Source organism: Pseudoalteromonas sp. HF66 (genome assembly GCF_011806445.1).
GTDB lineage: Bacteria > Pseudomonadota > Gammaproteobacteria > Enterobacterales > Alteromonadaceae > Pseudoalteromonas > Pseudoalteromonas apostichopi.
In genome coordinates this window covers 1-57,671 of sequence record NZ_JAATOU010000002.1, presented here as the reverse complement: position 1 = coordinate 57,671, position 57,671 = coordinate 1, and the positions used below count along the sequence as shown (strand labels likewise).

43 protein-coding genes (1 of these 43 running past the window's edge) are annotated in these 57,671 nt (G+C 40.3%); 6 read left to right on the top strand and 37 right to left on the bottom strand.

Annotated features, from left to right (window positions below; all coding sequences use genetic code 11):
• Positions 1–304, bottom strand: the 5' portion of a protein-coding gene (locus tag HCZ11_RS03070) for a YaeQ family protein (RefSeq protein WP_130051424.1). The gene continues 224 nt to the left of window position 1, outside the view; only the first 304 of its 528 coding nucleotides appear in the window; its start codon is at positions 302–304; its stop codon lies off the left edge, out of view.
• 154 nt (positions 305–458) lie between these two features.
• On the opposite strand from HCZ11_RS03070, the gene HCZ11_RS03065 reads away from it, so the two are divergent.
• The gene (locus tag HCZ11_RS03065) at positions 459–2,861 is read left to right on the top strand and encodes a TonB-dependent receptor (RefSeq protein WP_167657751.1); all 2,403 of its coding nucleotides are present in this window, start codon (positions 459–461) and stop codon (positions 2,859–2,861) included.
• Positions 2,862–2,959: 98 nt separating this feature from the next.
• Here HCZ11_RS03065 and glnS read toward each other — a convergent pair whose 3' ends face one another.
• Positions 2,960–4,627 carry a glutamine--tRNA ligase gene (gene glnS, locus HCZ11_RS03060; RefSeq protein WP_167657604.1) on the bottom strand — a complete coding sequence of 556 codons (1,668 nt, stop codon included), beginning with the start codon at positions 4,625–4,627 and terminating at the stop codon, positions 2,960–2,962.
• A gap of 228 nt (positions 4,628–4,855) precedes the next feature.
• Between glnS and HCZ11_RS03055 the strand changes: the two genes are divergently transcribed.
• Positions 4,856–5,926 (top strand): DUF3083 family protein, encoded by a 1,071-nt coding sequence (locus HCZ11_RS03055; protein WP_130051422.1) that lies wholly within the window; start codon positions 4,856–4,858, stop codon positions 5,924–5,926.
• Between the two features lie 49 nt (positions 5,927–5,975).
• Here HCZ11_RS03055 and argA read toward each other — a convergent pair whose 3' ends face one another.
• From argA to sdhC, 9 genes are all read right to left on the bottom strand, one after another.
• A complete protein-coding gene (gene argA / locus HCZ11_RS03050; RefSeq protein ID WP_167657603.1) occupies positions 5,976–7,316 on the bottom strand; it encodes an amino-acid N-acetyltransferase in 1,341 nt (446 codons plus the stop codon).
• Positions 7,317–7,511: 195 nt separating this feature from the next.
• The gene (gene sucD, locus HCZ11_RS03045) at positions 7,512–8,384 is read right to left on the bottom strand and encodes a succinate--CoA ligase subunit alpha (protein ID WP_130051420.1); all 873 of its coding nucleotides are present in this window, start codon (positions 8,382–8,384) and stop codon (positions 7,512–7,514) included.
• Positions 8,384–9,550: an ADP-forming succinate--CoA ligase subunit beta gene (gene sucC, locus HCZ11_RS03040; protein WP_054551366.1), complete on the bottom strand. Its 1,167-nt coding sequence runs from the start codon at positions 9,548–9,550 to the stop codon at positions 8,384–8,386. The genes sucD and sucC overlap by 1 nt, the downstream gene beginning before the upstream one ends.
• Positions 9,551–9,727: 177 nt before the next feature.
• A complete protein-coding gene (gene odhB / locus HCZ11_RS03035; RefSeq protein ID WP_167657602.1) occupies positions 9,728–11,218 on the bottom strand; it encodes a 2-oxoglutarate dehydrogenase complex dihydrolipoyllysine-residue succinyltransferase in 1,491 nt (496 codons plus the stop codon).
• A 3-nt stretch (positions 11,219–11,221) separates the two neighbouring features.
• On the bottom strand, positions 11,222–14,041 hold the full coding sequence (locus HCZ11_RS03030; RefSeq protein WP_130051418.1) for a 2-oxoglutarate dehydrogenase E1 component: 2,820 nt from the start codon (positions 14,039–14,041) through the stop codon (positions 11,222–11,224).
• A gap of 84 nt (positions 14,042–14,125) precedes the next feature.
• Positions 14,126–14,842, bottom strand: a complete 717-nt coding sequence (locus HCZ11_RS03025) for a succinate dehydrogenase iron-sulfur subunit (RefSeq protein ID WP_054551369.1) — start codon at positions 14,840–14,842, stop codon at positions 14,126–14,128.
• A 10-nt stretch (positions 14,843–14,852) separates the two neighbouring features.
• Positions 14,853–16,625, bottom strand: coding sequence for a succinate dehydrogenase flavoprotein subunit (gene sdhA, locus HCZ11_RS03020; RefSeq protein ID WP_130051417.1), 1,773 nt, complete (start codon positions 16,623–16,625; stop codon positions 14,853–14,855).
• Entirely contained in the window at positions 16,626–16,973 is a 348-nt protein-coding gene (gene sdhD / locus HCZ11_RS03015) for a succinate dehydrogenase, hydrophobic membrane anchor protein (protein ID WP_130051416.1), read from the bottom strand.
• Positions 16,964–17,341, bottom strand: coding sequence for a succinate dehydrogenase, cytochrome b556 subunit (gene sdhC, locus HCZ11_RS03010; RefSeq protein WP_082401567.1), 378 nt, complete (start codon positions 17,339–17,341; stop codon positions 16,964–16,966). Before sdhC ends, sdhD begins: the two co-directional genes overlap by 10 nt.
• Before the next feature lie 409 nt (positions 17,342–17,750).
• Between sdhC and HCZ11_RS03005 the strand changes: the two genes are divergently transcribed.
• From HCZ11_RS03005 to HCZ11_RS02995, 3 genes are all read left to right on the top strand, one after another.
• Positions 17,751–19,037, top strand: coding sequence for a citrate synthase (locus HCZ11_RS03005; RefSeq protein ID WP_054551373.1), 1,287 nt, complete (start codon positions 17,751–17,753; stop codon positions 19,035–19,037).
• Positions 19,038–19,148: 111 nt separating this feature from the next.
• On the top strand, positions 19,149–20,363 hold the full coding sequence (locus tag HCZ11_RS03000) for an aminotransferase class V-fold PLP-dependent enzyme (RefSeq protein WP_167657601.1): 1,215 nt from the start codon (positions 19,149–19,151) through the stop codon (positions 20,361–20,363).
• A gap of 13 nt (positions 20,364–20,376) precedes the next feature.
• On the top strand, positions 20,377–20,790 hold the full coding sequence (locus HCZ11_RS02995) for a SufE family protein (RefSeq protein WP_130051414.1): 414 nt from the start codon (positions 20,377–20,379) through the stop codon (positions 20,788–20,790).
• 3 nt (positions 20,791–20,793) lie between these two features.
• Here HCZ11_RS02995 and tcdA read toward each other — a convergent pair whose 3' ends face one another.
• Genes tcdA through HCZ11_RS02960 form a run of 7 tightly spaced genes read right to left on the bottom strand, consistent with a single transcriptional unit; the run spans position 20,794 to position 28,129 of the window.
• On the bottom strand, positions 20,794–21,588 hold the full coding sequence (gene tcdA, locus HCZ11_RS02990) for a tRNA cyclic N6-threonylcarbamoyladenosine(37) synthase TcdA (protein ID WP_167657600.1): 795 nt from the start codon (positions 21,586–21,588) through the stop codon (positions 20,794–20,796).
• Positions 21,589–22,263 carry a TIGR01621 family pseudouridine synthase gene (locus HCZ11_RS02985; protein ID WP_167657599.1) on the bottom strand — a complete coding sequence of 225 codons (675 nt, stop codon included), beginning with the start codon at positions 22,261–22,263 and terminating at the stop codon, positions 21,589–21,591.
• Between the two features lie 3 nt (positions 22,264–22,266).
• Entirely contained in the window at positions 22,267–23,022 is a 756-nt protein-coding gene (gene kdsB / locus HCZ11_RS02980) for a 3-deoxy-manno-octulosonate cytidylyltransferase (RefSeq protein WP_130051411.1), read from the bottom strand.
• The gene (locus HCZ11_RS02975) at positions 23,010–23,207 is read right to left on the bottom strand and encodes a Trm112 family protein (protein WP_036968654.1); all 198 of its coding nucleotides are present in this window, start codon (positions 23,205–23,207) and stop codon (positions 23,010–23,012) included. The genes kdsB and HCZ11_RS02975 overlap by 13 nt, the downstream gene beginning before the upstream one ends.
• The gene (gene lpxK / locus HCZ11_RS02970) at positions 23,197–24,174 is read right to left on the bottom strand and encodes a tetraacyldisaccharide 4'-kinase (protein WP_167657598.1); all 978 of its coding nucleotides are present in this window, start codon (positions 24,172–24,174) and stop codon (positions 23,197–23,199) included. The genes HCZ11_RS02975 and lpxK overlap by 11 nt, the downstream gene beginning before the upstream one ends.
• Positions 24,174–25,916, bottom strand: a complete 1,743-nt coding sequence (msbA, locus tag HCZ11_RS02965; protein WP_130051409.1) for a lipid A export permease/ATP-binding protein MsbA — start codon at positions 25,914–25,916, stop codon at positions 24,174–24,176. The genes lpxK and msbA overlap by 1 nt, the downstream gene beginning before the upstream one ends.
• Positions 25,917–25,975: 59 nt before the next feature.
• Positions 25,976–28,129, bottom strand: a complete 2,154-nt coding sequence (locus HCZ11_RS02960; RefSeq protein WP_368484041.1) for a DNA internalization-related competence protein ComEC/Rec2 — start codon at positions 28,127–28,129, stop codon at positions 25,976–25,978.
• A gap of 96 nt (positions 28,130–28,225) precedes the next feature.
• Between HCZ11_RS02960 and HCZ11_RS02955 the strand changes: the two genes are divergently transcribed.
• Positions 28,226–28,735: a DUF2062 domain-containing protein gene (locus tag HCZ11_RS02955; protein ID WP_130051407.1), complete on the top strand. Its 510-nt coding sequence runs from the start codon at positions 28,226–28,228 to the stop codon at positions 28,733–28,735.
• Positions 28,736–28,818: 83 nt separating this feature from the next.
• On the opposite strand, the gene HCZ11_RS02950 is transcribed toward HCZ11_RS02955, so the two are convergent.
• From HCZ11_RS02950 to HCZ11_RS02860, 19 genes are all read right to left on the bottom strand, one after another.
• Positions 28,819–30,552 (bottom strand): DUF3466 family protein, encoded by a 1,734-nt coding sequence (locus tag HCZ11_RS02950; protein WP_167657597.1) that lies wholly within the window; start codon positions 30,550–30,552, stop codon positions 28,819–28,821.
• Between the two features lie 11 nt (positions 30,553–30,563).
• On the bottom strand, positions 30,564–32,474 hold the full coding sequence (locus HCZ11_RS02945; RefSeq protein WP_130051405.1) for an ABC transporter ATP-binding protein: 1,911 nt from the start codon (positions 32,472–32,474) through the stop codon (positions 30,564–30,566).
• A gap of 14 nt (positions 32,475–32,488) precedes the next feature.
• Positions 32,489–32,722: a glutaredoxin family protein gene (locus HCZ11_RS02940; protein ID WP_167657596.1), complete on the bottom strand. Its 234-nt coding sequence runs from the start codon at positions 32,720–32,722 to the stop codon at positions 32,489–32,491.
• Complete coding sequence (gene rlmKL, locus HCZ11_RS02935; RefSeq protein ID WP_130051403.1) at positions 32,715–34,832, bottom strand: bifunctional 23S rRNA (guanine(2069)-N(7))-methyltransferase RlmK/23S rRNA (guanine(2445)-N(2))-methyltransferase RlmL; 2,118 nt, start codon at positions 34,830–34,832, stop codon at positions 32,715–32,717. The genes HCZ11_RS02940 and rlmKL overlap by 8 nt, the downstream gene beginning before the upstream one ends.
• Before the next feature lie 78 nt (positions 34,833–34,910).
• On the bottom strand, positions 34,911–35,441 hold the full coding sequence (locus tag HCZ11_RS02930; protein WP_130051402.1) for a cell division protein ZapC domain-containing protein: 531 nt from the start codon (positions 35,439–35,441) through the stop codon (positions 34,911–34,913).
• 120 nt (positions 35,442–35,561) lie between these two features.
• Complete coding sequence (gene pyrD / locus HCZ11_RS02925) at positions 35,562–36,572, bottom strand: quinone-dependent dihydroorotate dehydrogenase (RefSeq protein ID WP_167657595.1); 1,011 nt, start codon at positions 36,570–36,572, stop codon at positions 35,562–35,564.
• Between the two features lie 112 nt (positions 36,573–36,684).
• Entirely contained in the window at positions 36,685–41,523 is a 4,839-nt protein-coding gene (locus HCZ11_RS02920; protein WP_130051400.1) for an NAD-glutamate dehydrogenase, read from the bottom strand.
• Positions 41,524–41,735: 212 nt separating this feature from the next.
• Positions 41,736–44,060: an RND family transporter gene (locus tag HCZ11_RS02915; RefSeq protein WP_130051399.1), complete on the bottom strand. Its 2,325-nt coding sequence runs from the start codon at positions 44,058–44,060 to the stop codon at positions 41,736–41,738.
• Positions 44,060–45,064, bottom strand: a complete 1,005-nt coding sequence (locus HCZ11_RS02910) for a YCF48-related protein (protein ID WP_130051398.1) — start codon at positions 45,062–45,064, stop codon at positions 44,060–44,062. Before HCZ11_RS02910 ends, HCZ11_RS02915 begins: the two co-directional genes overlap by 1 nt.
• Positions 45,065–45,188: 124 nt before the next feature.
• Positions 45,189–46,553, bottom strand: coding sequence for a DUF1329 domain-containing protein (locus tag HCZ11_RS02905; RefSeq protein WP_130052285.1), 1,365 nt, complete (start codon positions 46,551–46,553; stop codon positions 45,189–45,191).
• A gap of 12 nt (positions 46,554–46,565) precedes the next feature.
• A complete protein-coding gene (locus tag HCZ11_RS02900) occupies positions 46,566–48,650 on the bottom strand; it encodes a DUF1302 domain-containing protein (protein WP_130051397.1) in 2,085 nt (694 codons plus the stop codon).
• Between the two features lie 299 nt (positions 48,651–48,949).
• A complete protein-coding gene (locus HCZ11_RS02895) occupies positions 48,950–49,171 on the bottom strand; it encodes a DUF2835 domain-containing protein (protein ID WP_167657594.1) in 222 nt (73 codons plus the stop codon).
• The gene (pepN, locus tag HCZ11_RS02890; RefSeq protein ID WP_167657593.1) at positions 49,171–51,765 is read right to left on the bottom strand and encodes an aminopeptidase N; all 2,595 of its coding nucleotides are present in this window, start codon (positions 51,763–51,765) and stop codon (positions 49,171–49,173) included. Before pepN ends, HCZ11_RS02895 begins: the two co-directional genes overlap by 1 nt.
• Positions 51,766–51,806: 41 nt before the next feature.
• The gene (nhaC, locus tag HCZ11_RS02885; protein WP_130051394.1) at positions 51,807–53,288 is read right to left on the bottom strand and encodes a Na+/H+ antiporter NhaC; all 1,482 of its coding nucleotides are present in this window, start codon (positions 53,286–53,288) and stop codon (positions 51,807–51,809) included.
• A gap of 178 nt (positions 53,289–53,466) precedes the next feature.
• The gene (prc, locus tag HCZ11_RS02880; RefSeq protein WP_130051393.1) at positions 53,467–55,491 is read right to left on the bottom strand and encodes a carboxy terminal-processing peptidase; all 2,025 of its coding nucleotides are present in this window, start codon (positions 55,489–55,491) and stop codon (positions 53,467–53,469) included.
• Between the two features lie 27 nt (positions 55,492–55,518).
• On the bottom strand, positions 55,519–56,169 hold the full coding sequence (gene proQ, locus HCZ11_RS02875; RefSeq protein WP_130051392.1) for an RNA chaperone ProQ: 651 nt from the start codon (positions 56,167–56,169) through the stop codon (positions 55,519–55,521).
• Positions 56,170–56,183: 14 nt separating this feature from the next.
• Positions 56,184–56,462, bottom strand: coding sequence for a hypothetical protein (locus tag HCZ11_RS02870; RefSeq protein ID WP_063705577.1), 279 nt, complete (start codon positions 56,460–56,462; stop codon positions 56,184–56,186).
• Positions 56,459–56,920: a GAF domain-containing protein gene (locus HCZ11_RS02865; RefSeq protein WP_167657592.1), complete on the bottom strand. Its 462-nt coding sequence runs from the start codon at positions 56,918–56,920 to the stop codon at positions 56,459–56,461. Before HCZ11_RS02865 ends, HCZ11_RS02870 begins: the two co-directional genes overlap by 4 nt.
• 125 nt (positions 56,921–57,045) lie before the next feature.
• A complete protein-coding gene (locus tag HCZ11_RS02860) occupies positions 57,046–57,441 on the bottom strand; it encodes a hypothetical protein (protein ID WP_130051390.1) in 396 nt (131 codons plus the stop codon).
• Positions 57,442–57,671: the final 230 nt, after the last annotated feature.

Here is a 57,671-nt window from a genome sequence, read left to right as displayed (position 1 = left end):
GCTCGTCAACTCTTTTAGCTATTTTATTGAGTTGTAAAATATCCGGTTGGTCAACAGCAAGCCATGTTTGATAATGCTCATCTAATGCTTTTATTGACACATCCGGTTCGCCATGACTGAACTTTGCATTCAGCATCGCTGTTTCATTGTGTGAAAATAAGCAATAACTTAAAAGCTTAAGAACAAAGTGTTGATAGCTTTCACGACGGTCACAAGCAGTAGTAAACACCTCTTTGTGATTGCGGTGCTCTCTTAAATCAGCAATGGTGAAATTTGCTTTAAAGACTCTATTTTTATCAGACATAAGATTTAGCCATCCAAAAGTAACAGCCTAAGTATAGTGTATGGTGTTAAAATCGCGACTTAATGGAAAGTTATAGTATAACGTTATTGCGATTGAAAAATTGCAGTGTTATATTATAACGCAACACTTAACAACAAACTTAGAAGTAGTAATGATGAAACAAGTTTCAATTCTTTCTAGTGCTGTTGCCGCTGCGCTGTTTTCTCAATCCACAATGGCTGCTGTGATCACAGGTCAAGTATTAGATAAAAACCAACAACCTATCAGCAATGCTGAAATACACGTACACGGTAAATCTCAAAGCGTTGTTACTGACAAACAAGGTCAGTTTAAAATTGATGTAGACAACCAAGGTCAACTACACATCAGTAAAAATAATTTCATCGATAAACGCATTGCTATTAATGGTGACGATCAAAACCTAGTCGTTACACTTACACCTACTTCCGTTGAAACGGTTGTTGTTTATGCATCAGCACTTCATAAGAATAGTCTTGAGATGATTTCGCCAGTTAATGTATTAGCGGGCGATGAACTAAAAGACAAGGCTAAACCGACTTTAGGCGAAACACTAAAAGGTTTACCCGGTGTTAATGCAAGCTATTTTGGCCCTGTATCTTCTAGCCCAATTATTCGTGGTTTAGATGGTCCGCGTGTAAAAATCACCCAAAATGGTCTTGATAGCAGCGATGCATCACGAATTGGTCCAGATCACGCAACATCGAACGACAGCTTAGCAGCTGAGCAAATCGAAGTACTTCGCGGCCCTGCTACTCTACTTTATGGCTCTGGCGCAATTGGTGGTGTGGTCAACGTAGTTGATAACCGTATTCCAACGGATAACATTGATACTTTAACAGGTGCTGCACAATACACTCACGATACGGTATCAAATACCAACACTTATGCTGCAAAACTTGAAACCGGTAACGATGGTTTTAACTTCCATTTTGATGGTACTAAGCGTAAAGGTCATGACTACAAAACACCAACGTTCGAGCTTCCTGAAGAGCATGACGAACATGAAGGTGAAGATCATGAAGAACACGAAACAGCTAACAGTGTTGAAAACACCTTTATCGATAGCCAAACTGTTAACTTTGGTACAAGTTATGTTGGCGACCACCTAACACTGGGTGTTTCTTATGGTCGTATCGAAACTGATTATGGTATTCCTGCTCATTCACACCATCATCATGCGCATGACGAGCAAGATGAACATGAAGACGAGCATGATCAACATGAAGAACCTGTTTTCGCTCAGCTAGAGCAAGATCGCTGGCAAGGTTACATGAGCTATGCACTTCATGATAACTGGATTGAAAATATCTCACTACGCGTTGGCTACACCGACTATAAACATGCAGAAATTGAAGATGGTGCAGTGGGAACGGTGTTTACAAACAAAACAACTGAAGCACGTGCAACCGTTGAGCACAAGTTAGGCCTTTGGCACGGTATGGCAGGTTATCACTACACTGAGTCTGACTACGATGCAGATGGTGAAGAAGCTTTTACACCTGCAAGTGTGACTAAAACAAACGCAATTTTTATGCTTGAAGAGCGCCAGTTTGGTGATGTGACCGTTGAGCTAGGTGCACGCCTTGAAGATTACCAAATCGACTCTGCTGTAAGCATGGCTGAGCATCATCATGATCACGATCATGAAGAGGAAGAAGAGCACCATGAAGAAGAAGCTGAAATCATCAACTACAGTGAAGATTTCACAAACCTGAGCTTATCTGCAGGTGCAATTTGGCAATATCAAGAAGGCCAAAGTGTAGCTTTAAGTGTGTCTCGTTCTGAACGTGCGCCACTAAGTGCTGAATTACTGTCAAACGGTGTTCATATCGCAACAGGTACCTACGAGCTTGGCTTAGGTTATCATATTGAAGACAGCGAAATTCATTTTGAGCCAGAGGATATCGAGCAAGAAACTGCAACCAACTTTGATTTAAGTTTCCGCCGTTTTATTGGTGATTTTGGTTATACAGTTAACTTCTTCTATAACGACATTGAAAACTACTACTACCAGCAAAATACTGGTTTGGTATTTGATGAAGAGCATGGCTTAGAATCTGCAGCTGAAGCAGACGAAGATGCAATGGCGGTTTATCAGTTCAGTAGTAAAGATGCAAAACTATACGGCATTGAATTTGACGTACACTATCAAGTAACGCCAAGTGCCTTGGTTAAAGTGTTTGGTGATTCAACAACCGCTAAACTAAAAGATGATGAAGGTTATTTACCTCGTATCCCAGCTAATAAACTAGGCTCTGAATTACAGTACACAATTGCTGATTGGAAATTTAGCCTAACAGGGACTCATTATTTTGAGCAGTCTGACATTACTGCTTACGAGACAAAAACAGAGGGTTATACCCTGTTTGATGCATCAGCAAACTATCAACTTGACCTAGGTCCTGTGGATACACAACTTTATATCAATGTTGACAACTTAACCGATGAATTAGGCTTCGTACACAGTTCATTTATTAAAGAAAAGGCTCCACTACCAGGTCGTAATTTCAGCCTAGGTATTCGTGGCTATTTTTAATTTGATTTAACTTTTAATAGTTATAAAAAAACCCTTTCACTTTAAAAGTGAAAGGGTTTTTTATTAAGCTTAGAAACTTAAACAATTAGTAAAGGGGTTTAGCCTTTCTGTTCAATCTTCGCCCATGAATCTCGAAGACCCACAGTTTGATTGAATACTAATGAATCTGCTTTGCTATCACGACAGAAATAGCCTGTACGCTCAAACTGGAAGCCCTGCTCCGCTTGTGCATTAGCAAGTGAAGGCTCTACTTTAGCATTTGCAAGAACCACTAGAGATTCAGGGTTAAGTGTTGCGTTAAAGTCTTCTGCTGCAGCTGGGTTTGGTACGTTAAATAAACGGTCGTATAAACGAACTTCAGCTGTGATAGATTCACTTGCTGATACCCAGTGAATTACACCTTTAACCTTACGGCCATCACTTGGGTTTTTACCCAGTGTTTCAGGATCGTAAGAGCAGAAGATAGTCGTGATTTCGCCATTTTCGTCTTTTTCAACGCGCTCAGCTTTAATTACATATGCACCACGTAAACGTACTTCTTTATCAAGCACTAAACGCTTGAACTTGTTGTTTGCTTCTTCACGGAAGTCTTCACGCTCGATATAAAGTTCACGAGTGAAAGGTACTTCACGGCGACCCATCTCTTCTTTATTCGGGTGATTTGCAACAGATAACGTCTCTACTTTATCTGCGTCATAGTTCTCGATAACAACCTTGACCGGATCAAGAACAGCCATTGCACGTGGTGCATGCTCATTTAGGTCTTCACGGATACATGCTTCTAACATGCCCATTTCAACCATGTTTTCTTGTTTAGTGACACCGATGCGTGAACAAAATTCACGTACTGAGGCAGGTGTATAACCACGACGACGTAGACCAGCAATCGTTGGCATACGTGGGTCGTCCCATCCTTCAACATGACCATTAACTACTAAGTCGTTTAATTTACGCTTAGACATAATGGTGTATTCAAGATTTAATCGTGAAAACTCGATTTGTTGCGGATGACACTCAAGGCTGATGTTATCTAATACCCAATCGTATAAACGACGGTTATCTTGGAATTCAAGCGTACATAATGAATGTGTGATGCCTTCTAGCGCGTCGGAAATACAATGCGTGAAGTCGTACATTGGATAAATGCACCATTTGTCGCCCGTTTGGTGGTGATGAGCAAAACGTACACGGTATAAGATCGGATCACGCAATACCATAAATGAGCTTGCCATGTCGATTTTTGCACGCAGTACACACTCGCCTTCTTTGAATTCGCCATTTCGCATTTTTTCAAAAAGCGCTAGGTTTTCTTCAACTGGCGTGTCGCGGTAAGGACTGTTTTTACCTGGTTCTTTCAAAGTACCACGGTATTCTCTTGCTTGATCAGGAGATAAGAAACATACATATGCAAGGCCTTTTTCGATAAGCTCAACAGCATAACCATATAAAGCATCGAAATAGTTAGATGAATACTTAATTTCACCATCCCATTTAAAACCTAACCACTGCACATCTTCTTTAATTGAGTTTACGTAGTTGATGTCTTCTTTTTCTGGATTCGTATCATCAAAACGTAAATTACAAAGACCTTGATAATCTTGGGCGATACCAAAATTCAAACAAATAGACTTCGCGTGACCAATGTGTAAAAAACCATTTGGTTCTGGTGGAAAACGCGTGTGTGTAGTCGCATGCTTACCGCTTGCGAGATCTTCATCGATACGCGTTCTAATAAAGTTACTTGGGCGATTCTCAATTTCCGCCATAGGAGCATAATCCTCTGAATATTGCATGGTGACAAAACTAATGCATTATTACAAAAACAAACCCTAACATACAGTAGTAGAATCATGTTTATTGAAGATATTAAGTCGATTGTTGAATACATAGTTCACAGACTCAACAAAAACGGTAAAAAAATTGTTCTAACGCAATAAAATGATCATTGACTAACGATATAGTGCCACTAGTTTCACTACCAATAAGGAAAAAAGATGGCTTCGCTCAATCAACACCGAGTCTATATTCCAAGCTCAGCACGTGCAAATCAGTATGTGTTAGTTGAATTTAAACCTACTGATGAGTTTTTTGCCCAGTTCACAAATGTTAGCTGTGCTTATAAGCGTCTTGCAAGGGAGTTATTTGCACTCTGTGATGAGTATGAATTACACAACGTTCACTTAATCGCTAACGATAAACTGCCGGTGGTTCGTTACCATGATGAGGCGTATAGTTTAGAAACCGCGAAACAAATTTTATTTTTCTATAACCCTCAATACCATGAAGCACACAATGTGTTTGCTGATGGTGAACAAAAATGCAAAAAAATTCGTTTATTGTTCCTGGCGACTGGTGAAGATATTCGCGCTAATGCGGCAAGTTTTCATCATAATGTGCAGCGAGTAATAAACTCTTTACAAGAAAAGATATTAAGCAATCAGCCAGCTTTAAAAGTTCGTGATCACCAACACCTTACTTATGATTTATTTGCTAAAGCAAAAGGTCACAAAGAAAGCTATGGTTATAAATTACGAAGCTTGTATCCTCGCTTTCAATCTCGCCAATGTCATTTACCAACTGAACACAGTGAGATAGCTTATGCAGGTTTTTCGATTCCTGTGACTCGTGCTATCAAAACTCAATTTCAACATATGTTGAATGAAGAGAATTACACCGAGTTTTATCAATACATTTTTGATGCGTTTAAACGTGCTTGTGATAAACGCGGATTAACACTAGGTGCATTTATCGCTAATGGAACACGACCTATTGTCCGAAATAGTAATATTGATAACGCACAAAGTAACAGTGAACTACAAAAGTTAACCTTTGATTGCAGCTCTGAGCAAGTACAATTACAACAATATTGGAATGCAAATCAACTTGTTGATTCACTGCATTTCGTAATAGCAGCAGCAGACAAAGACAAACATGACATTGGTTATGGCAAGTTTATGAATCACGTACAGAGTGCGATTAATGAAGTGACAGATGAACTGGCATTTAATCCAACTCGTCAAGATTTACGTGTTCGTTTTTATCAGCACATAAACTATCAATACTAACTAAGTTTAGTTTAATTAATCGAGGTGACGTATTCACGTCACCTTTTAATTATCGATTATTGCTTAGCTTAGTTAAGTCTAGTCGTAGCACCTTAGAACGACGCTCGTAGTTATAAAGTGCTTTTTTCTTTTCAGGTAATTCATCAACCGTGACCAGTTCAAAGCTTTGCTCTAAAAACCAATGAATACTACGGGTGGTCAACGCAAATAAATGCGAATAACCTGCACGTTTGGCTTTATTAATAATAAACCGCAACAGAAAACTGCCACGGTCTGCATCCCGGTACTGAGGATGAACAGCAAGACTTGCAAACTCCCCCACTTGTTCATCTGCAAACGGATACAAAGCCGCACAGGCAATGATAAGCCCATCACGCTCTATCACAGTAAATTGTTCAATTTCAATTTCAAGCTGCTCACGAGAGCGGCGTACTAAATACCCCTGCTGTTCAAGTGGCCTGATAAGATTAATAATACCGGTAATATCAGAGATGCTAGCACTTCGTAATTGTTCAGAGCTTTGCGGCGCGATTTGTGTACCAATACCATCTAATGAGAACAACTCTTGTAGTAACGCGCCGTCTTCTTTATAACTAACTAAGTGACAACGATGCACGCCACCACGACAAGCATCAATCGCCGCTTGTAAGAAAACCGTTGCACTTAAACATGCATCTGGTTGATTACGATAACTTGCTAATAGTTGCTCAGCTTCATTTGGCATTAACTCAGCAATCGCTTCACCATTTTCATCTAAAATACCAGCTTCTTGGCAAAACCCGAGCATTTTATCTGCACGAAGCTTTAGCGCTACTTGTGTTGCAATTTCTTCTGCAGTTAAGTTAAAGCTTTCACCGGTAACCGATGCCGCGATTGGTCCAAGTAATACAATACCGTTGTTATCTAATTGATGGCGAATCCCCGCGACATCAACACGTCTTACTCTACCTGAATGATGATAGTCTACACCTTCATCAACCCCTAAAGGTTGAGCAATAACAAAATTACCACTCACTACATTTAGAAATGAACCTGACATAGGAGTACTACTTAAAGACGTTGATAAGCGCGCAGTAATATCGAATTGCATAGCACCCGCGACTTTTTTAATGACTTCAAAAGTTGCATTATCAGTCACTCGTATCTCATTATGAAACTGACTAGTTATGCCAACTTGTTCAAGTGCCGCATTAAACTGTGGACGAGCCCCAAATACTAATACAATCTTAATACCAAGACTGGTTAGAAGCGCAACATCATTAATGATGCTACGACAACCAGACTGGTCAATCGCCTCTCCGCCAAGCATAACAACGAAAGTTTTACCGCGGTGAGCATTAACGTATGGGGTTGACTGGCGAAATCCATCTACCAATTCTGTGGTACGCACGTAATATTTACCTTATTAAAGTCGAGTGTTTTAATAAAAACAGATATACAAGCCACAAGTGTAGAGAATTTATATTCACAAATAAAGCATTATTATTCTTAATTTGCTATAGAATTTTTCATACCATAAATTAAAAAGAAGCAAATACAAAAAAGGCCCGCATAAGCGAGCCTTTCTTAAGAGATTATAAACTGATTACCAGCCTGTTTTCTCTTTAAGTGCAGCACCGATATCAGCTAGTGAACGTACAGTTTTTACGCCAGCAGCTTCTAATGCAGCAAATTTTTCATCAGCAGTACCTTTACCGCCTGCGATGATTGCACCAGCGTGACCCATACGCTTACCTGCAGGTGCAGTAACACCAGCAATGTAAGAAACAACAGGTTTAGTCACGTTGTGCTTGATGTATTCTGCAGCTTCTTCTTCTGCAGTACCACCGATTTCACCGATCATAACGATAGCTTCAGTTTGCTCGTCTTTTTCGAACATTTCTAAAACGTCGATGAAGTTAGTGCCAGGGATAGGGTCACCACCGATACCAACACATGTTGATTGGCCAAAACCAGCATCAGTAGTTTGTTTAACCGCTTCGTAAGTAAGCGTACCAGAACGTGATACGATACCTACTTTACCAGGCTTGTGGATGTGACCAGGCATGATACCAATCTTAGTTTCACCAGGAGTGATAACACCTGGGCAGTTAGGACCGATCATACGAACACCAGTTTCATCAAGCTTAACTTTAACGTCAACCATGTCTAGTGTAGGGATACCTTCAGTGATACAAACGATAAGCTCGATGCCAGCATCGATTGCTTCTAAGATTGCATCTTTACAGAAAGGTGCTGGTACGTAGATAACTGATGCAGTTGCGCCAGTTGCTTCAACAGCGTCGCGTACTGTGTTGAATACTGGAAGACCAAGATGCGTTTGACCGCCTTTACCTGGGCTTACACCACCAACCATTTGTGTACCGTACTCAAGCGCTTGCTCTGAGTGGAAAGTACCTTGGCCACCAGTGAAACCTTGACAGATAACTTTTGTATCTTTATTGATTAATACAGACATTATTTGCCCTCCGCAGCAGCAACAACTTTTTCAGCTGCGTCTGTTAGTGATTCAGCAGCGATGATGTTAAGGTCAGAACTAGCTAGTACTTCACGACCTAGTTCAGCGTTAGTACCTTCTAAACGAACTACTACAGGAACGTTTACACCCACTTCTTTAACTGCGCCGATGATACCTTCTGCGATCATGTCACAACGTACGATACCACCAAAGATGTTAACTAAAACAGCTTTAACGTTGTCGTCAGATAAGATGATCTTGAATGCTTCAGAAACACGCTCTTTAGTTGCACCGCCACCAACATCTAGGAAGTTAGCTGGCTTGCCACCGTGTAGGTTTACGATATCCATAGTACCCATCGCTAGGCCTGCACCGTTAACCATACAGCCTACGTTACCGTCTAGTGCAACGTAGTTAAGCTCGAAGCTTGCAGCGTGAGCTTCACGCGCGTCTTCTTGTGAAGGATCGTGCATTTCACGGATTTTAGGTTGACGGTAAAGCGCGTTACCATCTACACCGATTTTACCGTCTAGACAGTGAAGGTTACCTTCGTCTGTGATTACTAGCGGGTTGATTTCTAATAGTGCGAAATCGAAATCGTTGAACATGTTAGCAAGACCCATGAAGATCTTAACGAACTGTTTCATTTGAGTAGGGTTTAAACCTAGTTTGAAGCCTAACTCACGAGCTTGGTAAGCTTGAGGACCAACTAGTGGATCGATCTCAGCTTTGTGAATTAGTTCTGGAGTTTCTTCTGCAACTTGCTCGATTTCAACACCACCTTCAGTAGATGCCATGAAAACAACTTTACGAGAAGCACGATCTACTACAGCGCCAAGGTATAATTCGTTAGCGATGTCAGTGCAGCTTTCTACAAGGATTTTAGCTACTGGCTGACCATTTTCGTCTGTTTGGTAAGTAACTAAGTTTTTACCTAACCAGTTCGCAGCGAACTCTTTAACTTCGTCGATTGTTTTAACTAGCTTAACACCGCCAGCTTTACCACGGCCACCTGCGTGAACCTGTGTTTTAACAACCCACATATCACCGCCGATTTTCTCAGCAGCTGCTGCAGCTTCTTCAGGTGTATCGCAAGCGAAACCTTGAGAAACTGGTAAACCATATTCGGCAAAAAGTTGTTTTGCCTGATACTCATGCAAATTCATGATGCTTTATCCAATTTTTTATACTAAAAGAGCTGAATATTTATGCAAAATAAACAGCTATCCCAAATTGCGCACTTAGTATAAATCCCAAGGCTCCACATGAAAACCCCAGTTAGACCAAAGGCGCAAAAAAAAAGCTGTGAACAAGGTTCACAGCTTAGTTTTCATACAACTAGATTAAACATCTAGTAGTAAACGAGTCGGATCTTCAAGTAACTCTTTAATTGTTACTAAGAAACCTACAGATTCTTTACCATCGATTTGGCGGTGATCATAAGATAACGCTAAGTACATCATTGGTAAGATTTCAACTTTACCATTTACAGCCATAGGACGCTCTTGGATTTTGTGCATACCTAAGATTGAAGACTGTGGTAAGTTGATGATTGGAGTAGATAGTAATGAACCGAATACACCACCGTTAGTGATGGTGAAGTTACCACCAGTCATGTCATCAATTGATAATTTACCGTCACGACCTTTAAGCGCTAGCTCACGGATACCTTTTTCGATTTCAGCAACAGAAAGCTTGTCACAGTCTTTAAGTACTGGTGTAACAAGACCACGTGGTGTAGAAACCGCGATGCTGATGTCGAAGTAGTTGTGATAAACAATATCATCACCGTCGATAGACGCATTTACTTCAGGGAAACGCTTAAGTGCTTCAGTTACGGCTTTCACATAGAAAGACATGAAACCTAAACGGATACCGTGACGCTTTTCGAATACTTCTTGGTACTGCTTACGAAGATCCATGATTGGCTTCATGTTAACTTCGTTGAATGTCGTTAACATTGCAGTTGAGTTTTTCGCTTCAAGAAGACGATTAGCGATTGTTTTACGTAAACGAGTCATTGGAACACGTTTTTGTGTACGGTCACCCATAGGTGCTGCTGGTGCTGCTGCTTCAGCTTTAGGTGCTGCTGCAGGTGCTTTTAAGAACTTATCAACATCTTCTTTTGTTACACGACCATTTTTACCAGAACCTTTGATTTTTGATGCATCAAGGCCTTTCTCAGCAATTAAACGACGTACTGACGGCGTTAATACGTCAGAGCTATCATTTGAATCGCTTGCTGGCGCTTCTTCAGCTTTAGCTGCTGGTGCTGCACCCGCTTTAACTTTACCAATTACTTGCTCACCAAGTACTGTTTCGCCTTCAGCGTGAATGTGCTCACCCATGATGCCGTCTTCTTGAGCAACAACTTCAAGAACAACTTTATCAGTTTCGATGTCAACAAGGTTTTGATCGCGAGTTACCGCTTCACCTGGTTGAACGTGCCAAGTAGCAATTGTCGCGTCTGCGACTGATTCTGGAAGTACAGGTACTTTAATGTCCACTTCTTTACCTTCTGATGCTGGTGCTGATTGCGCCGCTGGCGCGTCTTCTGATTTAGCTGGTGCAGATTCGTCACTTGCTGGTGCAGCATCTGCATCACCAAGTAATGCAATTACTTGTTCGCCAAGTACTGTTGCACCTTCTTCTTGTGAAATTTCAGTGATTACACCGTCATTTGGTGCAACAACTTCTAAAACAACTTTATCTGTTTCGATATCTACTAAGTTTTGGTCGCGGCTTACTTTGTCGCCAACACTTACGTGCCATGTTGCAACAGTAGCATCAGCAACCGACTCAGGAAGTACAGGAACTTTAATTTCTGTGCTCATTGCTTATCCTTTCTTTTCAATAGTAAGCGCATCTGCAACGAGCGCTTGTTGTTCTTTATTATGCACTGACATGTAACCACACGCTGGTGATGCTGATGCTTTACGACCTGCGTAAGTTAATTTAGCACCGGCTGGAATTGCATCAACGAAGTGGTGTTGAGAACAATACCATGCACCTTGGTTTTGCGGCTCTTCTTGACACCAAACAAAATCTTTAACGTGTTGGTAACGCTGCATGATTGTATCCATCTCAGCATGTGGGAATGGATATAGTTGTTCTACACGAACAATAGCAATGTTATTTAATTCTTGCTTACGACGCTCTTGTAGTAGCTCGTAGTAAACTTTACCACTACAAAATACAACGCGTTCTACTTTATCTGCTGCAATATCATCGATTTCGTCAATCATATTGTGGAACACACCTTCTGATAACTCTTCAAGTGAAGACGTTGCCAGCGGGTGACGAAGTAGCGACTTAGGCGTCATAACAATCAATGGACGGCGTAAAGGACGAACAGATTGACGACGAAGCATTGCATAGACTTGTGCAGGTGTTGAAGGAACACATACTTGCATATTGTGATCAGCACACAACTGTAAGAAACGTTCTAGACGTGCCGAGCTATGCTCTGGACCTTGACCTTCGTAACCATGTGGAAGTAAACATGTAAGACCACATAAACGACCCCACTTCTGCTCACCTGAACTTAAGAATTGGTCAAATACAACTTGTGCGCCATTCGCGAAATCACCAAATTGTGCTTCCCACATTACAAGTGAAGTAGGTTCAGCTGTAGCATAACCATATTCAAACGCAAGAACAGCTTCTTCAGAAAGAACTGAATCGTAAACTTCAAATGCACCTTGATTTTCACTGATATTTTGCAGCGGTAAGTATGTTGATGCATCTTTTTGATTATGGATAACCGCATGACGGTGGAAGAATGTACCACGGCCAGAGTCTTGACCAGTTAAACGGATATCTGTACCCGCATCAACAAGCGTTGCATAAGCAAGTGTTTCAGCCATACCCCAATCAAGTGGTTTTTCACCTGTAGCCATCAACTTACGGTCATCGTAGATTTTATTAACACGCGACTGAGCTTTATGGCTTTCTGGGAAGCTTGCTACTTTTTTACCAAGTTCTTTTAATTTTTCAACAGATACTGTTGCATCGTACTCAACATCCCAATCGTGACCAACAAACTTAGCCCAATCAGAAGAGTGCGATGTTTCTAGTTGAATTTCTTCAACAACACAGTTGCCTTTATCTAGACCGTTACGGTAATCATCAGCAAGTGCTTTTACTTCATTTTCTGAGAATGAACCTTCAGCAACTAATTGATCTGCGTAAATTAGACGAGGTACTGGATGCTTTTTGATTTTTTGGTACATAAGTGGTTGAGTCGCATTCGGCTCATCCGCTTCGTTATGACCATGACGGCGATAACATACTAAATCAATCACTACATCACGTTTAAACTGGTTTCTGAAATCTAGCGCGATTTGAGTGACAAATGCTACCGCTTCAGGATCGTCAGAGTTAACGTGGAAAATTGGTGCCTGAACCATTTTCGCAATATCAGTACAGTAAGGTGTAGAACGTACATCAGACTGTTTAGACGTTGTAAAACCTACTTGGTTATTTACAACGATGCGAATACTACCACCACAACTAAATGCATTAGTTTGCGATAAGTTAAATGTTTCTTGAACAACACCCTGACCTGCGATTGCAGAGTCACCGTGAATAGTAATCGGTAATGCTTTAATACCTGACTTATCACCTAGACGGTCTAAACGAGCACGTACCGAACCCATAACCACTGGATTAACGATTTCTAAGTGAGACGGGTTAAATGCAAGTGCCATGTGCACGTTGCCACCCTTAGTTGCAAAGTCAGATGAATAACCCATGTGATATTTAACATCACCTGAGCTTAATGTGTCTTTGTGTTTACCAGCGAACTCATCGAATAATTCTGATGGGTTTTTACCTAATACGTTCACTAGTACGTTCAAGCGACCGCGGTGAGCCATACCAATAACAGCTTCTTTTTGTCCGCTTTCACCTGCACGATGAATTAGTTCTTTAAGCATTGGTACTAATGCGTCACCACCTTCAAGTGAGAAACGTTTTGCACCAGGGAACTTAGCCCCTAAATATTTTTCAAGGCCATCTGCAGCTGTTAATCCTTTAAGGATACGTAGCTTTTCTTCTTTAGAGAACTTTGGACGTGATTGCACTGATTCTAAACGTTGTTGTAACCAACGCTTTTCTTCAGTTGAAGTGATGTGCATATACTCAGCACCAACCGACCCACAATAAGTCGTTTTGAGTGCTTGATATAGCTCACCTAATGGCATGGTTTCGCGACCGACAGCAAACGAACCCACATTGAATTCACGGTCAAAATCAGCTTCAGATAAATCGTGGTATTCAAGTTCAAGATCTCGAACTCGCTCGCGTTCCCAGATACCTAACGGATCTAGGTTGGCATTTTGGTGACCACGGAAACGGAAAGCATTAATAAGTTGTAGCACTTTGACCTGTTTAGGATCGCCAGAGCCACCCTCTGCTACCACTACTTCTCTATGCTTGTTTTTAGCAAGCTGTGCAAATTGTGCACGAACATCTGAATGTTTTACGTCAACATCCACACCATCAACTTTTGGTAATTGTTCGAACACTTCTCGCCATTCTTCTGGCACAGAAGTCGCATCATCTAAGTACGCTTCATAAAGCTCTTCTACGTAAGCAACGTTACCGCCGTTTAAGTGAGAAGATTCTAGCCATGCCTTCATCACACCTTCGTGCATTTATAAGCCCTTTTCTTTAGCGCAGAAATTAATTGTTGTAAAAACAAGGTGGTTAATCACTTAACCACCTTACATATTCAAGCTTTAAACAGCGCGGTTCAATAGCATTGATTTGATTTGTCCAATTGCTTTGGTCGGGTTAAGACCTTTTGGACACACGCTAACACAGTTCATGATACTGTGACAACGGAACACGCTGAACGCATCGTCTAGGTCTGCAAGACGCTCTTCAGTTGCTGTATCGCGGCTATCAGCCAAGAAACGATAAGCATGAAGAAGACCCGCAGGACCGATGAACTTGTCTGGATTCCACCAGAACGAAGGACACGATGTTGAACAACATGCACATAAGATACACTCATATAAGCCATCTAACTTATCACGTTCTTCGATTGACTGAAGACGCTCACCCGCCGCAGGCGTGTCGTTGATTAGATAAGGCTTAACTTTTTCGTATTGAGTGTAGAACTGACTCATGTCAATAACAAGGTCACGTACCACTGGTAAACCTGGTAAAGGACGAATTACGATTTTACCTTTGCCACCTTTTAGTAGCGTTGATAAAGGTGTAATACACGCTAAACCGTTTTTACCATTCATGTTGATACCGTCAGAACCACACACACCTTCACGGCATGAACGACGGAATGATAATGTTGGATCTTGCTCTTTTAATTGCATAAGCGCATCCAATACCATCATATCTTGGCCTTCTTGCGTTTCTAGCGAGAAGTCTTGCATACGTGGTGCATTATCAACATCTGGATTGTAACGATAAACCGAAAATTGTACTTGTGCCATCGTCTCGCTCCTAGTATGTACGTGCTTTAGGTGGGAAAGCTTCACGCAGTTTCGGCGCGTAGTTTACTTCACGTTTTGTCATTTCATCTGTAACTGGGTTATAGATAGAGTGACATAACCAGTTGTCGTCATCGCGATCTGGGAAGTCAAAACGAGAGTGTGCACCACGGCTTTCTGTGCGGAAGTTCGCAGCTACTGCTGTTGAGTAAGCTGTTTCCATCAAGTTATCTAGCTCTAGACATTCGATACGTGCTGTGTTGAATTCAGTTGACTTGTCGTCAAGACGAGCGTACTGAAGACGTTCACGAATTTCTTTAAGCTCTTTAAGACCTGTTGCCATTGCATCACCTTCACGGAATACCGAGAAGTTAAGTTGCATACACATTTGTAGATCTTTCTTGATTTGAACTGGGTCTTCACCTTGGCCAACTTTAGAGTTTTCCCAACGATTAAAGCGTGCAAGAGATGCTTCAAGGTCAGACTCAGACGCATCTTTACCAGCTTCAACACCGTTAAGGTACTTACCTAAGAAGTTACCGGCTGCACGGCCGAATACAACTAAGTCAAGTAGTGAGTTACCACCTAGACGGTTAGCACCGTGTACAGATACACAAGCAATTTCACCAACAGCGAATAAACCTTCAACTACTTTTTCTTGGCCATTTGCATCGATTTGTAATGCTTGACCATTAACGTTAGTTGGAACACCACCCATCATGTAGTGACATGTTGGGATAACTGGGATTGGCTCTTTAGCTGGATCAACGTGTGCGAATGTTTTCGCAAGGTCACATACGCCAGGAAGACGTAGGTTAAGTGTCTCTTCACCTAAGTGGTCAAGCTTAAGCTTGATATGTGGACCGTAAGGACCATCGCAACCACGACCTTCACGGATCTCAGTCATCATTGAACGAGCAACAACGTCACGAGACGCTAAGTCTTTAGCATTTGGCGCGTAACGTTCCATGAAGCGTTCGCCGTCTTTGTTTAGAAGGTAACCACCTTCACCACGACAACCTTCAGTTACAAGTACACCAGCGCCAGCAATACCTGTTGGGTGGAACTGCCACATTTCCATATCTTGCATTGCAACACCAGCACGTGTAGCCATACCAACACCGTCACCAGTATTGATGTGTGCATTCGTTGTAGATGCGTAGATACGGCCTGCACCGCCTGTTGCTAAAACAACAGCTTTCGATTTGAAGTAAACAACTTCGCCAGATTCGATGTCGATTGCTGTACAACCAACAACGTGACCGTCGCTGTTTTTAACTAAATCAAGTGCGTACCACTCAGAGAATACGTTTGTTTTGTTTTTAACGTTCTGTTGGTATAAACAGTGTAATAGCGCGTGACCAGTACGGTCAGCTGCTGCTGCAGTACGTGCAGCCTGTTCACCACCAAAGTTTTTCGACTGACCGCCGAAAGGACGTTGATAAACACGGCCATTTTCAAAACGAGAAAATGGTAAACCCATGTTTTCTAATTCAGTAATAGCTTCAGGACCTGTTTTACACATATATTCGATAGCGTCTTGGTCACCGATAAAATCGGAACCTTTAACAGTATCGTACATGTGCCATTCCCAGTTATCTTCATGTGAGTTACCCAGAGCAACCGTAATACCACCCTGTGCAGACACAGTGTGAGAACGTGTAGGGAAAACTTTTGAGATAAGTGCACAGGTTTTGCCTGATTCAGTGATAGCTAGTGCTGCGCGCATACCCGCACCACCGGCACCAATCACTACAGCGTCAAATTCACGAACAGAATAATTCACTTAAACACCCCATAAAACGATTAGACCAATTGCTACGTAAGCAACAGCCATAAGGTTTAATACAAAGCCTAAAACAGCACGTAATTTAGCGTTTTTGACATAGTCCGTAAGAACTTGCCAAAGGCCGATACGGGTGTGAACCATGATGCAAACTAGGGTAATTAAGGTAAACCCTTTCATTGCTAGGTTAGAGAATAGGCCCTGCCAGGCTTCGAAAGTGACTTCTGGCGTACATAAAAAATAACCGATAATAAAAATCGCGTAAGCGCTGATTATTAATGCAGTTGCACGTAGTGATACGAAATCTTGTACACCATCACGTTTAAGAGTTGCTTGATTTAAAACCATATCCACACTCCTGCTAGAATTGCAGCTACAACACCTAAAGCTAATGCAACTTTAGCGCTGAAGTTACCTGATTCAAGTTCTTCCCAGTGACCCATGTCCATAATGATATGGCGGATACCACCGATTAAGTGATACGCCAATACAGAAATGGTGCCCCATGCTATGAATTTGGCAATGAATCCGCTGAACAGACCCTTGACGAATTCAAAACCTTCTGCAGAAGAAAGAGACTCAGACCAAGCCCAAATGACAAACGTTAAAGCAAAAAATAATGCAACACCGGTGACGCGGTGAAAAATTGATGCTTTAGCCGTTGCCGGCATAGATATAGTTGTTAGATCTAGATTTACAGGTCTTTGCTTTTTCACAGTTACTTGCCCATCTTGCCCACTTAGGAGCTCATCTACTTGTTTTTCTAAAACCCATCAAAATGAATTTCGATGGAACTATCTAAGTAAACCGTGTTGATACACAAAAAGTTCACACTGATGCAAAACTCAAATGTAAAAATAAAGTTTACCTACAGACAATACGGTATAAAACCTTGGATAGTATATATAGCCAATGGTCTTTTTACAATTCTTGTTTAGTAAGAGACGTTTGCGAATTAGCCAATAGTATAATATTTAATCCTGGTAGAATATTTATTATCCATTTGTGCATAATGTTTATAAAAATTGACTTTACACCCCTCTTTCACGTTAAAATGAAAAGAATGTGCTTAAACAGATTCAGAACATAACAATCAGAGTTGTTATCTTAATAGGAGATAAATAGATGGCGGATAAGAAAGCCACGGTCCATATTGATGGTCTTGATCCAATCGAACTTCCAATTTACCAAGGCACTGCTGGCCAAGACGTAATCGACGTACGTACGTTAGGTTCTCACGGCCACTTCACTTACGACCCAGGTTTCATGTCGACCGGTTCTTGTGAATCTTCAATCACTTACATCGATGGCGGCAAAGGTGTTTTATTACACCGTGGTTACCCAATCGAGCAATTAGCTGATGAATCAAACTACATCGAGCTTTGCTACTTACTATTAAACGGCGAGTTACCTACTAAAGAACAATACGAAGCGTTTGCTCAAGAAATCACGCACAACACAATGCTTGATACTAAAATTGCAAACTTCTTCCAAGGTTTCCGCTTTGACGCTCACCCAATGGCAATGCTTTGTGGTGTTGTAGGTGCTCTTTCTTCTTTCTACCACGAAGATTTAGACATCACAGATGCAACACAACGTAAAACAAGCGCAATCAAGCTAGTTGCTAAATTACCAACTATCGCTGCTATGGCTTACAAATACAACGTAGGCCAACCGTTTGTTTACCCACGTAACGACTTAAGCTTCGCTGAAAACTTCTTACACATGATGTTCTCAGTACCAGCTGAAGAATACAAAGTAAGCCCTGTTCTTGCTAAAGCAATGGACAAAATCTTCATGCTTCACGCTGACCATGAGCAAAACGCGTCTACGTCAACTGTTCGTTTAGCAGGTTCTTCAGGTGCTAACCCTTACGCGTGTATCGCTGCTGGTATCGCATCTTTATGGGGTCCTGCGCACGGTGGTGCTAACGAAGCATGTCTTAACATGTTAGAAGAAATCGGTTCTGTTGACCGTATCGACGAGTACGTTGCTAAAGCGAAAGACAAATCTGATCCTTTCCGTCTTATGGGCTTTGGTCACCGTGTATACAAAAACTTCGACCCACGTGCGACTGTAATGCGTCAAACGTGTCACGAAGTACTTGCTGAGCTAAACATTCAAGATCCACTTCTTGATATCGCTATGAAGCTTGAGCAAATCGCACTTGAAGACCCATACTTCGTTGAGAAGAAATTATACCCTAACGTAGATTTCTACTCAGGTATCATCTTAAAAGCAATCGGTATTCCAACAAGCATGTTCACTGTAATCTTTGCAATGTCACGTACTGTTGGTTGGATCTCTCACTGGGATGAGATGCTTTCTCAACCTGGTCACAAGATCAGCCGTCCTCGTCAGTTATATACTGGTGAAACTTCACGCGATTACGTACCAACAGACAAGCGTTAATACGAATTTGCGTTTAAAAAAGGCCGCTTTGCGGCCTTTTTTGTTGCCCTGCACTTGTCTATTTGTACAAAGTAATTAAAATCGTCGCATTCTTGTAGCTTAAGGCCTTTCATGTTCGATATCACAAAAATACGTGCTGACTTTCCAATACTGAATGAAACAGTTAATGAGCAGCCTTTGGTGTATTTAGACTCAGCGGCTACCTCACAAAAGCCACAGGCAGTTATTAATGCACTTAGCCGTTTTTATAGCCACGAGAACGCCAATGTGCACCGCGGCCGCCATACACTCAGTGAAAACGCGACACGCCAATATGAGCATACAAGAACGCTACTTGCAGATTATTTTTCAGTAAAAAATAATGAGATAGTGTGGACCAAAGGGGCAACCGAATCGATTAATTTAATCGCAAATGGTCTGGCTTCGAGGCTTAATCCTGGCGATAAAATTGCCCTATCTGCTATTGAACATCACGCCAATATAGTCCCTTGGCAACAACTAGCACAGCGTACCGGCGCCGAGCTTATTATTATGCCTATTGAAGATGATTTGGTCATTGATAGTGCTCATTGCAGTGACTTTATAAAACTGCATCAGCCAAAAATTGTCGCTGTTACCCATGCATCAAATACATTAGGAAATATTACTGATTTAGGACCTATCCTTGCAGCATGTAAAGCCTCAAATGCGATTTCTGTAGTTGATGGTGCACAGGCTGCTATGCATTTACGTCCTAACTTACAAGAAATTTCCTGTGATTTTTATGTATTTTCTGCCCATAAAATGCTCGGACCAACAGGATTAGGTGGTCTATATGGACGTTTTGAGCTACTAAATTCGCTTGACGTTTACCAGACCGGTGGTGAAATGATTGAAGCAGTGAGCCTTACTCATAGCACTTTTCGAGAGGCGCCAGGTAAATTTGAAGCCGGCACTCCAAATATTGCTGGTGTAATCGCCTTTGCTGAAGCCATTAATTATTTAACATCTTTAGATTTTCAGCAGATACGTCAACATGAGCATACAGTTTTCGATTATGCAATAAATAAATTGGCTGCTATTGATGGTATTAAAATCTATTCAAACCAAAGAGATAACATTGGTAACATCAGCTTTAATTATCGCGATGAACATCCTTTTGATTTAGCCACCCTACTTGATGGGTTTGGCGTTGCAGTTCGCAGTGGTCACCATTGTACACAACCTATAATGAGCCATTTAGGTATTCCTGGTACAGTACGAGCCAGTTTTGCGTTATATAACAATAAAGATGACGTAGATGCATTTATCAGTGCCGTTAAAAGTAGTATCGAAATATTAGATTAATTGTGGATAAAATATGAATTCAACGTTTGAAGCCATTAGTAAAGATATTGAAACGGCTGCAGGCTGGCAGCAAAAATATCGCCAAATAATGCTGTTAGGTAAGCAATTACCTATTATGCCTGAGGTACTAAAAGTTGATGATGCGCTCGTTAAGGGGTGTGAAAGTAAAGTTTGGCTATATATTGACTTTGATCACTCAGAAAACAGCCTCGTTTTAGCTGGTGACTCTGATACTCGTATCGTAAAGGGGTTATTGGCTTTGATTTTAGCCTTATACAATGGTCTAACACCGGAGCAAGCAGCACAAATTAATGCATATGATGAGTTTGAACGACTCGGTCTAATTAGCCATTTAAGCCCTTCTCGGGGTAATGGCATCAAAGCCATGGTTGATAGAATTCAAACCATGGCCGACCAAAAACGATAAGTCTTATACATTACGCTGTTTTTTATCAAGGTACTTTCTAATTGCTTTGGCTGCAACAAAAAAGCCAAAGCTTCCAGTTACCATCGTGGCTGAGCCAAAACCATTGTTACAATCCATATTCATTGAGCCATCTGCACCTTGTTTTGCTTGGCATACCTCACCTTCAGAGGTTGGATATACAAGCTGCTCTGTTGAATAAACACAATCAACATTAAATTTACGCTTTGGATTGCTACTAAAGTTGTACTGCCTACGAAGAATATAACGTACTTTTGCTAGCAAAGGGTCATGAGTAGTTTTAGCTACATCACCAAAGCTGATTTGACTTGGATCAGTTTGCCCACCTGCACCACCGGTAGTAATAACGGGTAACTTTATACGTTTACAATGAGCAATTAGCGCCGCTTTTTCTTTAACAGCATCAATACAGTCAATTACATAATCAAAACCTTGAATATGTTCACGAATGTTATCTAGCGTAATGAAGTCATCAATAACGTTAATTTTGATATCAGGGTTTATCAGCTCACAACGTGTTTTCATGGCTTCAACTTTTGCCTCACCTACCGTACCAGTTAAAGCATGAATTTGACGATTCACATTCGTAGCACATATATCATCAAGGTCAATGAGAGTTAGTTGCCCTACACCCGTTCGAGCCAACGCTTCAGCGGCCCAACTACCTACGCCCCCAATACCTATGACACAAAAATGTGCTTGTTGTAACCAATCAAATTGCTGATGACCATATAAACGTTTAATGCCACCAAAACGGATGTCTTGTGTTGTTTCTTTCATTTACCAATCCAACGTCCAAGGAGCTGTCCACTCTTTGAATTCGTCTGAGTTAAAAACTTCATTGAGATGAGCGCCTAAAGTATAATCGCAGCGATATTCTTTAAGTTGCTCTTTATAACTAAACTGTAGTGCATAGGCATGCAAATTTGTTCGTTCATCCTTGCTTCCTGCGTAGAGTGTATCGCCGAGTATAGGTGCACCTAAACTTTTCATCGCCACCCTTAGTTGATGAGTCTTGCCAGAAAATGGTTTTAACAAATAAGCACGTAATCCTGCTCGAATACTTTTTGAGTAAAATCTTGTTATAGCAGGGTTAGTTTGACTCTTTAATAACTTAAATGCCCCTCGACGACTTTTCTGCATGTCACCTTTTATCCAGCCTTGTTTTTTCTTTGGTTTAGCATCACTGAGTGCTAGATAAAACTTGTTAACTTTATGAGCACTAAACAGCGCGGTGAATTCAGCTGCTGCTTCTTTGCTACGGGCTAAAATAATCAAACCTGAAGTAACTTTATCGAGTCTATGAACTGGATATAGCTTTTCATTTACCAGTTGCTCAGCAAGTACAACAAACCCAGCACATTCTTCACTATGAAAGCTAACACCTGCAGGTTTATAAAAAACATGGAAATCATCTTCACTTGCATGAAGATGAACGCTGTTTACATCATGCATTATTTAATTGCCAAGCACAGCTATGACGCGAGCCAAATCTTCAGGGGTATCAACGCCTGCTTGTGGAGCGCATTTTGCCTTAGCGATTTTAATCTTGTGACCATGGTAAAGTACACGTAACTGTTCTAAAGACTCTAGTAGCTCTAAACGCGTTTGCGGCAACTCAATATAATCTTTGATGAAGCCTGCGCGATAGGCATAAAGACCAATGTGACGAGCAAAATCAGCTAAATTTAATTGAGAGTGATCATTTTTCATCATCGCATCACGGTGATAGGGAATTGGCGATCGAGAAAAATACAGGGCGTTGTTATCCACATCGCTAATGACTTTTACACAATTAGGATTAAAAATATCTTCAATCTCATCGATACTTGTACTTAATGTAGCCATAGGTGCATCCGAATCAGCAAGAAGCTTAGCAACTTGAGATACGTTTTCACTTGCTAATAAAGGCTCATCACCTTGTACGTTCACTACAATGGTGTCACTCTCTAGCTCTAATTGTTCAACGACCTCAGCTAAACGCTCAGTGCCCGATTGGTGATCTTCACGTGTCATCAGTACATTACTGGTAAACTCTTTAACTGCATCAAACACTATTTGATGGTCAGTCGCGATATAGACTTTTGATGCACCGGAAGCAACCGCTTTTTCATAAACGTGTTGGATCATAGGCTTGCCACATATATCAGCAAGTGGTTTACCAGGTAAACGCGTCGATGCGTAGCGTGCTGGAATGACGACTACGAATTCCACTTATCAACCTCTTCTTGGCTTAATTCACGAGCTTCATTTTCTAGTAGCACCGGAATATCATCTTTGATTGGATACGCAAGTTTCGCAGCAGTGCTAATAAGCTCTTGATTCTCTTTATCAAGACGTAATTTACCTTTGCACACTGGGCAAGCGATAATTTCAAGTAATTTTGTATCAAAGGCCATTGAGGATCCCTTTTTGTTTTAATAATAAATTAAGTTTTTCGATAACTGCCGGTGTCGGTTTTGCATCAACAGGTAAATAATACCAATTAGGCTTTGCAAAACTAAAGCATTTAACTGCATCTTTTTCTGTCATAAACACAGCGTCATCTGCAAAATCGCTAAAATCACTTGCTTGATAAGCATAATGATCACGAAAATGATGGGTAGATAACAAGCTAATACCCTGCTGCTTTAAACTCATTTCAAAGCGTTTTGGGTTACCAATAGCACTTACGGCATGGCCTTTATCTTGTACTGAACCGATCGGTTCTGCATTGCTAACGGCTCTAAACGGACTACACGTTAAATCATAGCGGCTCTGTGCGTCGCCACCATTTTCAATTACTAGATCAACCGATTTTAAACGCGCTTTTGTTTCGCGAAGCGGACCTGCTGGCATGAGCAGTCCGTTACCAAATTGACGTTCACTATCAACAATACAACACTCAATATCACGCGCCATTTTATAATGCTGCATTCCGTCATCAGAAATGATGACATCGATATCATGTTGTTCTAATTTTTTAATGCTAGCTTGTCGATCCGGTCCTACCATAACAACACAGCCTAAGCGTCGTTTAATAAGCACAGGTTCGTCACCTGCTTGTGTTGTAGTTGTTTCATCAGTCACTAACAACGGATACGAATCAGACTGACCACCATAGCCACGGCTGATCACTGCCACTTTTAAACCTTGCTGTTGTAAGTATTCAGCAAGCCAAATAACAAATGGCGTTTTGCCATTGCCACCGACACTAATGTTGCCGACGACTATTATAGGAACACGCGCTTTAAAAGCCTTAAGTATATTAAGCTTATAAAGCAAGGCACGAAGTGTAGAGATAAGCCAAAAAAGCGCACTCAAAGGAAACAACAAAACACTGAGTAAACCTGGCTTTTTATACCAGCTTTTTTCAATAACACTCACTACTGCTCACCAAACTGCATTTTACATAAAGCGGAATAGGTGCCATCTTTTTCAAGCAGCTCGCTATGCGTGCCCTTTTCGATAACCTGACCATGGTCGATTACATAAATACAATCACTGTTTTCTATTGTTGATAAACGGTGTGCTATCACAATCGATGTTTTTTCTTTCATTAAGCTATCAAGTGCTTGCTGAATCAGTTTTTCAGACTCTGTATCGAGAGCAGATGTAGCCTCATCAAGAATTAAAATAGGAGCATCTTTTAAAATTGCACGCGCGATTGCAATTCGCTGACGTTGGCCGCCTGATAACATTACGCCGTTTTCACCTACCATGGTATTTAAACCATCAGGTAAATCTTTAACGAACTCCCAGACATGGGCTTGCTTAGCAACTGCCATTAACTCATCGTTTGTTAATTCGCGCTCGAGTCCATAACAAATATTATTCGTAATAGTGTCGTTAAATAAAACCACTTGCTGTGAAACCAGTGCAAATTGCTTACGTAGGTCTGTCAGTTTGTAATCAGCGATGTTGACACCATCAAGCAAAATTTCACTGTCACCTTCAAGCTCATAATAACGTGGTAATAAATTCGAAATGGTCGATTTACCTGAGCCTGAACGACCCACTAAAGCAATACTTTCGCCAGCATTAATCGAAAGTGATAAATTCTTTAATACAGGCTCATCTTTAGTTGGGTATTTAAAGGTCACATTGTTTACTTCAATTTTACCTGTTACTTTATCAACGCTGTAACTGCCAGTGTCTTTTTCTACTTCTTCATCAAGTACTAAAAAGATACTTTGCGCTGCTGAAATACCACGTTGTAAGTCACTATTTACGTTTGATAGTTGCTTAAGTGGACGTAACAACATCATCATTGATGAAATAAGTAATACGAAGTCGCCAGAACTGATGGTATCAATCATTGACGGCATAGACACGACCCATAGAATAACCGCCATCGCGCTTGCAGCTAATATTTGGATTACGGAGACACTTAATGCTTTGGTCGCGTCCATTTTAATGCGCTGCTGACGGTTATGATTGTTGATTGCAGAAAACTGTGAGATTTCTTGCTGCTGACCACCAAAACCATGAATAACTTTATGACCAGATAGCATTTGTTCTGAGCTGCGAGTGACTTGACCCATTGCAGACTGGATTTTTTTCGAAATCATACGAAATCGTTTTGATACAAATGCGACAATAACAGCCACCAGCGGAATAATGACTAAAAATATCAGTGAAAGCTTCCAACTGGTATAAAACATATTGAAAAGTAAAAAGACGACAAACGCCCCTTCTCTAACAACAATTAATAAGGCTTTAGTAATGGCTTGTTGAACTTGCTCGGTATCAAAGGTGATTTTAGATATTAAATCACCGTTCGAATTTTTATCATGAAAAGAAACTGGCAGATGTAAAATATGTTCAAATAATTGCTGGCGCAGGGTTCTCACAACTTGAGAGCCCACATAGCTTAAACAGTAAGACGACATGTAGTTAAACATGCCTCGACCTAATACCAATGCAATTACAACAAAGGGAGCGTAAGTTAAAACATCCGTGTTACGGTCATTTAAACCATCATCAATGAACGGTTTCATTAAATTGATAAACAATGCATCCATGGCAGAATAACCAATCATGCCCACAATGGCGAAAAACGCGATTAACTTATAATCACCCACATAACTGATTAATCGCTTGTAGATTTGGGATGTAGTTTGATCCATAACACTCTCTTATTCATAGACTTTGACTATTGTAGCCTTAAGGGGGTAAAAACAAAACGTCAATCTTGTTCGAACCAATAACTTTCCTGCTCGCGCGCAAACTCTATACGATAATTATCTTCATAGAATTTTATACGAATATGGCCAAGTTCTGCAGTTGAGAACTGTCGTATATGGTGCTCATTGTATCGTTTTACAACATCTGGGTGAGGAAATAACCATTGTCCTTGGTAAGCAGATGAATGGATAACCACTTCAGGTTCTACAGCATTTATAAATCTATTACTTGAAGAGGTATTACTACCATGGTGTGGGCTCAATAAAACAGTCGATTGCAGGTCGACACCATTTTCAATAAGCTTGGTTTCCGCAGCTGTCGAAATATCGCCCGTAAGTAACACTGAATAGTTTAAACGCGTTATTTTTAATAAACATGACAGATCGTTTCGATTATCTCTACTGTCGTCGGCATGAAAACTATTAATTTTGACCCCTTCAAGTGTGAGACTGTTTGTTTTACACGACTCTTCAAGCCCTTTAGGATGGAAGATGCTTAAAGTCTCTGCATAGCCTGCTAATTGCCAACTAGCTAAGCCGCCAGAATGGTCGTTATCTAAATGACTGATCACGGTTGCAACAACAGAGAGTTGTTGTTTACGAATGCTTTGAAGTAATACTCGGCGAATATAATCGTAACGGCCAAAATACTGAGGCCCTAAATCATAGATAATGGCTTTGTTATTGGCACTCACCATCACCATTAAACCATGCCCCACATCAAACACGTCTAACTGAAATTGAGCTTTGGGCTGTAACTTGAAATCAACGGCATAAATACAAATGGGTATTAAACAAACGTACTTGTTTGGACAAAATAACAAAATAAGCAATGTGCTGTAACTAATGACTAATAATGAAAAATCAAACTCGCTGAATGGAAACCAGCGCCAATCATGGGGAATAGAGAGCAACAATTGATAACTCAAATACAGTACACTGTCTACTAAAGACAATAAACTTGTAATATCGAATAGACTCGAAAACAAGCTATAAAAAATCAGCAGTGGTAATATCAGTAAACCGACTAAAGGCACGGCAATAAGATTTATCAATAAGCCGATAATGCTCGTGCCATTGAAAAAATAAAGAGATAAGGGAAGTAACCCGATAAACAAAGCACACTGAATCTGGAAGAGTTGAACAAACCTGTTTAAAAATCCAAGTCTTACATCTAGTGTATTTCTAGTTAATAAAAATATTATTGTTACCGCTATAAAACTAAAATAGAGTCCAGGGTTCAACATTGCAAATGGATCTATCAACAATACGATACATAAAGCATAAAGAATTGAGCGCCAACGCAGCGGATTTTTACCCAAATTATAAATAACCAAATAACACCCAAGCATTACAAGTGCACGACTGGCAGAGACAATGAAACCGCTGAGGTAGACATAAATAAATGAACAACTAAATCCAAATAAAGCAAAAATATTATTCAGTTGGAATGATTGCCGAATAGGCAAATGACTGACTCTTAGCAACCACTTCGAGCTAAAAAACCCTACTGCATATATAAGTCCGATATGAAGTCCTGAAATAGCAAGCAAATGACTTAAACCTAATTCACGCAATTGATTATTATCTTCGTAGCTTATTTTGCTTTTATCGCCAGTTAAAAGCGCATAATAGAGCCACTGTAATCGGCTATTTGCTGTAATTTTATCTATGTATTTTAGGTATCTATCACGTAAACTCGTATTGGTATGATGATCTAGATAAGTTATTTCTCCTACGCTTCGACCTTTATAAAATATTCGCTCGAGTAGCGCTTGCCTTTCTCTATCAAAACTATAGAAATTCTTAACAGAACGATAACGCTTAAGTTTTAGGGATGCACTTATTTCATCACCTGAAACAACGGGTTTATCTGATGGAATACTTAGCATCGCAAAAGGAGTTGGTCTAATCGTAGCAGGACAAGATTCAATACTTTTTAAATTGGCTTTTAGATAGTAAGGGCTTTTTTCACTGTATGTTTCAACCACCTCAAATCGAACTAATCGCCTTTGTTGATAATCGATTTGACAGTCAGAGGTTGAGTAAAAAATGAAGTAATGAAAAATCACTACTAAAATAGCGCAAATAAACCCTGACAATAGAGTTAAAAAAGGCTTAAAATAGGCACCTGCTAGCAATACAGCAAAACTCATTATATAAAACGCCGCAGTGCTAAATGTATATAGGGTGAAAAAACAGCCTATGACAAAGCCGCTGCATAACCAAATAGATGTAAATGGTTGCTTTAAATGGCTAAAAAAACGATCCAACGCTTTTTACCTGATCATAACAAGGTAAGAGAACACAAGTATTTAAGAATTTTTGGTCGTTTATTGCATGATGCCAATTTATGGCACTTAAATAGACGCTCAGCACGCGGTGCATTTGCGGTTGGTTTATTTTTTGCGTTCATCCCTGTTCCTTTTCAAATGGTTCTTGCAGCCGCCCTGGCTATTCCATTTCGAGTGAATTTACCGATTTCTGTTGCAACAGTGTGGATCACTAACCCACTGACCATGCCTCCTATTTTCTATTGTTCATATATTGTTGGCACTATTGCACTTGCTCAACCACAGCAGCACTTCCAATTTGAACCAAGCTGGCAATGGTTTATAGATAGTCTAACAACAATTGGCCCAGCCTTTTTAGTCGGTTCACTCATTTGTGCAACAGCTGCTGCAATCATAGGCTATTTTGCTACCGACATGCTTTGGAAACGCTCTGTTCGTAAAGCGTGGATACATCGCCATAAAAAATAACTGGTTTCAGTATAGACAAAAAACCCAGCTTTAAGCTGGGTTTTTTATTTAGGTTTGAAAGTAATTTACTTTATACCAAGTTTTTATTTTCTAAATATACGACGTGCTGCTGCAAATGGTAATAGCAGTAATGCATACCAAGGGAAGCTTGCTGATTGACGCTCGTATTGCTCAACCTCTTCAGCTTGACACTCTTCAACATTGCCATCAATTGGAGTTAACTTAACAGCAACTGCAACACTTTCGTATTCGGTATTGCCGTTAATATCTACAACAACATTGCCAAATGAATCTGTCTTTTCAACTGTTTTAGTCGCAACACCGAAGATTTCGTTATTGTTGTTAATTGCCTTTGCTTCAGCAACCGTATATTTAAAACGAGTCTCACCATCTTCTTCGAAACACGGTAATAAATCGTTTAAGTTAACAATTTTATCTTCACCAATGGTGTACATGAAACCTTCACGACGACGAGTTGACGTATTGTAGATATCTGTCTCGCCTTCACCAACTACAATACCATTATCATTGATATCGTTTGCTAATGAGCTAGAGCTCGAGAAGTAATCCGTTGGGAAAACAACACTGTCGCTTTTCTTGTCATAGTAAAAGAATTTTGTTCGGTTTGTGCCGTCAATACGTTTACTTGCATAACCAACTACAACGTCATCGTTGTTAACAGCTAAAGGCTGACCTGAGATCCAATCATCTTCTTGATCAATAAACTCTTTTACTTCACCATTTTCGAAGATAACAGGCATTGTAATTCGCGTATCTCTGCCTTTGTATCGAACATCAGAAGTACCGACGATTAAGCCACTTTCATTGATCGCAATTGCGTTGCTACGAAAAGCGAAATCTTCGTCATCTTTCGGTGTTAAGCCTAAACCAAGCATCTCAGTGTTAGTAATGTTTAAATTGCTATCTAACGTCCACTTCACAGCCTGTTTATTATAGATACCTGTTTTATATTGACGATTATATGATTCCACACAATCAGAAACAGGTTCATCTTCGTTATCGCATTTATCTTCAATATCTTTTAAAGGGTCAGCAGCAATGTTCGTTGATACTGTACCTACAACTTCGTAACCATTGGCACTCTTGACAATATCATTCGCCGAACTAACACCACCAAAATCATCAAATTCAGGGGCAAGTTCAACTTTTACACCATCGGCTGAGATTACGATGGCACGACTGATAAAATCTCTTAAGAAATGCGTTTCTTCTTCGTCTTCATCTGTTTGAGTAAACGATGTTTTCTCATAGGGTGCACTACCCCAACCTACCATCACACCATCATCTGTTACAGCATTAAGTAAGTTAGAAGTCGAGCGAGTTAAACCATCAAAATCAACTGACTGCTCATCAAATAAAACTTGCTCTGTCGAACCTTCTGCGGTGTAACGTGTTGCGATTGCACTTGATAGCTTTTGGTATTCTGAGTCAGTTGCACGTCCAGTTAAAAAACTAACCATGAATGCATGAGCATCAGCGTTAGTATTCACTGCATCGTTGTTCTCAATGTCATCTAACGTAAATGTGATTTCTTTATCAATTAATTCAAATTGTTTTTTAGCGGTATCATAGGCGTCTTTGATCAACGAATCCGTAAAATCGATATAAGAGATATCTACTGGTAACTTGTAAAGACCATTTGCTAAACCAATAATGTGTCCATTTTCACTAACATCTGTAATGTAGTTAAACTTCGCGCCCTCGATTCCACCTAATTCTTCTAATTTATAGGTTGCGCTCATCGCTGAGGTACTTAGGGTGGCTAAAATACTGGCAGCGAGTAATTTGTATTTCATTTTAATCCTTACTACTGATTCTTTAAATCTTCGAGTTCTTCCCAGCGCTCAAAAGCGGCTTCAAGCTCAGACTCTAACTCGGCTAAATGGTTCAATGCTTCTGTTGTAATTGCAGCATCTTGCTTAAAAAAGTCAGGGTCATTAACCACAACTTGCTGAGCGTCTAACGCTTTTTCAAGTTGTTCCACTTTACTGGGTAATTCTTCTAATTCAAGTTTTAATTTGTAAGAGAGTTTATTACTTTTCTTTGGTGTATTATCTTGGCTAACAACGGCTGGCTTTTCTTGCTTAATTTGTTGCTGTTGTTGTTTTTCTTGCTCAGCTAAATGAGCGGCGTATGCTTCATAGTCGCTGTAACCGCCAACAATGTCTGTGATCTTGCCGTTCCCCTCAAAGGCCCATACAGAGTTACAGGTATTATCAATAAATTCACGGTCATGGCTAACTATCAATACGGTGCCTTGGTATTGGTTAATAATCTCCTCAAGGAGCTCTAACGTTTCGATATCAAGGTCATTGGTTGGCTCATCGAGTACAATAATGTTAGATGGCTTTAAAAATAGCTTTGCTAACAATAAGCGATTCTTTTCACCACCAGAAAGTGCTTTTACAGGCGTACGAGCACGTGCCGGAGGAAATAGGAAGTCTTGTAAGTAACCTAACACATGACGAGAACGACCGCCCATCATCACTTCTTGCTTGCCTTCAGCAACGTTGTCTTGCACTGTAGCTTCTTCATCGAGCTTTTGGCGGTATTGGTCAAAGTAGGCAAATTCTAAATTAACACCTTGTTTAACACTGCCGCTATCTGGAACTAAGTCACCAAATAAAATTTTCAGCAGCGTTGTTTTACCTATACCGTTTGGTCCCACAAGACCAACTCGGTCGCCCCGCATAACAAGCGTCGAGAAATCTTTCGCAATCACTTTATCTTTAAATGCATGACAAATGTTTTTAGCTTCAAACACCAACTTACCAGAACGATCAGCAGTTTCAATGTTGAAATCAGTTTTACCAACTTGATCTACACGTTGCTTACGCTCTTTACGTAATTCTTTTAGTGCGCGTACTCGCCCTTCATTACGTGTTCTACGTGCTTTAATGCCTTGACGGATCCACGTTTCTTCTTCAGCTAAACGTTTATCAAACAGTGCATTCTGTGTTTCTTCTACTTTTAAATCATGCGCTTTTTGCTCAAGATAAGTTGCGTAATCACCAGGATATGAAACAAGCTTACCACGGTCTAAATCGAGAATACGAGTAGCAACTGCACGTATAAACGCACGATCGTGAGATATAAAAACGATACCGCCTTTAAACTCTTTTAAAAACTGCTCAAGCCAAATAACACTACTCATATCTAAGTGGTTAGTTGGCTCATCAAGTAACAGTAAGTCGGGTTCACTAACCAAAGCCCTTGCTAGAGCAACTTTACGTAGCCAACCACCCGATAATGATTCAAGTTTGGCCTCTGGCTCCAGCTCTAAGCGAGATAAAACTAATTGAATACGGGTATCAAAACGCCAGCCATCAACTGTTTCCAATTCATTAGATAAACGCTCTAATTTGTTCAGCAATTTATCGTTATAGTCTGTTTGCATTTGATTACTAACGTGGTGATATTCTATCAGTAAGTTAGCAATATCTGGCATGCCTTGAGCAACATAATCAAATACTGAACCTGCTGCCCCTTTGGGGGGATCTTGCTCTAGACGAGAAATACGAATACCGCCTAATTGGTTGATTTCGCCATCATCCAATGTCACTTGGCCATCAAGTACTTTTAGTAGTGTTGATTTTCCTGCACCGTTACGACCAACGATACATACACGCTCACCTGACTCAATAACGGCATCGGCATCATCTAGTAGCGGATGTGTACCATAAGCGAGTTGCGCTTTGGCTATTCTGATTAAATCCATCGTGATTACTACTCTTATTCTTTATTATCAGCAATAAATTGCGCTAACTGCTCAGCATCAAAAGGCCAGCATAATTTCTCACCTTGATGAGCTTCAACAACCGGAATACTGGTTTGGTATAGAGCAATCAGCTGTTCACTGTCCATAATGTCTTTTGCTACAAACGAAGCGTTTGCAGCAATTAATAATTCATCGGCCATTTCACACAGATGACAGCCATCAGTGTGGTACAGGGTAAAATTAGCCATGGGTAATAAGCCAACTATTATGGATTTGCTTATTACGCTTAAAGTCCGGTGATAGAGTCTTATCAGAAATGTTTTCTGCTTTTAAACCCAGACCCATTAGCCCTACTTCATCCATGCTAAAGCCACGCTTATTATTTGAGAAAATAAGCGTACCGTTCGGGCTTAAGATTTTCTTAACCCACGTAAGTAATTTAATGTGATCGCGTTGTACATCAAATGCATCTTTCATACGTTTTGAATTTGAGAAAGTCGGTGGGTCTAAGAAGATTAAATCATATTGACCTTGAGCATATTCAAGCCATTTCAAGCAGTCAGCTTGTTCAAAACGATAGCGAGTATTACTTAGGTCATTCAACGCAAAGTTCTCTTGCGCCCACTTTAAGTAAGTTTTTGACATATCAACGGTGGTGATAGCTTTAGCACCACCTACTGCCGCATGCACAGATGCACTGCCAGTATAAGCAAACAAGTTTAAGAAACGTTTGCCTTGCGAATTTTGTTGAATATATCGGCGTGCCAAACGATGATCTAAAAATAAGCCAGTATCTAAATAATCAAAAAGGTTAACTTTAAATTTAGCTCCAAACTCTTCGACGACTTGAGTGCGATTTTGTTTTGATACTTTAGTGTATTGCTCTTCACCTTTTTGTTTTTTACGCACTTTAACTGCGATATTTTCAGGTGCAATTGCTAACTGTTCAGCAGTCAGGCTTATGACATCCTGTAAGCGTTTTTGTGCCGTATTATCATCAATTTCTTTCGGTGCAGCATATTCAAAAATAACAGCTGAGTCATCATAAACATCAACAGCTACGTTATATTCTGGAATATCAGCATCATAAACGCGATAACAGCTCACTTCATTTTGTTTTAACCAGTTCTTTAAGTTTTGCTTGTTTTTCTTTAAGCGGTTTGCAAATGCCGTTGAGCCTTCAAAATTAAGTGCAGGTTTGTCTTCTTTGCTTAGCTCTACTTGTTTATCGTCTAGTTGGTATAGATTTAAAACAACATCTAACGGGCCATTTTTGAACTTATAGCGTTTTAATTTAACAAGTTTTAATAATTTAAATAGGCTTTCGTCTGTGCCTAATAAAGCAAGCTTCCAATGGTTAAAGTGCTTTTTAAAGCCCACACCTAAACTACGGTGTAAGTTAACCAGCTCAGCCATTGAACCTAAGCGCTCACCATAAGGTAAATTTGAAATCACCACTCCTGGTAATTTCGCTACAGAGGTTAACTTAGTCGCATCGCTTTGTTTAAATTTAATCACATTACCAAGGTCTGCTCGCTCGGCGTTTTCCTGAGCTTTTGCAATCACACCGCCATCAATATCATGGCCAATAAGCCATAACTTTGGATCTGTAATTTGAGCAGTTAATTCAGCTTTTAACTCTTTATATTTTTGAATACGAAAACTTGGCAAGCGCTCGAACGCGAAACCTTCACGGAATAACCCCGGTGCTTCATTGCGTGCCATGCTGGCTGCTTCAATTAAAATGGTACCAGAACCACAACATGGGTCGAACAAAGGTTGCTGTACGTTTTCAAGCCAGCCACTACGTTTTACAAGAGCTGCAGCTAAATGCTCTTTAATTGGAGCCTTGCCTTGATCTTGACGATAACCACGTTCAGATAAACGAGGGCCAGAATAATCGATATAAAGCGCGACCCCTTGGCGGTTCAATCTAGCTACAACACGAACATTGGCGTTGTATTTATCAACATCTGGGCGCTGCTCGAATAAATCCGCAAAATAATCGACAATCGCATCTTTAACAACGAGACCTGAAAATTGCGTATTTTTTAAGTCGTTATTAGTACCGCTAAAATCAACAGCAAAGGTTTGTTTAGGACCAAACCATTCTTGCCAAGGCTGCAAGCGTGCAAATTGATAAAGGCTGTCTTTGTCTTTTACGCCTTCTTTTTCTTCTATCAGCATCATGATACGAGTGGCAAAGCGACTCGATAAACAAATCTTTTGTGCTAATAAGCTATCAGCTTCAAAACGTACAGAGCCCACGGTTTGTTTTGAGACTTCTGCACCGAGTGCTGTAAGCTCATCAACAAGTAAATTTTCTATTCCGATAGAAGTAAGTGCGATAAATTGCAAAGTAAAAACCCTTAAATGCTAATTGCGCAGGATTATAGCATAGCTTGGCGAACAAAAACGCCAACATTTGCAGGGATATTAGGCAGATTTAAACTGTTTTTGTTGAATATAAACAGGATGGATACGGTTATTTAAAACCTTAATGGCCTCAAACTGCTCAAGTGATAGATTTTCGTCTAATTGAAAATGTTGACTTAAGTTAATACACACTGAGGCTTCACTTGAATGGTCGACAATTAAAAACTCACCCTCTTGTGCTTGTGAGCACAACTTCACTACAGCTTCAACACTTGGTTGGCTGCCGTGATACTCATGAAAAAACCAACTTTTTGCAAGTACTGGCTTTAAATGAAATTTTACCGCTGTGGCATTAAGAGCAATTTGGCAAAGCTCTGCAGGATTCCATAATGAGAAAGTTTCGAGGTATTGATAAACTTGCTGATAAAAAGCAGCATCTTCAAGGCTAAAATTTGGTTCTTTTAGCACAGCATCGGTAAGTTGGCGAAGTTTATAAGGCGTGCACAGTTGCATATCTTGGTCAAGATCAACCAAAAGACGATTGTTTTTCGCACAAGCAAGCCATTTCCATTGCTTAGATGCTTGTAACATGTCTCCTCCCTAAAGAATAAATACTGTGCGCTTAATCATAAATTATAACTAAAGCAGACCATTAATAAAATGATTTTTTAGAACATTTTATTAATGATCAATTGCTTAGATAACTGATCCTTATAAGCCATTTAGGATCGTTTTTACCAATTCCGGACCTTTATAAATAAAACCAGTGTAAACTTGAACTAGGTCTGCACCTGCTGCAAATTTTTCTTTTGCCGACTCCGCATCGTCGATACCACCCACACCGATAATCGGTAGTTTACCTTCGGTTAAGCGCTTAAGCTCGCTAACCACGTGGGTTGAGCGCTGACGAACTGGTTGCCCAGATAAACCACCCGCTTCATTTGCGTATTGTTGTCCTTGCACCAAAGCGCGCTCAAGAGTGGTGTTCGTGGCAATAACGCCATCGATCTTATTGTTGATCAATGATTCACTTACTTGAGCAATTTGTACTTCATCAAGATCTGGGGCGATCTTAACCAGCATAGGTACTTGTTTGTTATGCTTTGCAACTAAATCAAGTTGTTCGTTCTTTAAGCTTTGTAGTAAATCATCCAGCGCTTCACCGTATTGCAAGTCGCGTAGACCAGGTGTATTCGGTGAAGAGATATTTACCGTAATGTATGATGCATGTTCGAACACTTTACGCATACAGTGGATGTAATCATCTTTACCCTGCTCGTTTGGTGTATCTTTATTTTTACCAATATTGATACCTAAAATTCCGTCATATTTCGCCGCTTTAACATTGTTAACTAGGTTATCAACACCCTTGTTGTTAAAACCCATGCGATTAATAATCGCATTTGATTCAGGTAGACGAAAAATACGTGGTTTATCGTTACCAGCTTGAGGACGTGGGGTAACAGTACCTACTTCAACAAAACCAAAGCCCATTTGCGAAAATGCATCAATACACTCTGCATTTTTATCTAAGCCTGCTGCTAAACCTACCGGATTTTTAAATTCTAACCCCAAAAAATTTACAGGTTTATTAGGGACAGATTGAGACCACGCAGCACTCAATGGCGTATGAGCAAATCGTCGTAAATTATTAAGTGCAAATTCATGAGCCCACTCCGCATCACGGGTAAACATAAAACGGCGAGCTAGATCATAAAACATGGTTTGTTCCTCAGGTAAAATAAACAAGGTAGCCGTTTAAAACGGACCATTGCAAATTAAGGGCAAAAAAATACCCCAGCGAGCTGGGGTATGTATTTTAACGACTTTTCACTTATTTGGAAGTGTCACAGTTGTGGCTTAGCAACATTAGTTCACGAAGTGCCACTGAGAACTTCGCAAAATCGTGGCTTTGCGATGTTTTGAACTCAGATAACATCTGCTTCCAACGTTGTAATAGTAGATCTTGATTATCCATCCACTCATCAATTTGTGCATCAATGTCTTTGCTATCTGCTGCAAAGCTATTAAGTACCACAGCTGATAATGTACGTTGTTGCCAATCCAGCTCTTCACGGTATGACGCACGAGCAAGTGCTTGCCAGTGGTTCGCAACCGGTTGGTTAGTGATTTGGTCAAGGAACCAATGAAGGCCCATACGTGCACCCAACTTGAAGTACGTATTAGAAACCATATCAATACTACGCTCTGAATTATTTGCAATTTCAGCTAAGTCCATTACAGAGAATAAGCTTGATAGTGAAACTATGCGTGTCGCTAGTGCTTTTGGTACATTGCTGTCAATTAACTTGTCAGCTGCTTTAACTAGACGCTCGCTCTCTTTTTCAACCATATAGCTGTTTAGGTTTTCACTTAAATCAGCAAATGTTGGTGCGAAGAATTCAATTGCTTGCTCAATCGTTTGTGCTTTATTGCGATGACGTAAGAACCAACGTGTTGCACGACGAACCGTACGACGTAACTGATATAGCATTTCTGTTTGCACAGCTGCTGGGATCTTATTATCAAGCGCAACAATTGATGACCACGTTTCTGGCATCTGGAACACTTCTTTTGCAATTGAGTAGCAAAGTGCGATTTCAGCTTCATTCGCACCAGTTTCTTCTTGCATACGAACCATAAAGTTAAGGCCCATATCGTTAACGATATTATTCGCAAGTTTAGTTGCGATAATTTCTTTACGAAGTGGGTGGTTATCCATTGCATCGTTGAACTTCTCACGAAGTGGCACTGGGAAAGACTTAACTAATAATTGACGGTAGTATGGGTTTTCAGTGATTTCATCAACCACTAGAGATTCTTTAAGTACCATCTTCGCATAAGAAACTAATACAGATAGCTCTGGACGAGTTAAATCTTTACCCGCTGCTGCGCGCTCTGCAAGTTCTTCATCAGTTGGAATAAACTCGATTGCACGGTTTAACTTGCCATCTTTTTCAAGTGCGTGGATGAAACGTACTTTTTCTTTTAGCGTCGACGTACCTTTTGATTGAGTAATCGATAAGGTATGCGTTTGACGATAACAATCTTTTAATACTAACTCAGATACTTCATCTGTCATTGAATAAAGTAGCTCATCACGTTGCTTACGCGTTAAGTCACCTTCAGCAACTAGACCATTAAGTAAAATCTTAATATTAACTTCGTTATCTGAACATGCTACACCACCCACGTTATCAATGAAGTCAGTGTTAACACGACCGCCTTTAGCAGCAAATTCGATTCGACCTAATTGTGTTGCACCTAAGTTACCGCCCTCGCCTAAGATCTTCGCACCAAGCTCAGAACCATTAATACGAAGTGCATCATTCGCGCGGTCACCAACATCAGCATCAGTCTCTTTAGAGTGCTTGATGTAAGTACCGATACCACCATTCCAAAGTAAATCAAACTCCATCATTAGAGCTGCTTTGATTAACTCATTAGGTGTCATGCTCGCTTTCTTAGTGCCGAGCATTTTCTTCATTTCTGGGCTTAAGCTAATTGATTTAGCCGCACGAGAGAATACACCACCACCTTGTGAAATAAGGTCTTTGTTGTAATCTTCCCAAGAAGAACGCGGTAGATTAAATAAACGTTCACGCTCTGGGTAAGATGTCGCTGCATCTGGGTTTGGATCAACAAAGATGTGCATGTGGTTAAACGCTACTTGTAAGCGAATGTGCTTAGAAAGCAACATACCATTACCAAATACGTCACCCGCCATGTCGCCGATTGCCACAACAGTGAAATCAGTTGTTTGACAGTCAATATCCATTTCACGGAAATGACGTTTAACAGATTCCCACGCACCTTTTGCCGTGATACCCATTTTCTTGTGGTCGTAACCTACTGAGCCACCTGATGCAAATGCATCACCTAGCCAGAAGTTATATTCATTTGCGATGCCGTTAGCGATATCAGAGAAAGTCGCAGTACCCTTATCGGCAGCAACAACTAAATACGGGTCATCTTCATCATGACGAACAACATCAACTGGTGGCACAATTTCACCACGTTCAATGTTATCTGTGATATCTAATAAACCACGGATGAAAATCTTGTAACACTCTTGGCCTTCTTTGAAGAATGCTTCACGCTCTGTTGGTAGCTGTTTACATACGAAACCGCCTTTAGAACCAACTGGTACGATAACCGTGTTTTTAACTTGTTGCGCTTTAACAAGACCCAGTACTTCAGTACGGAAATCTTCACGACGGTCTGACCAACGTAAACCACCACGAGCAACTTTACCACCACGTAAATGCACACCTTCAACGCGCGGCGAGTATACGAAGATCTCGAACGCAGGAAGTGGTAATGGCATTTCTGGGATCATAGAAGGTTGCACCTTGAATGATACGTAAGACTTAAATTGGCCATCCGCTTCTTTTTGGAAGAAGTTCGTTCTTAGGGTTGCATTGATCATATCAACGTATAAACGGATGATACGGTCATCATCCAGGTTTGCTACGTTTTCTAGTTCAAGATTTACTTGTGCAACTAGCTTCTCAAGAGCCTTCTCACTACCTGGGTTCTTAACAGAGAACTTTTTAGTGAATAAGTTAACGATTTGCGAAGCAATATGTGGGTAATTGGCAAACGTGCTTTCGATGTATGTTTGCGAGAAAGTTACACCAATCTGACGCATGTATTTAGCGTATGCACGAAGAATAGACGCTTCACGACCTGTTAAGCCACCCATTAATACTAAACGGTTGAAACCATCGTTTTCTAATCGGTTATTCCAAACATTAGTCAGTGCGGCACGGAAACGTGCTGATACTTTATCAAAATCAGCAATGCCCTTATTGTCAATTAGCATGGTGAAATCCATGATCCAATTAACTTTACCGTCAGTCGTTTTAACTGAGTAAGGTGTTTCACCCACTACGCGTAAACCAAAATTTTCTAACATTGGCATTACGTCAGATAAGTGGATTGGCTCATCTTTATGGAATAAGCTTAAACGAACAACGTTGGTATTTGCTTCTTCTTGTGGACGGTAAAACAACATTTCTAGTTTGTTTTCGTCAGTAAGAAGTTCAAGTTTTTCAATATCAACAACCGCAGCACTTGGTAAAACCTGATCTTTATACGCACTTGCAAACGCTTGTGCATATTTACGGTTTAGTTCTTTGCCGCGTGCTTCACCTGCACTTTCAAGTAGTGCAGATTGGAGTCTATCTTCCCAAGTACGGGCAGCTTCAATTAGGTTGTTTTCGATGTCTTTCACGTTATATTCAATATTATTGTCAGTCACACGCACCGTGTAATGTGTACGGGCTAATGTTGACTCAGAGAAGAAAGTAGTAAATTCGACTTTTTCGTCAGAATTAAATGCATTGGCTAAGATACGTTGCGTTTCACGACGAAGAGCCGTGTTATAGCGCTCACGCGGTACATATACCATGCAAGAGAAGAAACGGCCATATGCGTCTTTACGCACAAAAATACGGCACATATCACGCTCTTGTACTTGTAATACGCCCATGGCAACTTCAAGTAGATCAGCTTCACGTGCTTGAACAAGTTCATCACGTGGATACGTTTCTAAAATATTTAATACCGCTTTGTATGCATGAGTGCCTTTTGCAAAGTCACACATTTCCATAATGCGGTTAATCTTACTTTTCAGTACAGGTACATCAGCGGCGCTGTTGTTATAAAAGCTTGATGAGAATAAACCAAGGAAACGGTCTTCACCAATTACATTGCCCGCATCATCAAAACGCTTAATACCCACATAGTCGATATACGCAGGGCGATGCACACGAGATACTGAATTTGTTTTCGTTAAAATTAATAAATTGCTGCTACGTGCTTCTTGGCGAGCTACTTCAGGTAATTCTGAAAGTAAACGGCTATGCTCTTCGTCTGTGTTTTTCATTAGACCAAGGCTAGTGCCCTTTTTACCTTTTAACTGGTAATCACCTTGCACTGGCGAAAGTTCATACTCACGGTAACCCATTAGCGTAAAGTTATCCTTTGCTAACCAGTCTAAAAATTCTACCGTTTCTGCAACTTCGCTTTCGTTATTATTATGATGGCGTTTTGGTAAGTCTTTCGTTACCGCAATAAGTTTTTCACGAATTGGCTGCCAATCTTCTACAGCAATAGATACGTCAACTAACACACTCTCAAGTTCTTTTTTGAAAGACTCAATGACTTTTGCATCTGTTTGACGATCAATCTCGATAAAGAACACAGTTTTTGTCGACGTTGATTCTTGCTCAGCTTTTAAGCTTGAAATACCGGTGATTTTAGCGTTTTTATCACGTTGGATTTTCAGCGGAGAGTGAAGTAATAAGTGAGAAGCGATGTTTGCGCGGGTCATGGCCATGCGCACAGAATCAACTAGGAAAGGCATGTCTTTCGCGATGATTTCAACAATAGTGTGCGATGACTGCCAGCCATCTTTTGCTACTTCAGGATTGAAAACACGGACAACCGCGTCATCAGAATTATTTTTTTCTAGCGAGTTCCATAGGCTTAGTGCAGCGCCATATAAGTCACTATCGTTGCGATGAGCCAAATCCTCTTTAGACATATTGCTGTACAAGGCTTTGGCGAATTTCTCAACGAGTAACACATTATCAGCGTGAACTTTTTTCTGGATCAGCTTACAGACATTATCTAAGATAACCGAGGCTTGCCCTTCATTTCGTGTCATTGTATGTTCCTTAATCTATACTACTTATCGATTAGTAGAATATTTGTACAGCCATTTATTAGCGTGGAGTCAGGTAAATTCTAACTCTTTTACAGCTAATAAACAGCCTTTTCGATGAAATCATTTTAAGCTTTTCAGCTATTTGGTCATCTATTCACAAAATATAGATATAAATGGCCATTACTGGCCATATTGGAGCACAATTATTCACATTATTTTTTCTGGTCAGTCCAGAGGAAGCTACCAATTGCAGGTAAAAGTAGTACTGCACCCAACATGTTAACCAAAAACATGAAGGTCAGAAGAATACCCATATCCACTTGGAACTTCAGATCAGAGAAAATCCATGTGCTAACACCAATGGCTAAGGTAATACCTGTGAACAGCACTGCACTACCACGCTCTACTAATGCATTACGATAAGCTACTTCCAGTGCCACACCTTGTTTTAGCTGCCCCATCATTGATGAAAGTATGTAAATCCCGTAATCGACACCAATACCAACACCTAAAGCGATAACTGGTAATGTCGACACTGTTAAACCTATTTCAAGTTGTACCATCAACGCTTGCGCTAAGGTTGATACGATGTACAGAGGTAATACGACTGCAACCGTAGCCTTAACACTTCTAAAGCTAATTAAGCATAGCAGGATTACGGCGCCGTAAACGTAAAGCATCATAGGTAGCTGTGCAGCCGATACCGATTCGTTCGTTGCAGCCATTACACCTACTGGCCCTGACGCGAGCTTAAACTTCAATTTATCCGTACCTTCAGCGGCAGCAAACTCTTTAACCTTTGCTACTACATGGTCAATAGTTTCTGCTTTGTGGTCATTTAAGAAAATAATCACTGGCATTACAGAGCAGTTACCATCGAGTAAACCTGAGCTTGTTTCGACGCGCGATGTTGCTTGCACTAAACTGGCGGTATTGCGCGGCAGACTCTGCCATTTTAAATTACCTTCGTTAAAGCCGGCATTCACTGACTGTGCAACAGAACTTAAACTCACTGCTGATTGCACCCCTGAAACGTTCTCCATTTGCCATTGGAAGCGGCTAATACGTTCCATAACATCATGCTCAGTACACGCAGCAGGATACGCTTCTACAATCACTTTTAGGATATCTGATGAAATGGTGTATTTATCAGAAATCAAAAAGGTGTCTTGGTTATAGCGGGCATCTTGGTGCAAAGATGGCGCACCAGCATGTAAGTCACCAATACGCATTTTGTCAGCTTGCCAGTAACCCACTGCAAATAACACAGCCGTAAAGACGATAATAAAACCAGCTGTTTTACGATCAGTAGCTTTTACTAATAGTTCGCGTAACTTATCTAAGAAATTTGGTTTATCTGTGTGAGTACCCGCTTGAATATGCACAGTGCCTTCAAAGCGCATATAAGATGCCCATACAGGTAATAGAATCAGGTTAGTGAAAATAATTACCGCCACACCTAAACTCGCTGTGATGGCAAGTTCGCGAATAATACCAATATCAATGGTTAGTAAAGTTAAGAAACCAATTGTGTCAGATAACAGTGCGATACCACCTGGGATCAGAAGTGCCCTGAAGCTTGCCTGACAGCAAACCCGAGTTGAACTACCTGTTGACACTTTTTTACCGATGTCATTAATCATTTGCACACCATGGCTTACGCCAATCGCAAACACTAAAAACGGCACTAGAATTGACATAGGATCTAAACCAAAGCCTAAGGTCGATAACAAACCTAACTGCCAGACAACCGCAATGATTGAACACGCAATCGGTAAAATCGTCAGCTTTAAGCTTTGACAAAATAACCAAACCATCACGAATGTGAAAGCAATCGCAATAGCAAAAAATAACAGTACGCCTTTAGCCCCCTCAGCTACATCACCTGCCATTTTTGCAAAACCAATGATATGGATACTGACTTTATCAGTACTGAGCGGATCACGGACTTGCGTTTCTAACTTTTCAGCAAACGCTAAAGTGTCTAGTTTTTCTTGTGTTTGCGGGTCAGTTTCGAGTAATTGGGCTGTCACCATCGCGCAAGAGTAGTCACTGGCAATCATGCGGCCAACCACTTTTGCTTTTTCGATATTTTCTTTTACAACCGCAAGACCACGTTTGTCAGCGGTAAAGTTTGCCGGAATAATTGGACCGCCAGCAAACCCATCTTCAACCACTTCAACAAAACGCGCACTCGGTGCAAAGATTGAATTTACTAATGGACGATTCACACCGGGAATAAAATAAAGCTGGTCATGAACTGCTTTAAGTTGGGTAAAAAATTCTTCATTAAAAATATCACCGTCTGCATCACAGACTGAAATCAAAATACTGTTTGCACCACCAAATTGTTTTTCGTGTTTGGTGTAAACCTTCATATAGTCATGATTGAGCGGTATATTTTTATTAAACGATGCGTCTAATTGAATTTGTGTTGCCTTGAATAATAAAAAACAGGTGATCAAAGCAAAGGAAATAATTGCGAATAAGCGATGACGAAACACCGCTCTTTCTAAAATATCTAAAAAACCACGCATTACGGATTCAACTCCTTCACTTTAATGCCATTTTCTGAAGCCATAATTAGTTTGTCTTGAAACACAACACCATCAAGTAACGATTTACCATCGGCCATTTGTTCTTCTGTAAGTTGGTCATTCTTAATATGGAAAATCACCCCACTGTTAGCAAATAATAGCCACTGGTTGTTGTAGTTAATCGCGCTATTAACGGTTGCATAATTGTCGTGTGGTATTTGCTGCCACTGTTCACTGCCAGCTTGGCGAGTAAAAATGTTGCCTCTAAGGCCTGCAACTAGGTCTTCTCCACCTTGATCTGCAGTTGACGCAAACGTAAAGAAAGAGCCCATATAGATCTCTTCAAGACGCTGCCATGTTTGTCCATTGTCGAAACTTTGTGCCATTAACCCCATTTCACCAGCTAGGAATAAGCTATTATCGGTTTTAACAATACGATTAAAATGTGGGAGTATTGAAGCGGTTTCAATTTCATACCCTTCTGGATCACTGTCTTTTAAATCATTGAGGTATTCACGGTCTTCCTCAAATAATAGACTATCTAAAAAACGTTTCTGCCAAGTTTGGCCACCATCATTAGTTTCAAAAAACATGCCGTAAGCACCTACTGCATAACCATGCTCAGCAGTAGTAAATAAAATATCTAAACATGGCTTATCCATGTTTGGTAGAGACTGCTGTAATTGCCAGGTTTTTCCTGCATCCTGTGTATTAATGATGGTTGCATCATGACCACAGGCCCAGCCTAAATCGCTATTATAAAAATCAACTGCAGTGAGTAGTACTTGGGTCGGTACACTCGCTTGTTGCCAAGTTTTAGCATCTGTACTTGTAATAACCACACCATGTTTGCCAACAGCAACAAGATTTGAGCCAGCTAGTTCAATGTCGGTGAGTAGAGTTTTGTTTGCGTTAACAGCGCTAATAGCTTGTTGCGGCATAGGCATGTCTTGAGCAAAACATGAAGCACTATAAGCAAGACAGGCATAAAGCAAATACTTCATAAAGATAAATCGCCTTCGAAAAGATAAAAAAGAGAAGTCAAAAAAGTCACTGGGAAACCTATTGCGTGTACTGATGACTTACGCGAATTGCAAAAGGCACCTGGAGTCAGGTGCCTTAATTTTATTAACGACCTTCGCGGCGTAATGCGCTTGAAGTAAACTCGTTATCGTTGAATGATTGTGAGAAATCATACATTTTTTCTTGATTATCTAAACCAATTGCTAAATAACGACGAGAGTTAAGGTCATGATAAACTTCTAACGTACTCCAATGAGTCGGTACTTCATAGTAGTTAAGGCCATGAGCCATCGCTACACGATACATTTGATCGCGGTTATCATAGATATCCGTTACATGTACTTGCCAGCTATCTTCATCAATATAGAAAACACGTTTCTTATAAATATGACGAGTACCCTCTTTCAGGTTCGCTTCAACAACCCAAACACGGTGTTTTTCATAACGAACATGCTCAGGATTGATATGACCTGCTTGTAAAATATCATCGTAGCTTAGTTTGTCGCTGTGAAGCTTGTAGCTGTTATAAGGAATATAAAGCTCTTGCTTACCTTTTAATGTCCAGTTGTAACGATTCGGAGAACCGTTGAACATATCAAAATCATCTGTCGTACGTAAGCTGTCAGCTGCTGTTCCCGGTGCATCATAGGCAACATTAGGTGCACGACGAACACGACGCTGACCTGAATTGTATGTCCATGCTTGGCGTGGCGTTAATATTTGGTCCATGGTTTCATGAACTAGTAACGCAGTACCTGCAAGACGAGCAGGCTCAGTTACTTTTTGCTTAAACTTAAACAAGATATTAGATTCTTGTAGTTTCTCTGGCGTTGCTTCAGGTGATGAGTATTCAACTAATAGTTGCTCATCAAAACCAACATAGTTGTATGAACCTGACGCTGTCGGTGCTGCTTGACCACCAGAGCGCGCAATTGATAAACCACGGAAACGTAGTAAGTGGTTCCAAATAGCTTCTAAACCATCTTTAGGAATTGGGAACGGAACACCTACAGCGGTATTTTTAATACCGTTACCACCTTCTACTAACTCAGCTGTCGTTGCATATTTTTTAGTTGCATCGTATACAAACTGAGGATAAGACGCACTACGACGAGTTGGGTAAATATTCATCTTGAACGTATCAGGATACGTGTTGAATAATTCAACTTGACCTGGGCTCAAGTAATCTTTGTACTGGTCAACGTTCGATTTATCAATCGTAAATAAGATTTTATCATCAGCAAACGGGTCAGGATGATGCATACCAGGCTTATAACTAGCAGGTGGTTTTGTTATACCACCAGTCCAAGCCGGAATAGAGCCATCTTTGTTTGCTGCTTTTTCTGCGCCAATAGGCGTTAAATCATTACCTAAACGAGCCGCTTCATCAGCGGTAATTTTTGCAAGTACACTTGAGCTTGCGAAAACGCCACAAAATGCTGCTGCGATGAGGGTAGGTTTTCTAATAATCATAATTTACCCTTAGATTGAATATTTAATATTGAAAGAAACATAATCGCGGTCAGAGAAAGTATTCGTTGCGCCACCACCCCAGAACGAGTTGTAGCTAAAGTCGAATGACCACGCATTTTGATAGTTGAAGTTCATGGTAACACCGAGCGATTTACGGTCTTCAACAAATAAGAACATTGGATCAGGTGTAATACCATTTACGTCGTGCGAGAACACAAAACGTGGCGAGAAGTTAACACCGCTAAAGAAGTTATAATAATCACCTTTGGCAATTAGGCGATAACCCCATGCAGAAGCCGTTGGGAATGGATTCGTTTCAGGACCGTTTGAAAGACCTAAGTGTAGCGTTGAATAATCATCGCTTAATGGGCCTTGCATGATACCGCTTCGACCAGTACCGGCAACGTTTAAACGAAGCTCATCGTAATCTGGCATATCATTAATACGTACACCACCAATTTCACCAACTACCGCCCAGCTATCAGCACCTAGCGAAGGACCAAATAAATGCGTTGCAGTAAATTGTAATTGTGCCGTGTTACGAAGAATAAAGCCTTGTGCAACTTCACCTGGACCTACAACACTCGTAGCATCGCCTAAACTCATTTGTGAAATACCAGCAAAGTCAGGACGAATACCTGCAACCGCTAATTGCTCAGGCATACCCGCGTAAAGTAACTCTACGTCATCAATTTGTAGTGGTTCGTCTTGACGGAATGCAAATTCACCAGCAAGCGCTGTTTCACCGACTGATGTATTGAAGCTAAGACCGTACAGCTTAATATCTTCAGGGTATTCTAATTGGCCTTTAGTGAATGCTTGTAAGCCTGTTACATTATCTTCTGTGATTTCTGTCGTTAGTAACATACCGATATCGGCAGCTATTGCCGCATCAGTGAAGTTAGATACCTGACCAGAAATTACCGGGCGACGGCTATGATAGTTAATGTGGTATAACGCCACTTCAGTGTCGTTTAATTCAGGTAAGTACATACCTAGGCGTAAGCCATATTGACCACCGTCATCAGGTTCGTTTTTACCTGCAGAACCTTTGCCTTTTAATGCCACTTTGGTCGGGTAAGCTAGGTACATTTGTGCCATCATTGCTTGACCTTGTGCTGATGTAGGATCAACACCTTGCGAGCGAACAATGTCATCTAAATTATTTAAGCTTTCTGTTAAGAATGCTAAATCAATATCTGGGTTAGAGGTGAAGCCCAGTTGAATATTTTGCTGATAACCATTTTCAGACGCGAAATCGTTGGTCGAGAAATATGTACCTGCCGCAGGAAGACGTGTTTCATGCCATTCATACTGGTAGAAACCTTCTAGCGTTAAATTATCTGTAATACCGAGAGATGCCCAAAGCATACCTACAGGTATGAACGCTTCTTTTAATTCTGCACCAGGGGCTTTTAATCGATCGATATCAACTGGGTTTACGTTGATACCATGCGAAATCAAAGTACTCTCACCCCAGTTAACAACTTGTTGGCCTAAACGAATAGACAGTGGGTTACGACCTTCATTTAAATCAAAGTTTGCCCATACATAGGCATCGAGTAAACGTAAATCAGCACACACTTGTTCTTTTGTGTCGTCATCATCACATGGATCAACTTTATTGCCTGAAGTTGGATTGCTATATGCGTAATCACCATCCATCAACGCAAAGTCGTAGAAGTACATAAAGCGAGTGAAGAAACCAAAGTTATCTTTGCTGATTGATAGCTCGTGGTTACCTTTTAATAATTTTGAAAATGAATCACCACTATCAAAATTAAGATTACCTGCATCACCATTATTTGAATATGCACCTGGTTGGTTCCATACATCAGCAGAAGAATAGATTGGATTTAAAGCAGAATGATAACCCGTCCAATCGAATGAAGGGTTATTACTTTTACCTATATGTTTGAAATCTCGGTCTTCAACACGAATACTTTGGCCATAAGAGAAATTAGAGTCAAAACGTATGTCAAAGTCACCTAATTCAAAGTTTGCCGCGTGCAAAGATGTGCTTGAGAGTCCGAGTGTAGCCGCCGCGAGTCCCAAAGCTATTTTGTTTTTAACAAAAAGCGATCGTTTTATCATTGTGTTCATCCCCCTGTAACGGGTTGTTTTGTGATCAAATTGTTGTTTTTAGTATCTTTCTAACGATAGAAGCGAAACAGTAAAATTACAATATAGAACGCGTTCAATCGGTTAATATTTATTTAAAAATGTGACGTTTACGCATTGGTAAGACGTCATACCAGATATTTTATACACGTAAATTAACAATAGAACAAATCGAATTAACAAAAATATAATAAATTTAGAAAATAGTAGACAGTGAAAATTAACTTTTTAGTGATTAAAAAGTACAAAATAAAAGCAGCCAAAGCTGCTTTTTAACTAATTTTCTCTAGTTTTAAAAACTGATTTTCAGCGGTTAATGTCAACCTAAAGCGCCCTCTTATACCTAAGGATGAAATAAAAGGGCGTAAATGGTTTGCATCAAAGCGAACAGTCTTGCCACCATCCTCTGTGACTTGCACAGATTTATATTTACCATGATAGTAATCAAGACATTCTGAATAACTCAGATACAAGGCAAAGTAATACTCATTCATTAACTTTCGAGAGCTTTCTCAACTTTTTCAAACAAATCATCACTGAGACCATCTAAATCAGCTAAGCGTTGCAATTGTGCTTTCATTGCCGCTGAACGATTTTCATCATAGCGTTTCCATGACATAAACGGTGTCAGCATGCGCGATGCATTTTGCGGGTTAATATCATTAAGCTTAACCAGTAAATCACCTAGTAATTGATACCCTTTTCCATCTGCACGATGGAACTGAGTGATATTAAAGTGACTAAAGCTACCAACCAAAGCACGCACTCGGTTAGGGTTACCAAAGTCAAAACTAGGATGATCATAGAGTGCTTTAATATCGTTGATACTCGTTGCTGAATCTTTCATTGCTTGTAAGGCAAACCATTTATCCATAACAAGCACATCATGACGCCATTTAGCATCAAACTCATTTAGCAGTGTGTCACACAGTGGATGGTTTGCTTTAACCACAGCACTTAATGCAGCAAGGGCGTTGGTCATATTGCTACTGTTTGCAGATTCTCTAATTAAGCTGCTAACTTCGCTATGATTTGTTTTCGCTAAATAGTATAAACAAAGTTGCTTAAGAGCACGTACGGCAACGGCTGTAGCGGATGTTGAACCATCGTCATCAAGGGCGTTAAAACAATTAACCAATGACTCTGTTAGGAAGTTGGCAATTTGCGATTCAAATGCATTTTGCACAGCAATAATGTCATCAACAGGGATGACGGCATATTCTGCAGCAAGAGTATCGTAGCTAGGCAGTTTTAACAGCTCCGCAATTAGTGCGAGGTCACCTTCACGATTATCAACTAGTAGCTTTAATGCCGACAAGATATCATCAGATAAACAAGCTTCACCACTGGCAATCGCCGCTTTCATTTCATTCGTAAATAAACGCTGCTGAGCGTCCCAACGTGAAAAGTCACTGCGAGCAAAACGCATAATATGTAACAGATCAGCTGCAGACGTATTTTGATTAACAATGCATGGCGCTGAGAAATCTTCAAGTAGCACTGCTACTGGGCGCTGTGTAATATCTTCAAAAACAAATTTCTGCGTTTTTTCAGTAACATTTAATACCGAATCTTGTGGCTGATTATCAATCACAAGAGGTAGCGACTGCCCTTCACTATCTAAAAGCTCAATAGCAAACGGTATGTGTAATAAGGCATTATTGGGCTGATTATCAGGTGCGAATTGTTCAATACTCAATGTAAAAGTCTGATTTTGTTCATTATACACTTGTTCTACATTGAGCTTTGGTGTACCCGCTTGGCTGTACCATCGCTTAAATTGCGTTAAATCAATACCGGATGCATCACTCATTGCAGCCACAAAATCATCACAGGTAACAGCTTGCCCGTCATGGCGCTCGAAATACAATGCCATACCTAGCTGGAACTTCTCTTCTCCCAGTAAGGTGTGCATCATACGGATAACTTCAGCTCCTTTGTCATACACAGTCACAGTATAAAAATTATTCATTTCAATGACTTTCTCAGGTCGAATTGGGTGCGCCATAGGCCCTGCATCTTCACTGAATTGGTGAGTTCGCATAACTTTAACTGCATCAATACGATTAAGTGCACGGGAGCCTAAGTCACTACTAAACTCTTGATCACGGAAAACCGTTAACCCTTCTTTCAACGACAATTGGAACCAGTCTCGGCAAGTGACTCGATTACCTGTCCAGTTATGGAAGTACTCGTGGCCAACTATAGACTCAATCGTATGATAATCTTTGTCGGTGGCCGTTTCTTGATTTGCTAAAACACATTTTGAATTAAAGATATTGAGACCTTTATTTTCCATTGCACCCATGTTGAAGAAATCAACGGCAACAATCATGTAAATGTCTAAATCATATTCAAGGTTAAAGCGCTCTTCGTCCCATTGCATTGACTTCTTTAAAGACGTCATCGCGTGGGGCGTTTTCGATAAGTTGCCTTTATCCACAAACAAGGCTAATTCAACTTTTCTACCAGACTGGGTTGTATAATGGTCACGTAGCACATCAAAATCACCAGCAACTAGTGCAAATAAATAACTTGGCTTTTTAAATGGGTCTTGCCATTTTACAAAGTGACGTCCGTCATCTAAGTTACCTGATTCAATTTGGTTACCATTAGACAGTAAATGAGTGTACTTTTTGTCGGCAATAATTGTCACATCAAAGCTGGCAAGTACATCTGGTCGGTCGAGGTAATAGGTAATCTTTCTAAAACCTTCAGCTTCACATTGCGTACAGTAAGCACCGCCTGACAGGTACAATCCTTCTAATGAGGTGTTTGTTTGCGGGTCAATTTGGTTCTCAATTTTAAGTATAAAATTTTTAGGCAAATTATGAATGATCAGCTTTTCATCTTCGAGCGTGTAATCATTATAAGCTTTGTCATCAACCATCACAGAAATTAGTGTTAAATCAACACCATCTAGAGAAAGATCAGCATTACTTTCGTCAGTACGATTGATTGTCATAGTTGACTGTACTGATGTTTTTAACGGCGCTAGTTCAAAATGTAAATCGATGTGTTGAATTGAGAATTGTGGGGCTTGGTAATCTTTTAAATATTGAGCTTGAGGTTTATTCGTAGCAGACATAACTGACTCCAAATGGCCCTGCTTAGCAGGGCCTAAATAGTTTATTCAGCGTTAGCTTGTTGTTTAAGGTGTTTTGGGGTAATACGTAAAATTTTAATACCCAAATAGGCATAAACAATCGCTAATAATGGATTAATTAAATTAAAGAATGCGTACATGGCATAATCAAATGGATTGATTAGTAAAACACTTTGCATATAGGCACCACAGGTGTTCCAAGGAATAAGAGGGCTAGTAATTGTGCCACCATCTTCTAACGTACGAGAGAGATTTACCGGCTTTAAGCCTCGCTTTTCATATTCGTCTTTAAACATACGACCAGGAACCACAATTGCGATGTATTGGTCAGCTGCAACTGCATTAGTACCAATACAAGTTGCAATAGTTGCAGTAATAAGAGAGCCAGTGCTTTTAGCAATTTTTAAGATGCTCTTAACGAACATATCAAGTAATCCAGTTTTTTCCATGATTGCGCCAAACATTAAGGCCGTCATAATTAGCCAAGTGGTTGTCAGCATGCCAGCCATACCTCCACCGCTTAATAATGAGTCCATTTTTTCGTCGCCAGTGTCAATACTGAAACCATCAAAGAAAGTTGTCCAAACTAACTTAAAATAGCCAATCAGATGGCCTTGTGATGCATCAATTTGGCTGTTAATTAAATCTGACTGAAATAACATAGCCCAAATCGCACCTAACACCGCACCAATCGATATTGCAGGGAACGCCGGCATTTTACGAATTGCTAAAAGCAATAACACAACCAGTGGTACTAGCATTTCAAAACCGATATTAAAGTTTTGCTCTAATAAATTAACGATTTCATCAATACGCCCTGCTTCTGTTGAGCCTCCAGCATTAAAGCCCATAAAGATAAAAATGATTAAGGCAATGATGAAGCTTGGCACTGTTGTCCAAAGCATATGATGGATATGCTCAAATAAATCAGCACCAGCGACAGCAGGTGCTAAGTTAGTTGTTTCAGAAAGTGGGCTTAATTTATCACCAAAGTAGGCACCAGAAATAACCGCACCCGCCGTTACAACTTGTTCAAGGCCAAGGCCTGTTGCAACACCTAATAACGCCACACCAATGGTCGCCGCTGTGGTCCAAGAACTGCCTATACTCATAGCTACAATGCCACAAATTAAGCAGCTAGCCGCATAAAACCAGCTAGGATTAATTATTTGTAGCCCATAGTAAATTAGAGTTGGTACAGTACCCGATAACAACCAAGTACCAATTAAGGCACCCACCATTAGCAGAATGATGATTGCACCGAGTGATAAGGTGATCCCTTCAATCATGGCTTGTTCTAGTTTTTTCCAGGTATAACCATTTTTTAAACCAATTAATGCTGCAGTAAAAGTAGCGAATAATAAAGCGATTTGGTTAGGACCTGATGATGAATTATCACCGAATAAATAAACAGCGGCGCCTAGCAGGCACACGAGCACAGTAATTGGGATCAAGGCATCTAAAAAACTGGCCTGTTTAATTGGCTTCTCTTCAATTGAATTCAAAAGATAGTCTCCTACACGTCTTATGTGGCGTGTTTAATTATTATTGTAAGCTTGACGCAAAACTTCAGTGGCTTTTGGGCAGCCATATCCTGCAATTATAACAACCTGACCTGTTTTAGGTAGCAAAAAAGGCGCCTAAGCGCCTTTTTATTAATCAATATTGCTATTTAATTGCCAATTATTTCTTAGCAATACGACCATATTTAATAAAATCCTGCGTGATTAATGCAGCCTCTTCTAAGAAAGGGTCTAGTTCATCAAGGCTATCAGGTAAATCATCAAGCTTTTCTACTGGCTTTTCACCAAGGCGAACTAATCGTTCATTAGCACGCTCTAAAGCACGCTCTTCACTTTCATCTTTCTCTTTTAAACGCGTCGCTTCAACCAGTGAGATAGTTTTACGGTCTTTCTCTTCTTGGTAGCGCTTAATGTCATCAAACACATAACCAAACTCCGGCTCATCTGCAATTCGCGAATCATGAAGCTTATTAACGTAAGCAATAGCTGGTTTCAAGTTATCGACAGAATTATATTTAGCGCGAATGATACTATCCCAAGGTAAGGCATTATCTTGTTGGCTCTCGCCCCACTCCGATGGTTCAATTGCTGATGGGAATGACACATCAGGGATCACTCCTTTGTGCTGCGTGCTTCCGCCATTGATACGGTAGAACTTAGCGATTGTATATTGCACGCTACCTAATGGGTGATCGTATAAGTCATAGGCGCGGCCAAGGGGTTTATGCTGCTGTACTGTACCCTTACCAAATGTTTGTTCACCAATCACAATTGCACGGCCATAATCTTGCATTGCTGCAGCAAAAATCTCTGAGGCTGATGCACTGTAACGATCAACTAAAACAGTGAGTGGGCCATCATAAAAAGTGACGCCGTCACGGTCTTTTTGCTCTTCAATACGATTATTTAACGTGTGAATTTGCACTACTGGACCTTGGTCTATGAATAAACCGGAAAGCTGAGTTGCTTCGTAGAGTGAGCCCCCACCATTTTGACGTAAATCAATGATAATACCGTCTACTTTGGCTTCTTTTAATTTCGCAATTTCAATTTTAACGTCTTGCGATAAATTGTTGTAGAAACCAGGAATTTCAATAACACCAATTTTGCTGGTTAAGTCAGAGTATTTTGCTTCAAATACTTCAGATTTTGCAGCGCGGTCTTCTAAGCGGATCTTATCACGAGTGATTTCAACTACTTTAGGTGTACCGTGAGCATCTGCACCTTTTAGGTATTGCAGGCGAACTTTTGTCCCTTTTGGGCCTTTGATCAGATCAACTACGTCATCTAAACGCCAGCCAATCACATCAACAAACTCTTCACCTTCTTGGGCAACACCAATAATACGGTCATCTGCTTTAATTTGTTCTGACTTATCAGCCGGGCCACCAGGTACTAAGCTACGAATTACTGTATAGTCTTCATCATAGCTAAGCACAGCACCAATGCCTTCTAATTCAAGATCCATGTCCATCTTAAATTGCTCAGCACGGCGAGGTGATAAATAAGAGGTATGCGCTTCAATGCTTCGTGCGAATGAATTCATCACGATTTGAAAAGCATCTTCACTATTAGTTTGCACTAAGCGTTTTTGCGCATTGTGGTATCGTTTGGTCAAGACTTCTTTAATGCCTTGCCAGTCTTTACCCGTCATTTTTAATCGTAAAGCATCGTACTTGACTCGTTGACGCCAAAGTTCATCAAGCTCAGCTTGGCTTGTTGCCCAATTGGCGTCTTCACGGTCGAACAGATACTCATCTTCTTTATCGAACTTCATTTCGTTTTCAAGCAGCGATAAAGAATAATCATAACGTTCAAAACGACGTTTTAAGCTTAAGTTAAAAATATCAAAGGCAAATCCCAATTTACCTGTCGACAATGCATTATCAAACTGATCTTTATACTGCTCAAAAGAAGCAATATCAGACGCTAAAAATACATTTTTGTTGTAGTCGAGAGATTCAATGTATCGATCAAAAACCTTTTCAGATAATTGATCGTTAAATTTAATTGGTTTGTAATGTGCACGAGTAAATAAGTTTGTCACCCGTTTGCTTGCCGTACTATGTTGGCTTTCTTGCTTGAGTACTGGCAGATCTTTTTCAGTCAAATTGTCTGAAGATGCCAATAATGAACCTGAAAACAGGGCAGCGACTAACGGAATGAGCGTAAACTTTTTACTCATACACAACTCCTTTATTTTTTACAGCTATTAAATGATATACAGGCTGTCTGCTTTGGTCTTAACTTGCATCCCTGTTACTAACTCAACGTGAACTTCATCTTTATTCACTTCAGTAATAACTGCGTTTACAAGTGCTTGGCCAAGTTTAACTTTAACTTTGCTATTAACCTTGACCTCAGAGGCAGGTAAAGGTTCAACTTTTCCTGAACGTTTTGCAGGAGCAGCTTTAGCTGGCTTATTACTTACTTTAGCGCCTTTTTCGCCTGATTTAGCGTGGTGGCCAGTATTCTTTTTGTAAGATTTTGTGTCACCGTCTTTACGTGGACGTTGCGGCTTCTTACGCTTCGCCATTTTAGCGCGGCTTTCTTCTAACGCTTTTTGTGCGTGCTCAATGTGCTCTTGTTCAACTTTTTCGTCTTGATTACCATCAAGATCGATACGGAACTCAGACTTTGTCACAGCTTCTAAATAGCGCCAGTTTGAGGTGTACTTTCTTAATGCTTGACGTACCTGAGTTTTACTTACCTTCTCAGAACCTTCAATGCGCTCAGCAATATCTTTAAAGATACCGACTTTAAGCGGCTGAATACCGTCTTTTTGTTTAAAACATTGTGGAAATTCTTGATATAAGAAATCCAGTACTTCATTAATATCTTTTAGCTTGTTTGTGGTTTCCATCTTAGAACCTTTTATTACATCTTTTCATCAAGTGATGAATCGACATAGTGTGTTACCCAGTCGGTCAACTCTTCGAAGTCCGCTTCAATAAGCGCTAAATCACCACGAAGGTGTTCCCAAATACCATTTATAATTTCATCAATTGATTCACAGTCAAGGTCGTCCGGTAGACGATCCCAAGCCATGTGAATCAGGTCGTTGAGCCTTTCAGCAACAACTTCTTCTTCCCCTTCCCAATCACCAACATCAGCAATTGCAAAGAGGTAATCTTGCACATTTAGCAGATCTTTCATTTTAGATTTGCCTCAAAGCACTTTACCAATGCTTCTAAACCAGCTTGATCATCAGCATCGAATCGCGCAATGCTTGGGCTATCGATATCAAGTACAGCAAATACTTTACCGTCTTTGAAAATCGGCACAACTACTTCTGAGTTAGATGCAGCGTCACAGGCAATATGGCCAGCAAATGCATGCACGTCTTCAATGAGTTGTGTTTGTTGTGTTTGCGCGGCAGTTCCACATACCCCTTTACCTACTGGAATACGGATACATGCAGGATTACCTTGAAACGGCCCTAGCACTAATTCTTCAGGTGAATCCATCAAATAAAAGCCCGCCCAATTTACGTCCTCTAGTGAGGTAAATAACAACGCACTAATATTTGCCATGTTGGCAATGATATTTGATTCACCAGTGATTAGCGATTCAGTTTGTTTAACTAATGACTGGTAAAAATCTTGCTTTTGCATACCAAACTACTTCTTATTAAACATACAGTAGCTAAAGGTACTCTTTGTAGACGACAAATGAAACCTTTTGAGGGCAAAAAAAAACATTTTGCCCTCAATTTCATTCAGCTTGATTAATTATTCTGCTATTGATGAGAAGATTGTGCTGTAAGGCCCTGTCTTAAACCAAATAAAAACAGCCCTGCTGCAAGGGCAGACATGACAGCATTGACTACAAATGCCATACCTGTTGTAGCACTCAATAAGTAACTAAAGATAGCTCCACCTAGTAAACCCAGTGTCAGCACACCTGAATAATTTACTTTCGCATACTTATACATAAGCAGGTAGCCAGGTACCACAAATGCAGCCATAGTTAAGCCTACAATGTGTGCATTGGCTATTGCACTGACAAGTAAGTTGAAGAAAATACTAAAGCCATTTCCTTCAAGTGAAAACGCATAATAAAGGCCTAAGATACAACCAACGATCACAGGCGATAATAAAGAAAGTCCTACACTCTTTGCTAAACGATGTTTCATAAATTCCCTAATGCCACAAAGATAATACGAGAAGTATTAAGCATGGACTAACTAGGGAAAATGCGAAATATCGACAATAGTCGTAATTTGCTTGGCAAAGGAATAAAACGGCAGAAACAAAAAAGCCGCTGAATAAATTCAGCGGCTTCAATGATGGTGGAGAGATAGGGATTTGAACCCTAGAGGGGCTACAAACCCCTGCCGGTTTTCAAGACCGGTGCATTCGACCA

Excerpts from the sequence above, each read along its gene's own strand:
- HCZ11_RS03065 (WP_167657751.1), top strand. The coding sequence starts at position 459 with ATGAAACAAGTTTCAATTCTTTCTAGTGCTGTTGCCGCTGCGCTGTTT.
- glnS (WP_167657604.1), bottom strand. The coding sequence starts at position 4,627 with ATGGCGGAAATTGAGAATCGCCCAAGTAACTTTATTAGAACGCGTATC.
- HCZ11_RS03055 (WP_130051422.1), top strand. The coding sequence starts at position 4,856 with ATGGCTTCGCTCAATCAACACCGAGTCTATATTCCAAGCTCAGCACGT.
- sucD (WP_130051420.1), bottom strand. The coding sequence starts at position 8,384 with ATGTCTGTATTAATCAATAAAGATACAAAAGTTATCTGTCAAGGTTTC.
- sucC (WP_054551366.1), bottom strand. The coding sequence starts at position 9,550 with ATGAATTTGCATGAGTATCAGGCAAAACAACTTTTTGCCGAATATGGT.
- odhB (WP_167657602.1), bottom strand. The coding sequence starts at position 11,218 with ATGAGCACAGAAATTAAAGTTCCTGTACTTCCTGAGTCGGTTGCTGAT.
- HCZ11_RS03030 (WP_130051418.1), bottom strand. The coding sequence starts at position 14,041 with ATGCACGAAGGTGTGATGAAGGCATGGCTAGAATCTTCTCACTTAAAC.
- HCZ11_RS03025 (WP_054551369.1), bottom strand. The coding sequence starts at position 14,842 with ATGGCACAAGTACAATTTTCGGTTTATCGTTACAATCCAGATGTTGAT.
- sdhD (WP_130051416.1), bottom strand. The coding sequence starts at position 16,973 with ATGGTTTTAAATCAAGCAACTCTTAAACGTGATGGTGTACAAGATTTC.
- HCZ11_RS03005 (WP_054551373.1), top strand. The coding sequence starts at position 17,751 with ATGGCGGATAAGAAAGCCACGGTCCATATTGATGGTCTTGATCCAATC.
- HCZ11_RS03000 (WP_167657601.1), top strand. The coding sequence starts at position 19,149 with ATGTTCGATATCACAAAAATACGTGCTGACTTTCCAATACTGAATGAA.
- HCZ11_RS02995 (WP_130051414.1), top strand. The coding sequence starts at position 20,377 with ATGAATTCAACGTTTGAAGCCATTAGTAAAGATATTGAAACGGCTGCA.
- tcdA (WP_167657600.1), bottom strand. The coding sequence starts at position 21,588 with ATGAAAGAAACAACACAAGACATCCGTTTTGGTGGCATTAAACGTTTA.
- HCZ11_RS02985 (WP_167657599.1), bottom strand. The coding sequence starts at position 22,263 with ATGCATGATGTAAACAGCGTTCATCTTCATGCAAGTGAAGATGATTTC.
- HCZ11_RS02975 (WP_036968654.1), bottom strand. The coding sequence starts at position 23,207 with ATGGCCTTTGATACAAAATTACTTGAAATTATCGCTTGCCCAGTGTGC.
- msbA (WP_130051409.1), bottom strand. The coding sequence starts at position 25,916 with ATGGATCAAACTACATCCCAAATCTACAAGCGATTAATCAGTTATGTG.
- HCZ11_RS02960 (WP_368484041.1), bottom strand. The coding sequence starts at position 28,129 with ATGAGTTTTGCTGTATTGCTAGCAGGTGCCTATTTTAAGCCTTTTTTA.
- HCZ11_RS02955 (WP_130051407.1), top strand. The coding sequence starts at position 28,226 with ATGGCTAAAAAAACGATCCAACGCTTTTTACCTGATCATAACAAGGTA.
- HCZ11_RS02950 (WP_167657597.1), bottom strand. The coding sequence starts at position 30,552 with ATGAAATACAAATTACTCGCTGCCAGTATTTTAGCCACCCTAAGTACC.
- HCZ11_RS02945 (WP_130051405.1), bottom strand. The coding sequence starts at position 32,474 with ATGGATTTAATCAGAATAGCCAAAGCGCAACTCGCTTATGGTACACAT.
- HCZ11_RS02940 (WP_167657596.1), bottom strand. The coding sequence starts at position 32,722 with ATGGCTAATTTTACCCTGTACCACACTGATGGCTGTCATCTGTGTGAA.
- HCZ11_RS02930 (WP_130051402.1), bottom strand. The coding sequence starts at position 35,441 with ATGTTACAAGCATCTAAGCAATGGAAATGGCTTGCTTGTGCGAAAAAC.
- pyrD (WP_167657595.1), bottom strand. The coding sequence starts at position 36,572 with ATGTTTTATGATCTAGCTCGCCGTTTTATGTTTACCCGTGATGCGGAG.
- HCZ11_RS02920 (WP_130051400.1), bottom strand. The coding sequence starts at position 41,523 with ATGACACGAAATGAAGGGCAAGCCTCGGTTATCTTAGATAATGTCTGT.
- HCZ11_RS02915 (WP_130051399.1), bottom strand. The coding sequence starts at position 44,060 with ATGCGTGGTTTTTTAGATATTTTAGAAAGAGCGGTGTTTCGTCATCGC.
- HCZ11_RS02910 (WP_130051398.1), bottom strand. The coding sequence starts at position 45,064 with ATGAAGTATTTGCTTTATGCCTGTCTTGCTTATAGTGCTTCATGTTTT.
- HCZ11_RS02900 (WP_130051397.1), bottom strand. The coding sequence starts at position 48,650 with ATGATAAAACGATCGCTTTTTGTTAAAAACAAAATAGCTTTGGGACTC.
- HCZ11_RS02895 (WP_167657594.1), bottom strand. The coding sequence starts at position 49,171 with ATGAATGAGTATTACTTTGCCTTGTATCTGAGTTATTCAGAATGTCTT.
- pepN (WP_167657593.1), bottom strand. The coding sequence starts at position 51,765 with ATGTCTGCTACGAATAAACCTCAAGCTCAATATTTAAAAGATTACCAA.
- prc (WP_130051393.1), bottom strand. The coding sequence starts at position 55,491 with ATGAGTAAAAAGTTTACGCTCATTCCGTTAGTCGCTGCCCTGTTTTCA.
- proQ (WP_130051392.1), bottom strand. The coding sequence starts at position 56,169 with ATGGAAACCACAAACAAGCTAAAAGATATTAATGAAGTACTGGATTTC.
- HCZ11_RS02870 (WP_063705577.1), bottom strand. The coding sequence starts at position 56,462 with ATGAAAGATCTGCTAAATGTGCAAGATTACCTCTTTGCAATTGCTGAT.
- HCZ11_RS02865 (WP_167657592.1), bottom strand. The coding sequence starts at position 56,920 with ATGCAAAAGCAAGATTTTTACCAGTCATTAGTTAAACAAACTGAATCG.
- HCZ11_RS02860 (WP_130051390.1), bottom strand. The coding sequence starts at position 57,441 with ATGAAACATCGTTTAGCAAAGAGTGTAGGACTTTCTTTATTATCGCCT.